Source organism: Mycobacterium sp. ZZG (assembly GCF_054786995.1).
The window spans coordinates 1-55,624 of sequence record NZ_JBTBFV010000023.1; the positions used below are offsets into that span (position 1 = coordinate 1).

Genomic DNA, 55,624 nt, shown 5'->3' on the forward strand with positions numbered 1-55,624 from the left:
GGCTCAATCTCGTCGAGCGCTGGTTTGCCGAGCTGACCACCAAGAAACTGCGCCGCTCCACTCACACCTCGGTGCGGCAACTCAACGCCGATATCCGTGCCTGGATCGACACCTGGAACGACAACCCCAAGCCTTACGTCTGGACTAAGACCGCCGACCAGATCCTGGCAAGCATCGCCAACTACTGCAACCGAATTAATGACTCAGGACACTAGCGATAACCGACCGCGATTCAGGTGACCCGGATCCAGGGTTGGCAGTTCCGCGATTCGACGGCCATCACCGTCGCGTTGATGTTCGCGTACATCGGACCGATCGACATGTTCGTCGCGACCACGTGATCCTTGTTCGCATCAGGACGGCAACGGATTCACAGGATCCGCACCGGGCTGGTGGCACAAGCGCAACCGCGGCCGCAACGGCGCCGACCCAGGTTGCTGCGTAAGCCAGTCGCATGACGCGCATAGGTCCCCGGAATCCATTGCCCGATGTCACGGGCAGCGACATGCTATCGCCCCTACTCCGCGGGCGCGATATCGAGATTCAATTGTCCGGTGCGGGCTAGATGCACACAAAACCGCTGACATACCCGGACGGATCCGTCGCGCTGATGCATGCATCGACCCCCGCGTTCCAGCCCCACCTTCCACGACCCCACCCGGGGCCCCAGTCGTCGTGCTTCCAGTCGTCGTGGTGCGGCTTCTGGGCGATATCGACGCCGGGAGTGACCGGAGCGGCGTTCGCCATACCAGCGACCATCCCGCTCCCCAGGCCTAGGCCTATCGCAAAAATCAGTCCCGCAAACAGATAGTTGAGCTTCATGATTCCTTCTCTCCCATCGTGTTTGAGCGTACTGCGCGGAAATGCGAAACACACGGGCCCAGTGCTACCGAGCCATCAACGCCTCACACGAAAGCACCCCCGGCCTTTGGCGGACCGGGGGTGCTCGGTGGTCGTCACTTAGTGGTGGTGATGACCATGGCCATGGCCATGACCGTCATCCTCCGGTTCGGCCGGCTTGTCGACAACGGCCGTCTCGGTGGTGAGGATCATGCGGGCCACCGACGCCGCGTTGACCAAGGCCGAACGGGTGACCTTCACCGGATCGATGACACCGTCGGCGATCAGATCGCCGTACTCCATCGTCGCGGCGTTGAAGCCCTGTCCGACAGGCAGTTCGGAGACCTTGTTCACCACAACCGAGCCGTCCAGGCCGGCGTTGGTGGCGATCCAGTACAGCGGCGAGGACAACCCGGCGGCGAACACGTCGACACCAAGCGCCTCGTCACCAGACAGCTCCGAGCGCAACTTCTCCAGGCCGGCACGGGCCTGCACCAGAGCAGCACCGCCGCCGACGACGATGCCCTCCTCGACAGCAGCCTTGGCCGCGGCGACCGCGTCCTCGACCGCTTCCTTGCGCTTCTTGAGGTCCGTCTCGGTGGCGGCGCCGACCTTGATGACCGCGACACCGCCGGCCAGCTTGGCCAGCCGCTCCTCGAGCTTCTCGCGATCCCAGTCGGAGTCCGCCGCCTCGATCTCGGCGCGCAGCTGCGCTTTCCGGGCTTCGATGGCCTCCCGGGTGCCGCCGCCGTCGACGATGACCGTGCTGTCCTTGTCGACGACGACGCGCCGCGCGGTGCCGAGCACCTCGAGGCCCACGTCACGCAGCACCAGACCCACGTCGGGGTTGACGACCTGACCGCCGGTCACGACAGCGAGGTCATCGAGGAACGCCTTGCGCCGGTCACCGAAGAACGGCGCCTTGACCGCGACGGTCTTGAGTGTCTTGCGGATCGCGTTGACGACCAGTGTCGAGAGCGCTTCGCCCTCAACGTCTTCGGCGATGATCAACAGCGGCTTGCCCGCCTCGGCGACCTTCTCCAGCAGCGGAAGCAGGTCGGGCAGCGAGCTGATCTTCTCACGGTGCAGCAGCACGAACGCGTCCTCGAGCACCGCTTCCTGAGAATCGAAATCGGTGACGAAGTACGCCGACAGGAAGCCCTTGTCGAAGCCCACGCCCTCGGTGATCTCCAGCTCGGTGTTCAGGGTCGAGGACTCCTCGACCGTGACCACACCGTCCTTGCCGACCTTGGTCATGGCCTGCCCCACGAGCTCGCCGACCTGCTCGTCGCGAGACGACACGGTCGCGACCTGAGCGATGGCCTTCGCGTCGTTGACGGGGGTCGCCGAGGCCAGCAGCGCCTCAGACACGGCGTCAGCGGCCTTTGAGATGCCGGAGCCGAGCGCGATCGGGTTCGCTCCGGCCGCGACGTTGCGCAGCCCGGTCTTGACGAACGCCTGGGCCAGCACGGTCGCGGTCGTGGTGCCGTCGCCGGCGACGTCGTTGGTCTTGGTCGCCACCGACTTCACCAGCTGCGCACCGAGGTTCTCGAACGGATCCTCGAGGTCGATGTCACGCGCGATCGTCACGCCGTCGTTGGTGACGGTCGGCCCGCCCCACGACTTGGCGAGCACCACATTGCGGCCGCGCGGGCCGAGCGTCACCTTGACCGCATCAGCGAGCTTGTCGACACCGACCTCCATGGCGCGACGCGCGGTTTCGTTGAACTCAATCTGCTTACTCATGAATGTCTTTCCCTAGGAACGGGTGGAACGCGCGCCGCCCCGGACATCACCTGCGCATGCGGGACGTCCGGGGCGGAACACGATTCGCCTACTTGGAGACGACAGCCAGCACGTCGCGGGCCGACAGGATCAGGTACTCCTCGCCGTTGTACTTGATCTCGGTGCCGCCGTACTTGCTGTAGATGACGACATCGCCCTCCGACACGTCCAGAGGAATCCGCTTCTCGCCATCCTCATCCCAGCGGCCGGGGCCAACTGCGACGACGGTGCCTTCCTGCGGCTTCTCCTTGGCGGTGTCGGGGATGACCAGACCGGAAGCGGTCGTGGTCTCGGCCTCGTTGGCCTGAACGAGGATCTTGTCCTCGAGTGGCTTGATGTTCACGCTCGCCACGATGGAGCCCCTTCACTGATGTAGGTGTATGTACTCAGCGGCCGTTTCCGTCCTCGCGCCGTCGTCGCGGGTGTCGACACAAGGCTGAACCGGCTGCCGCCTAGCACTCTATACACGAGAGTGCCAGCACTCAAGGCTAGGGCCTGAAGCTCTTGCCGGAGGGGACCTCTGCGGCAGAACTTGAGGACGGCGGGCGCAAGATCGTGTGCTGGCGTGTCGGTGGGTGTTGGCATAATAGAACATGTGTTCGAGTTGATCGAGGGGGTGCCCGACCCCGACCAGCTGTCCGGGTTCTCGGCGGCCGAGCTGATCGACGCCGCCCGGGCCAGCGCCCGCGCCGAGAACGCCGCCTGCGCCCGCAAGCTGGCCGTGATGGCCGAAATCTTCACCCGCCGCACCGGCCTACCCGCCGGAGACCGCGAATCCTGGTGGATCGACCCCGAGGCCGCGGTCACCGCCGAACTGGCTGCCGCCCAGAACATCACCCAAGGCCTGGCCTCCCACCAAGCCCACCGCGGAGTCGCCCTGCGCGACCGGCTGCCCACAGTGTTCACCCTGTTCACCGCCGGACTGATCAGCGACCTGCTCGCCCGCACCATCATCTGGCGCACCTACCTGATCACCGACCCCGCCGTGATGGCCGCTGTGGACACCGAACGGGCCGACCAGATCAGCACCTGGGGCACCCTCTCGGCCGGCAAAACCGAACTGGCCATCGACGACATGATCGAACGCCACGACCCCGACGCCGTACGCAAAAAGAAGAACTCCACCCCCGGCCGCGCCCTGGAATTCGGCAGCCCCGTCGACCCACCCGGACTGACCACCATCTACGCCCGCCTCTACACCAGCGACGCCAACACCTCCGAAGAACTCATCAACGCCATGGCCCACAGCGTGTGCCCCGACGACCCCGCACCCTCGACGACCGCCGCATTCAAGCCCACACCGCCCTGCTGACCGGAATCACCACCCTGGCCTGCCACTGCGGCACCGACAACTGCCCAGCCACCAACCGACCCCAACCCATCCGCAACACCACCATCTACCTCATCACCGACACCACCGGCGCCAATACCGACACCGCAGGTGAGGCTCAGGCCGACCAACCCACCGACCCGACCGGCGGCGAACAGTCCGCAGCCCAGGGCCAGGCACCCGTGGGCACGCGTGAACTGCGGCCCGGGACAACCGAACGGTCCACCTATGTGTTCGGCGCCGGGCTGACCCCGACCGCGTTGCTGGCCGGCATGTGCACCCAGGCCACCGTCCGCGAGATCATCCACCCCGGCCAGGCCGGACCCGAACCCCGCTACACCCCCTCAGCCGCACTGGCCGCGTACATCCGCTGCCGCGACCTGACCTGCCGCTTCCCCGGCTGCGACACCCCCGCCACCGACACCGACATCGACCACACCGTGCCCTACCCCACCGGACCCACCCACCCCTCAAACCTCAAAAGCCTGTGCCGTTTTCACTATCGGCTGGCTGGAGTACCGTTGCACCTATGGGCCAAACCACCGCCGCGATCTACCTCCGAATCTCGTCCGATCCAACGGGCCAGCAACTTGGCGTGATGCGCCAGCGCGAAGACTGCACACGAATCTGTGTCGAAAACGGATGGAAACCCGTCGAGTACGTCGACAACGATATTTCAGCGAGCACCGGCAAGCGCAGACCGGCCTACGAGGACATGCTCAACGACATTCGCGACGGTCGGATCGGCGCTGTCGTCGCGTGGGACTTGGACCGATTGCACCGGCGTCCCATCGAGCTAGAGGCATTCATGGCCCTAGCTGACGAAAAGCACCTGGCGTTGGCGACTGCCTCCGGTGACGTGGACCTATCGCACCCACAGGGCCGGTTGATCGCACGGCTCAAGGGATCGGTGGCCGCTCATGAAGTCGAACACAAGCGAGTGCGTCAGCTACGCGCCGCAGTACAGAAAGCCGAGCGCGGATTACCCAAGTGGCGCAAGGCGTTCGGTTACATGCCCTACACCGGGACCAAGGAAACCGACACCGGGCAGCGCACACCGAATCCCGAGACCGCGCCACTGGTGAAACGGGTCTACGCACACGTAATCGCTGGCGGGTCAATCTCCGATGGCGTGCGAATGCTCAACGCCGAAGGCGCGTTCGGCCTGTCGGGCAAGCCGTGGACGCCATCGACGCTGAGCCTGTTCCTACGCAAGCCGCGCAATGCCGGTCTACGTGATCACAACGACGAACTGGTGATCGGTTCCGATGGGCAACCCGTCAAAGGCACGTGGACGCCGCTGGTGGATGAAATCACCTGGCGCACAGCGCAAGCCATCCTGACGGCACCGGGACGGGCACCGGGCAAGAAAACGGTGCGAAAGCATCTGCTGACCGGAGTGCTCAAATGCGGCAAGCCCGGTTGCGACGGGCGTTTGAGTGGACTGCAAACGATGCAGGGAGACCGAGCGTATCGCTGCAAGGTCTGCCTAGGGGTGAGCGTTCGCGCTGGATTCGTTGAGCCCATCGTCTACAGCGTCGTAGGCGCACGGCTGGCCGAACCGGATGCCGTCGACCTACTACGCGCCAAAGTCTTCGATCCGGCGCTAGCTCAAAAACTCGAAGACGAGAAACAAACCCTTTACGGTCAGATTCGGGCCGCTAACGCCGAGTACGACGACGGGATCATTGACGGTCGCCGCCTGGCCGCGCGAACCGAGCGCGTCAACGAGAAACTGGCTGTGATCGAAGCTCAGTTGAACGACGCCGAGCGCGTGCGCGTCTTCGAAGGCTTGCCGCTGGGCACGCCCGAAGTAGCCGACGCCGTGAAGCGTCTTTCACCGGATCGACTGCGGGCCGTGATCGGTGTCGTGGTCGAGTTCACGGTTGCACCCGTGGGCAAGGGACGCCGCGTCAACGGGGAGCGTTTCGACCCGGATCGAGTCACGACAACCTGGCTGTAGTCATCGCCAAAACGTAGACGAATTCGCTTGCTTTACAAAGCATTTGGGCAGCACCTATCCACACTTGACCCTTGCGCGACTCTCCACACTCCGCGTATGGTCGTGGGTAGCCGTTACGGCATCGCCCCGAAACCGAGTCGGATACGCAATGTGGGCGAATCTCAGAGGGAACCTCTGTGAATTCTCAACAGCAATCGCCCAATGATCGTGGTCTAACTCCTGCGCAGATGTGGACCGTTCAGCAGGTCTGCGAGTACATGGGTCTATCGAGTTCCGGTGTGCGCAAGCTGATTACACAGCGAAAGCTACCGGCGCTGCGCGTCGGTTCGACGTACCGGATTCATCCTGACGACGTGCAGGCACTCATCACGCCGGTTGGTGCCGAATGAAGGGCGAAGGCGTCAACCAAGAGCGACTAGACGCCTACGTGAAACGCGTTGTGTCGCAGGCACCGCCGCTGACCGATGAGCAGCGGACACGGCTTGCTGAATTGCTTCGCCCGGTGCAGATCGTCGCGCAACCCGCCAGGATGGACGCCGCATCATGAGCGACGTTCGACGCAAATCCATTGAGCGCCGCATCGTTGATCCGGCCATCACCAAGCACGGCGATCCCTCGCCCGAAGCGGCCTCAGCGCGTCGAGTCGCGAAGGCACTCGATCACTTGCTGAGCAGCCCGGTCACGGCACGACCGCTGCCCGAAGTCGAAGACGCACTAGTCGAAGCCGAGAAAACGCAACGGCGCGTTGACATGTGGGTCAAACAGTTCTTCACCCGTCGCGGCAAGCCGCCGCCGCTGACGCTGTTGCGCGGAGGTCGCTACCGAGAGCAGTTGTTCGACAACACCGAAGACCTCAACGACTCCATGCCCGACCCGTAACGGCAACGATCCCGGCCCCCACGGGATAGGGACCGGGATCGCACAGCAGTTCCGACGAGAGAACCGAACCACCCCAACGCCATTGAAAGGCAGCCAGTCCCATGGTAGCGCAGAGCAACGACAACAACGGCACACAAACGCCTTTCGCAACCGGCGCACCGCTATACCGGGCTGCCGGATTCGCCGGAACGCTGCCGCTGCCCAAGGGCGAGAAGCACCCACCGCCGACCGGCTACACCGGCATCAAGGCAACCGACCCTGACCCCGCCAGGGTGGAACTGTGGCGCGAGCAACAGCCAGACGGCAATATCTGCCTGCGCCTGGCGGGTGTTGACGACGACTACGAAGTGATCGCAGTCGACGTTGACCATTACATCAAGGGCGGCAAGCGAAAGACTGGCGGCGACCAACTCGCGCGACTAATTGAAAGCGTTGGGCCACTGCCGGATACGTGGGTGAGTTCGTCGCGTGTCGATGGGCACAGCGGTAAGCGGTTCTATCGGGTGCCGAAGGGTCTGCGGTTCAAAGGCCAGGTCGACAAAGACATCGAAGTCATTCAGAAACGGCACCGCTTCGCCGTGGTGTGGCCTAGTTTCAATCCAGATTCGCAGGCCGTAGAGACGTGGTTTCCACCCGGCGCACCGCTGACGACCGCAGGGCGAAGCCTCTGGGATGGCAGAGTGCCCGACGCACGAACGCTGCCGGTGCTGCCAGACGCGTGGATCGACTATCTCACCAACGGGCGCGTGCGTGAATCCGATGACGAGATGGACATGGATTCATCGGTCAGCGATGTATACGCGTGGGCCTATGACGCGTTCGGTGTCGATGAACCGCTGTGCCCTCGGATGAACGAAAAGGCCGCACTCCATATCAAGACAATTCGCGATGAAGCAACGTCACACGACAAGATCGTGAAGGCGCACATGAATGTTTTGTGGCTGGCCCAAGAGGGCCACCGTGGTTGGGATAGCGCGATTGCACAGATCGAAAAGCAGTTCATTGCAACGTGTATCGACAGAGACAAGCGTGACCCGAACGAACTACAGGGCGAACTGTTTCGCAGCCGCACCAACGGATTACGCCGCGTGAAGGGCCGCGCCGACGCACAGATTGCCATCGGGGCCGCAGGCGTTGCCACCGTCGACATAGAGTGCGACTCTGGCGGGCTCATCATGCCGACGATTGGAACGGTTGCGCAACGTCGGATCAATCGCCGCGCCTACCGTCCAATGTATCGACCGGCCTACCGACCGATGGGCCGGTGATCGCCATGGGAACCGCCCATCAATTGCCCGAGCCCGGTACACCAGAATGGGACGAGTCGATAGCTCTGGCCGTCCGTGCAAAGCTGCATGATGACGCCGTGACGAAAGCGTATGCGGCGGCAACCGGCGAAAGTGCATCGTCGTGGACCCGCATTGATCTGCACGACGCGATCTACGGCGATCACCCTGACATCACGCCAACTGTGTTGCAAAGAAACGATACTCAAGCACTGGGTTATTCCGGTCTAACCCACTCGATCCACGGCCCAGCCGGGTCAGGCAAAACGTGGTTCATGCTTTGCGCTGTCGCGCAGGAACTCGCAGCGGGCCGTGACGTGTTGTATCTCGATTACGAGAGCTTTCCCGTACAGATCGTCAAACGCCTAAAACTGCTGGGTGTATCGGGAGAGAAGATCAACAAGCATCTTCACTACTACCGCCCACAGGCTGCACCGGATGCACTCGACGTGGACTCAGCCGCGTTCGCCGGAATGCTCAATCAGTCGTATTCGCTCGCCGTGATCGACGGGGCGAACATTTCCATGGCGCTGTGCGGCCTCAATCCTGACGTAGCCACCGACGTGGCGCGTTGGCACGCCGCGATCATGCTACCCATTGCGGAGCGCACCGGGGCCGCAACGTTCGCCGTCGACCACGTGCCGAAGAATAGTTCGGCTTACAGCGGGTTTGCCATCGGATCGCAGCACAAAGTAGCTGGTCTGACGGGTGCGGCGTTCGTTGCCGAGAAGATGGAGCCGTTCGGTCGCGGCGCGAAAGGCTATGCCACACTGCGCGTTTCACCCGAAAAGGATCGCGAGGGATTCGTGCACGGCATCGGACTCAACGACGGGCAACCGGACGGTCTACTGGTGGCCGAACTGCACATCGACGCTACCGACACGACGACCACGATTGAGCTGCGACCGCCGACCGACGAAACGGTCAAGGCCGTGGCTGACAAACGCAACAAGCACAAAGGCGGCAAGACTGAAACAGCTGACATCACTTACGAAATGGAACTGATCAGTTCCTATTGGGATGAAGCGCTGCGCGATCCTAAGTCTGATGCGAAGGAACGTTCGCAGAACAAGACGGTGGACACCCTACTGGCACGACAAAAGGCAAGCCCTAGTGACTTTGAACGCGCGCTGTCGCGTGACGCTTTGAAACTCGCAGTGCGTGCCCTGATTGATCCGAAGACGCCTGGAGGGCCTTACGCCGAGCTTGACGAGTCGATCACTTTGCGCGGTGGCAGTCATCCGCACCGCACCGTGACGCTCTACCAACGTGGCTCGCTGGACGCCAAGCTGTCGAAGATTCTCAGTCAGGCCAAGGTGGGCCGCGTCGATGACGACGACGCTACGACGGGCCAAACCCCATGAATTCCTCGGCCCTCTGGAACTGTGCGGCACTGTGCGGAACCAGTACGCCGCACAGTTCGGAACGCCCTGGAACTGAACTGTGCGGCGGTACGTAGTGAGACCGCACAGTTCAGTTCAGTTCCGACGCTGCCGGTAGTGATCAGTGATCGGAATTCCCGCACAGTTTGGAACAACACAAAACACGTTGCGATTCACGAATTGAATTGCGCACAATGAAAGGAAATGAAATGACGAAACCCGTTCTGCCACTACTGGGCGCAGCCGAAGCGGACGAATTTTGCAAGTTCATCATGAGAGAACTACAGGACGACGGACTGCCGAAGAGAGAATTTGACCTAGCGGCGAATGCGATTGATTCGATGCCACCCGAAGAACTCGCGTTCTTTCACGCACTGCGCTTTCATCCGAGCTTGCCTGACTACGTTCGATTCGGTTGGGAGTCTTGCACAATTGTTGTACGTGGGCTGGCGTTGAAGAAATGAGCGCGCCGCCACTCAACCGATACAACGCTGATCAGGCGGTGCAATCTCAACCTGTGCTCTGGTGGGTATTGATCAATCAAGCCGAATGGATCACCGCTCAAACCGGCTGGGGACTCGCGAACACTTGGTATTGGATTCACAAAGGCGATTATTTGCGTGCCCGTGAGAATTTAAATAATACGCGAGCAATGCTGATCGAAAGTGGTGTGCTCAAATCCGACACGCCGTGGACGCAATAGCGAATTCAGCTGAATTTCGGGAGGATCAAGATATGAGCGTGGAATTCGAGACCGACCGCGCCGCCCTGGCGGGCTCTACAGGAATCAACGCGGCCAATCCGGCACAGGACGACGAACACGGGCCGAACGTCGATCCTGGGGCAGATGCGGGCCAGGACGCACCCAAGCGCACGGGCCGTGGACCGGGTAAGCCCAAGCCCGGCGTCCTGGTGCTCACGTGCGCGGCCTGCCACCGCGCCATCGCCGGATCGGGGGCCGGATACGCCTACGTGAGCCTGGTCGACGCGCAGCGTGTGGCTCAGCGGGCCGCAGCGGGCTACCAAGACCCCGCCAAGGCCCGATGGACCCTGGCCCACCGTGGATGCATACCCGAGGCCCTGGCGCCCATGTCGCCGCACTTCCGGCTGTGGGCCGATCGCATCACCACGACTGACGACCTGCTCGACGCCATGGTCACGCTGAGTCGCCATCCGTGGTTTGCCTGGTCGGACTGGGGCGCACTGGCACGCGGCATCCTGGCCGACACCGAGACCGCTAACACCAAGGGCGAGGTCTTGCAGGCCCGATTGAACCGACTCGCCGAACGGCGACGAATGCAACGCCGCGAGACCAGAGCGCGTGAAGCAGAGCAGCGCCAACAGGCGCGTGATGAAGCCAAACGGCGACGCGACTCCGAGGGCACGGCGCACAAGCTCAGCGCTGGGCAACGCCGCCAAGAGCAAGCAGAAGCATTCCGCAACGACCCCACCGACGAACGCCACGGTACAACCAACGGATACAACAACTACGGCTGCCGTTGTGATAAATGCCGCGAAGCGAACAACGCAGACAAGCGGCGACAGCGAGAACGGGTCGAATCGTGAGCACCGCAAGGGTTGAAACGCTAGCCAAGCGGCACGGAACCACCACCGGATACACGTACGGATGCCGCTGCGATCCCTGCAAGGCCGCTAAATCGGCAGACTTGCGCGCCTATCGCGCCGACCATCCGCAGGACAACACCAGCGCCTATGTCAGGGCCAGAAACTACGAGGCGCAACTACGGCGAGAGCAACGCGGCCTACCCGACCCGAACGACTCACGGCACGGCACCGTCAACGGCTACGCCAAGTGGGGATGCCGGTGCGACCCATGCCGAGAAGCCGCGAACGCCTACAAGCGCGATCTACGCGCAGCGCAACGAGCGAAAGCAGAACAACCATGCTGAACACCGAAACCGTTCTCACCGTGATCGCAGGGCATTTGGCCGGCAGTGGGCTAGGTCAATACGACGAGAACGGGCAGTACCTCAACCACCCCGACCTACCGGCGGTTCTGTTCGCCGATGCCGACACGCCCGACACCGCGTGTGTGCTCACGTGCACCGACCAAGACGACAAACTAGGCCACTGGACCATCGAATTCGCCTGGCGGGCGACAGGCGTCACACCGGCCGCCGTCGACACGATGGCCGACAACGTATTTCAGCACTTTCGCGACGTGCTGGGAGTCAAAGCAACCAACGTCGTCTGGCAGGCCGGGTCCATCGTGGACATGCCCTCGCTCATCCTGCCGGGACTGCTCGAATGGACCGATGCCGAACGCCTCGGACGCGGCACTGCAGAGCGCACTAGCGACGCCAAGCACAACGGCACCCGGTGGGTGCGCCGAGACCAGTACCTCATGACGATGCACTCGGTGTGGTAGCGATGGCACGGGCACGAATTCAGTTCGATGACGGCGGACTACGCCGCAACCTCGCCACCTTCAACCGCGACTTGGACCGCAGGGTTGGCCGCGTCATGGACGCCGAAAGCGACTATGCTACGGCCTATCTCAAAGCACACGCACCCTGGCGGGACAACTCGGGAGCCGCACGCGCAGGACTGTCGGCAACGGTGTCCGACCTGGGCCGGGGATCGTACGAGCTGCTGCTCAGCTACTCAGTTCACTATGGAATTTTCCTCGAAACAAAAGAGAGCGGCAAATACGCAGTGATCACACCGGCAATGAGGATCATCGGACAAAAGCTGTTGGACGACCTCACGCACATCATAGACCGGATGGGCCACTGAAATGGCCGTCACAAGGGAATGCACCATCTGTGGTAGCACCTTCCAGTTGACGCACCGAGGGAGTGCGCAAGCGTATTGCAGCAAGCAGTGCGCCAACAGTCGCCCCAGATCGAAGCGCGGACCATCGTTTGCGCTCACGGTCACAAGAATGCAGGTACCCAACTTGGACGGACTCACCGAGTACGTCAACGCCAACTCAGGACTACCGCCCGTGACGCCGGATCAAGTGAAAGCCGTTCTCGCTAGTTACGTTACGGTCACCGGCCTATGCATGGTCGCTGGCTGCGGGAGCGCGAAGTATCGAGAGAGCAGCATGTGCAGTAGCCACACCAGGCTCAGGGATCGGTACGGTGACCCGCTGATCAGCCTGCGCGGCCCGTTGCGCAAGGGCGACAACATCGGGTACGGCCCTGCTCACGCGCGAGTGCGCAAGCTACGCGGTCCCGCTGACCAACACCTCTGCGTCGATTGCGGCGAACAAGCGCATGAGTGGTCGTACGATCACAACGACGAGGGCGAACGGCGCTGTGCTAGAGGCAATTCGGTCGTGTCTTACAGTCCGAACCCTGACCACTACCTGCCGCGTTGCCGGTCGTGCCACAAACAGTTCGACCTCGACCACATGCGTTCGCGCACAACGTGATCCACGATGGCCGCACGCAAACCATGCCTGGAAACGGGGTGCACGGGATTCGTTGACACACAGGGCATGTCACCCCGGCAAGCAGCGACAGTGCACCGATGCCCATCCCATCAACGGGACCACGCTCGCGCCTACGACCGGGTTCGCAATCAACGTCCAGCACGACGAGAGCGAGCCAACGCGAGTTATCAGGCGATACCCAAGCCGATAGGTCGACGCTGCGCGCTGCGAATCGAGGGGCTATGCCTTGGTTGGGCAACGCAGTGGGATGCCATCGTGCCCTATTCGAAGGGTGGCAGGCACGTGCTGAGCAACTTGCAACCCGCGTGTGGTCCTTGCAACGCCAGCAAGGGCGACAAGTGAAGCGAACGACTAGCCCAGTCGGATGAAAAGTTCACAGCCCGACACCCAGGCAGCCCGTCGTCCCCGCGATCTTTCCCTCTCTCTCGGCGTTTGCTGGCGATTTCCGTCGATTCTGGCGGTGAATGCGGTGGTCAGCGTCCATCGTGGTTGATCGTCACAGGACGACGAGCGGAGACCTCGGACGGGCCACCGACACAGAGGCTCTGCTGTAGGCCAGTACGGCAGCAATTGCCAGGTCGATCTTGGCCGGTGAATCCTTGTCGGCCTTGGTGACGTAATCGCCCATGGGTGAGGGCTTGATCACGCAGTTGCTCACGTGGCGGGCCAGCCGGGGATCGCCGTCGTGGGTGATACGCCCGTCCATCACTCCGGTGTAGAACGCTGTGCACGCCGAGGCCATGCGAGCACGCGAGTACGTCGGCACTTCCACGACGCGATCAGGCCACGCCGCCGACCACTCGGCAATTTCACGTTGCCAGTACGGAGGATCGCAGGCCAATTCGCGTACGTTCCAGCGCATCATTGCCTCTGCCACAGTCTGATTCACGTCGTCGCGCGGCACGCGCCAATCCTTGCGACCGGGGTTCTCCCAGCATCCCACTACGAACAGGTGGCCCTCGTTGGTGCAGCCGACCAGGGCCGTGGAGTCACCGGAGTACGACCCATCGAAACCGAGCCACACCGGTACGCCGTCCGGTGGTTCAGCCAGCGGCACGGCCAAAGCATCCCACTTGCCGTAGGGCAACCAAGCCGTCTCCGTGGCTGTCCACTGCCCTAGCCGGTAGCGCCGGAATTCATGCTCTGGCAGACGAGAGAAATCGAACTCCAACGCGTCCATGAAACCGGGCCTGTCGTGGCAGGGATTCGCAATCTTCCAACTGTCCCGGTCATCAATCGGACTCGCCGGGTCGGCCTCATAGGTACGCCCGTACAGCGTCGGATCGCCCACGCGCACCGACTGGTAAAGCGAATGCGCCAAAGAGGTCAGGTTGTAACCGGGCGTGGTGATTCCGAACAACAGAGCATCGGGGCGTGCCGCGCCTGCCATCTGCATACCCGACCACACTTGGTCGTTCTTCTGTAGATGGATTTCATCGAAAATGACCAGGTGCGGATTGATCGACTGACTGGCGCTGAAATTGTTGGGTCGGGTCTCGATGAATGAGCCGGTCTCGGGAACCTCCAAGTGATCTTTGTAGATGTGGATTGAGTCGCGTAGGAATTCACTGCCGCCGATCAAGTCGCGTATTTCCCTGATCAGCGCCGAGTTCAGGTTGCGCTCGCTGTCGGCAATCGCATAGATGTGCCGCTGCGGTTTCATGCACGCCTCAGCGAGCGCCAGTTTCGCTGCCAGCCGGGTCTTGCCGTTCTTGCGGGCAACCTGGATGTACGCCACGCGCGGCCTGGTCGGTGCGGTGAGGTCGCGCAGTACGTCGCGCTGCCAGCCGTAGCACTTCTGTTTGGTGGCGTGTTCGATCCACGACACCGCACCCTTGCGACCCACGGGCGGCAACGGCTGCGGATTGCGCGTCTTCGGGCCTGCGGTCAACGCCATATCGGTGCGCCCCTTTCGTCAATTCCCCATTGTCATCTACCATTCTGATATGCGCCAATAGCTGCGCCGCACAACAGAATTCACGAAATGAATTGCACCCCCACTTTGCAAATCAATTCGGCCACAAATTCGACAAATGCATTACCGACTAGCGACAGGAAACGGAACGATGGCCTGGTGGCCGTGGAGCAACCGCCCCGCGTTCGACGCCGTTGAAACGCGCGCCGAGGTTGCCGTATCCATCGGTGACCCCGCCATCGCTGACATGCTCGGACTGGGCGCGCCCAACCTGGCGGGTATGAGCGTCGGTGAAACGTCGGTGCTGGGCCTGGCGAGTGTCTTCCGCGCGGTAAGCCTCATTGCAGGCAGCATCGCCAGCCTTCCGCTGCGAACCATCGTCACCAACGCCGATGGACACACCGACCGCACCGGCTCGTTTCTCGACACCCCGGCAGGACCGGGTAAAGACGTACAGACCGCCTACGAATTCAAAGAGACCCTGCTAGTCCACTTGCTGTTGCACGGCAACGCCTACCTCGGTCACGTCTACGGTGGGGCCGGTCAGATCGTCGGACTGTTGCCGATTCATCCGCTGGCCGTGACACCGGAAATTCATCCGGAGACCGGGTTGAAGTTCTTCACGGTGAGTTTGGCCGATGGAACACGGCGCGTCCTGTTCTCCGATCAACTGACCCACATTCCCGCGCTGTCCACGGACGGGATCAAGGGACTGTCGCCCATCGCGTGCGCGCGAAACGTCTTCGCTACGTCGATGGCCGGTGAAGCCGCCGCCGCGCGCATGTTCGGCAACGGCATGATGGTTTCGGGCATCATCACTCCCGAAGAGGACTTGACCGCAGATGAAGCCACCACGATCAAAAACGATCTGCGTCAACGCCTTCAGGGCACCAACAACGCCGGTGACATTGCCGTCATCAATCGCAAGCTGAAGTTTCAGCAATGGTCACTGTCGGCAGAAGATGCGCAGTTTCTCCAATCACGCGCGTTCCAAGTCGAAGAGGTCGCCCGGTGGTTCGGCCTACAGCCGATGCACTTGGGCCAGACCGACAAGCAAACCAGTTGGGGCACCGGCGTTCAGGAACAGAACCGAGGTCTCGCGCGGTACGTATTGGAACCGTGGACGACTCGCATTCAAGAGCGACTGTCACGACTGTTGACCGGCGCGAAGAAATGCGAGTTCGATTACGCCGCGTTCGTCCAGCCGGACGTAGAGACCGAAATCGGCCTGTTGATTTCTCAGGTTGACGCCGGATTGCTCACGATCAACGAGGCTCGCAAGATTCGCAACCTCCCACCGTTGCCTGGCGGGGATGCGATCGCCGATGACAGCGCCCACGCTACCGACGACGAAACCAGCACGGACACAACCGATTCAACCGATAATCCGACAGCCGGCCAAAATCAGGAGGTACCCGCCAATGGGTAACGCCACTACCGATTCGACACGGTTCGGCGTCGAACTGCGCGCTGAGGTCACCGGCAACAAGCTGGTCGGTCATGCCGCCGTGTTCGGCTCGTATGCACCGCTGCCGGGTCATCTGGAAGCGTTGGCGCGCAGTGCGTTCGATGCAGTCAGCAGAGACGCCGCTACCGACGTGCGATGCCTTTACGAGCACGACCGATCCAAGCTGCTCGGTCGGCAATCGTCGGGCACGCTGCGCTGGTCGGTCGACTCCGAAGGGCTGCCGTTCGAAGTGGACTTGCCCGACACCACCCACGGGCGCGACGTGCGCGAGCTTGCATTGCGCGGAGACCTGTCGGGCGCATCGTTCGGATTCGTCCCCGGTGCCGATGAGTGGAGCAACGTCGAGGGCCGACAGTTGCGCACCCATACATCCGTGGCGCGGCTGGTCGATCTGTCGGTGGTCGCCTTTCCCGCGTACGCCGGAACCTCGGTCATGCTGCGCTCGCTCGATGAAGCCAGTGCGCCAGTTGAATCGCAACGCTCGCAACTCATTCGAGCCCGCCACCGCGTGCTCACCAACCGATTAGCCCCACCCGAGAGGAAAACACCATGACCACCGCAACGCTGACCCGAAACGCCGCCCATCTGGCCGCACTGCGTGCCTGGCCGGTCCACGGTTCGGACGACGCCACCGCGACGACCGCCGCCGATGGAACGCCGCTGACCGTCGAGGACTTGATTGCCGCCCTGTCGGCCATCATCGACAACGCCGGGGATCGCCCGCTGACCGACGAGGAAGCGCAGCGATACGAACAGCTCGAAACGCAGCTCCGCAGTGCTCAGCGCAACGTCGAGATTCGATCCCGTCAGCAGGCGTACACCACCGCCGTGCCCGGTGGCCTGGCTGCCGTCGTGCACACCGGGGCCGTTCGCACCGACGACACACTAGAGCGTGCTTTCGACGCCTACGTTCGCACCGGCCACGAAAACGCCGACATGGTGGAGCTTCGCGCGCAGGCAACCTCGCCGGGTTCGGCTGGTGGGTTCCTGGTGCCCGAGACGATGCGCGCGAAGCTGGTCGAACGACTCAAGGCGTTCGGTGGGCTGGCGACCGCCGTGGAGGAAATCAACACGTCCACGGGTGAGCCGCTGCGCTGGCCGACGCTCGATGACACCGCCAACACGGGTGTCATCGCACCGGAGAACACCGCGCCGACCTCTGGCGGGGCAGACCTCGTTTTCGGTGAGAAGGTGCTCGGTGCGTTCAAGTACGTCGCGCCGGGTCTGAACAACCTGCCGCTACAGGTCTCGGTGGAACTGCTCCAAGATGCCGCGTTCGACGTTCAGGGGCTCGTTACCCGCAAGCTCGGTGAGCGCATCGGACGCCGCCAGGCCGTCGACTGGGTGACCGGCAACGGCACCACCGAACCGTTCGGCATCGACACCGGCATCACGGTGGCCGTCGATACGTTCGACGCGGCCACGCCAACATATGACGAACTGGTCGACGCGGTTCACCAGGTGGACCCGGCGTACCGAATGAACGCGGCATGGTCGTTCAGCGATGGCACGCTGGCTCAGATCGAGAAGTTGGTCGACGGCAACGGTCGCCCACTGCTCAACCCGGCTGCCGAGGGCATTTCCACCGGCCCGCACAACGTGACGCTGTTGGGCTACCCGGTCATCGTTGACAACGCGTGGCCGACCTACGCGGACGGCACCGCTGGCAAGTGGGGTGTTTTCGGTGACCTCCGCAGCGGCTACGTCATCCGGCGCGTGAAGGATTTGACGCTGATCGTCAACCCGTACAGCCGCGCCAATGAGGGCAAGGTCGAATACACCCTGTGGGCTCGCGCCGATGGCGTCCCGCAGGACACCGCCGCGTACCGCGTTCTCGCCAACGAGGTGGCGTAATCATGGCGCGCCGCACGATAGCCGAACTGGCACAACGGAAAGCCGATTTGATCGCTGAGCTTTCCGACGTGAACGACGAAATCCGCTCACGCGCGGGTGAAGTCGACCCGCCAGGCACCGAATCGCCCGACGATTCGGATAGCTACGTCACGGCCACCGATGCCGCCGCGCAGCGTGCCACCGACGAAGCGGCGCGAACGGTTCTCGACGCGCTGGCCGCTGCCAAGGGCGAGTAGTCCGATGCCGTGGGCACCCGCGTACGCCACGCCCGATGAACTGGCGCACTACATGGGCGAAGCCGTCGCCACCGACACCGCCGAATTGACGATGGCCGTCGACACGGCGTCACGGTCGGTGGATCGCGCGTGTGGTCGCAAGTTCGGGTTGCTCGATGAGCCGGTGGCACGGTACTACACCGCCGAATACGACCGCGCGCGCCGAGTGTGGGTGATCCCGACCGACGATTTCGCCACCACTGACGGTCTGACCGTCGAATATGTTGGTTCACAGTATGATTCGCTGATCACGGGTTACCTACCCGCGCCAGTTAACGCCGTGGTCGACGGCATGGTGTGGACTAGCCTAGTCATCGGTTCTGGCGCTGCCGTCGCGCCGAATTCGACAGAGAACGGCGTGCGAATCACGGCGAAATGGGGCTGGCCTACCGTCCCGCCAGCCGTCAAGCAAGCGACGCTGATTCAAGCCCACCGGCTCTATTCCCGTCGCGTTGCACCGTTCGGCCTGGCGGGTAATCCCGAGGTCGGCCAGGTGCGATTGCTCGACAGGCTCGACGTTGACCTAGTGACCAGCGTTCGACCGTATGCGCGCGTCTGGGGTGCGGTGTGATCCCTGCCGGGGTCCACGAATTGCTCGCCAGTCAGCCGCGTTTGGTTGCGCTGGGCGTCCCTGGTGATCGGATCAAGGAATTGCAGTCCACCGACGAAAGGCCTTTCAGTGACGGTCATTTCGTCATCGTCAACTTCGAGGAACAAAGCCTCATCCCGACGTTGAACCGTGGTCCGCGCGTCGTCACGCTGTGGGTGCATTCGTGCGACGACCGCAACCGCGATTACCGGCCAATCGACCGCATTTTGAGAGCGATTGACGACGTGTTTTCATCGGTTGAGCACTACACCGGATCGGACGGGGTTCGCGTCACCGGCTTTCGCCGCCAGGGGCGTTCGGGCAACTTGCGCGATCCCAGTTGGGAAACCATTGCCCGAACGGCGACGTTCGATGTGCTGTACGACGAAAGCGCGGTGTAACCGTGGCCGGTCGCCGTCGCGTTGGTTCGTCGGTCCTGCGGGGCCGTGGCCCTGGTGCTCGTCGTGGTCGCCGGAACTACGCCCGCGATGCCCGTGGCCGCTTCGCCGCCACCCCTGGCGGGTCAACCGAGGACGACGACAAGCGCCGCACGCGCCGCCGTACCGCAGCCGGGGTGACCGTGGCCGTGGGTGCGGTGGCCGCGAGCCAGGCGCATCCCGCCAGCCGCACGCGTACCGGAGTGCAGCGCCGCCGCATCGTGCGCCGACACGTCGCCAGGGCACGCGCCGATCACGCGCGCCACGTGAGCCGCCGCAACCGGGTGTTTCCCACCGAGGCCATCCGACCTACGCGGTTCAACGCCAAGGCTGCGCGCCGGGAAGGCCGCACGCTGACCAAGGGCTACCGAAAGCAAGTCAGATCGCAGCGGAAACGCGCTCGAAAGTCTCGGCGCTAGCCGACAGTCCAAGCAACAACGTCAGCGAGCCTGACCCGCACTACTTCGGTCGTCTCTTGTTCCCCTGGCATCGTCAGCGGTCGAACGATCAAATGCACGTACTCGGGATCGTCTTCGGGCTCAACGACGCCGGTATAGCCCGTTTCGGTCTCAAGTTCGTGCGTGATCCGACGTCCGAAGTCGTAAACCGAGGTCGTCCAACCGAACAACTTGCCCGAGGGCAAGTAGAGGTCAAGCGGCACCGATTCTTCGGCTGCATTCGTGTCCGCAACAAGCTGCTTTAGTACCGGGTCTGTCGCCATGGTTCAAAGCTTGCCAGTCAGCACCACGGGCGAACGTGCGACACGCTAGCCAGGTTTTTAGTCGGTCGGTCGTGCCGTCTTTTGATCGGTGGCCGGGTCGTTCAGTGCACCCGTCAGCAAAGTCCGCAGCTTGTCTCGCTGCTCAGGCCGCAACGGCGGCGCAGCGGCAATGGCCCGCTTGACGTAGGCGTCTAACGCAGCGGAATCAATCTCGGACACGCTGCCAACTGTACCGTGAAATTTCACGGATGCTATCGTTGTATTCGCAGGTCAAGGCCACGCCGCTGCATTCAGCGCGACATGCGCAAACAGAACGGTACTTCGGAGAACCTGTTTCACCACCTGCTGAAAACATTCTGGATCGGCGCCACCGGCTGGCGCGACCGACAACACCCCGACGGCACCATCATCTGGACCGCACCCACCGGCCACACCTACACCACCCACCCCGGCAGCCGGCTGCTCTACCCCATCCTGTGTCGGCCCACCGGCACGCTGTGGACCGGCGACCCACCCCAACCCACCCCCAACACCCACCGCGGCACCATGATGCCCCGACGGCGAAACACCCGCGCCCACAACCGAACCCGAGCCATCACCGCCGAACGCACACACAACCGCCGACTACGCAAATCACAAAGCCCACCCCACCGCACAGACCACCAGCCACCTAGCACTACGCCCTGGGCATCACCCACCCAATGGCACGAACCCGACTACGGCGACGACCCACCACCGTTCTGACCAAGTCGACCCGAATCCATCAGCAAGTGGTCGGATACATCACCGACCATCTCCACGTCGACGGTGCGGCCGGTGAAGTACCAGCCGTCCGCATCGCGAGCGAAGGTGTCGGCGTACCTCCCGACCACAATGGGCTGCAACACAACCGAGTCGGTGCGCTGGACGACACAGAACGTCGAGCGCCCCGTGGCCGTGTCACCGTCGATGTCGACGATCGGGTTGAGCACCAGGTGCCGGGTGCGCGGGGTGTTGCCGTGTTCGGGGAACCGGCGGGTGGTCGCGACGAACAGGCCGGCGATGGCATCGGCGCCGGCGACCCCCATGAAGTGGCCCCGCCCGAGTAGCGCTCCGACACCGTCGAAGTCACCGGCGTCGACCAACTCCGCATAGCGGTACAGCAGTTCGGTGATCGCAAGCTTGTCAGCCGCACTCACGCGACCTGCCCCTGCACCACCGGCAACCCCGGATCGCTGGCGGCATCGAGCGGCGACGGTGACGCCCCGGCCGCGATCAAATGCGCCGCGAACGACGCGATCATCGCCCCGTTGTCGGTGCACAACCTCGGCCGCGGAATCCGCAGCGTCATCCCGGCCTCTTCGCACCGCTGCGACGCCAACTCGCGCAGCCGCGAGTTCGCCGCCACTCCCCCAGCGATCAACAGCGTCGACACTCCGAGGTCTTTCGCCGCGCGCACCGCTTTGGCGGTCAGCACGTCGGCAACGGCCTCTTGGAACCCGGCCGCGATATCGGCCTGCGAAGACTCCGGATGACGCTCCACATACCGCGCCACCGCGGTTTTGAGACCCGAGAAGCTGAACGCGTACGGGTCGTCCCGCGGTCCTGTCATGCCCCGCGGGAAGGTGATCGCGGCCGGATCGCCCTCGCGGGCAAGCTCATCGAGCACCCGCCCACCCGGGTATCCCAGACCGAGCAGCCGGGCGATCTTGTCGTACGCCTCGCCCGCGGCATCGTCGACCGTGGAACCCAGCTCGATGATCGGCTCCCCCAGCGACCGCACGTGCAGCAGATTCGTATGCCCGCCCGACACCAACAGACCGATGCTCTCCGGCAGCGGGCCGTGGTCGTACACGTCGGCGGCCAGGTGCCCGCCCAGGTGATTCACCGCGTAGAACGGCACCTGCCACGCCGCCGCGTACGCCTTGGCCGCAGCGACACCGACCAGCAGCGCCCCTGCCAGACCCGGGCCGATGGTCGCCGCCACGACGTCGGGTCTGCTCACCCCGGCCGCCGCCAGCGCACGCCGCATCGTCGGCCCCAGCGCCTCCAGATGCGCGCGGGACGCGATCTCCGGAACCACCCCGCCGAACCGGGCGTGCTCGTCGACGCTGGAGGCCACCTCGTCGGCCAGCAGCGTCACCGTCCCGTCGTCGCCGAGTTCAGCGATACCGACACCGGTCTCGTCGCAGGAACTCTCGATGGCCAGAATGATCATCGCCGCTCCCTTTTCATCGTGTAGGCGTCTGCACCACTGACCCGGTAGTAGCGCTTGCGCACCCCGATCTTGACGAATCCTTCGCTCTCGTACAGCGCGATCGCCGCGTCGTTGTCGGTACGGACTTCGAGGAAGATCGTTCCGCCTTCGGCATGTTCGATCAGCCGGGTGACCATGTTCCGGCCGATGCCCTGACCCTGATACGCCGGGTCGACACCCACGGTGTGAATCTCGTACTCATACGGCTTGAACCGGCCCAGCCGGGCGATCCCGGCATATCCGACCACCTTGTCGTCCACCCGAGCTGCGACGTAGTAGTTGTGCTTGGCGGCCAGCTCCGCCAGGAAGGTGCGCTCGGGCCACGGGTCGTCGCCGTCGAACAGTTGCGCCTCCAATTCGGCACACCGCATGGCGTCACCCGGGGTCAGCAGGCCGTACTCGACGTTCACCGCACCACCGCCCGCGACGGCTTGGCATCGGGCCTGCGCAGGTACAGCGGCACCAGCGGTTCCGGATCGGACACCCAATCCGTCACCGCCGCAACGAGTCCCGCTGCGGTGGGATAGACCGGAGCGAGCCGCGGAAGGTCGAACAGCTCGACATGCTCCGGTGACCCGGCCACCGCCTCGGCACCTGGAGGTACGTCCACCGCCGCGTTCACCGCCGGTCCGTCGACCCGTCGGCCGTCCCGGTAACGCGCCCAGTACACCTCGCGACGCCTGGCGTCGGTGACCACCAGGACATCTCCGGCCGTTCCCACCGCGATCGCGTCCAGGCTGCACACTCCGCGCACCGGGACGCCGAGCGCATGCCCGAACGCCGCCGCCGTGGCCATCCCGACCCTCAGCCCGGTGAACGGGCCGGGTCCGCACCCCACCACCACGGCGTCGAGCCGGTCTACGGTGATCCCCGCACGACTGAGCGCCTCAACAGTATTGGGGGTCAGACGTTCGGCGTGCGCGCGGTTATCGACCGTGACCTGCTCGGCGAGCACCTGCACCGCGTCACCGTTCATCCGCACCACGCCCGCAGTCACCGCCGGGGTGGCCGTGTCGATGGCCAGGACCAGCCTGCTCACGGCCTGCTCCACTGCCAGATCGCGGTGCGCGCATCGGTGTCGGGGGCGCGCTCCAGCCGGATGTCGAGGTGGCTGTCCGACAGCCGTTCGGCCAGCCCCTCACCCCACTCGACCACTACGACGGCGTCGTCGAGATCGGTGTCGAGGTCCAGTGAGTCCAATTCGGCGAGCAGGTCCACCGACTCCTGGTCGAGCAGCCGGTACAGGTCGACGTGCACCATCGCCGGCGCTCCTTCCCGGCGGGGCCGGTGCACCCGAGCCAGTACGAAGGTCGGCGAGATCACCGGGCCCTCCACATCCAGGGCCTGCGCGATGCCCTTGGCCAGCACCGTCTTTCCGGCGCCCAAGGGGCCGGACAGCACCACCACGTCACCGGCATGCAGCCCACGGCCCAGCCTGGCGCCCAGCGCCATCGTCTCCTCGACGTTGAGCAACTCCATGTTGCCCGAACGATCATCCATCAGACCGCATCCGCTCCTTCACCCGCCGGGTCAACGCCACCAGCTTCGACGGCGTGGCCCGTTCCACCAGCCGTACCAACGCCTCGTTGATGACTTCCGGGCGCTCCAGCTGAACCAAATGCCCTGCGCCGCCTACGATCACAAGTTCCGATCGCTGCAACTTGTGCGCCATCTCCCTGGAGTACTCGACCGGTGTGAGCAGATCCCGGTCGCCACAGGCGATCAACGTCTGCACCTTGTTCAACGTCTGCAGGGCGGCCGTCTCGTCGTGCACCTCGAGCGCGTGCAGGAACTCCACCAGTGTGGTGATCGAAGTGTCGTGCATCATCCGCTCGGAGAACGACACCACACTCGGGCTGATCTTCTCGTCGCCGTACGACGCGGCCCGCAGAATCGGACCGATCACCGAGCGTGCGGCTCCGCGGCTGCGGTGCATCAGCTTCGGCGCGTACCTCGCCGCGAACCGCACCGCCTCCAACGCCGGGTTCTTCAGGATCTCACCGACCGGGGAGCGTGAAACACCTTCGGCAGCAGAGGAAATCAACGCCACGCCGACCACGCGAGTGGGATAGCGCTGCGGATACTGCCGGGCGTGTGAGAGGACCGTCATGCCGCCCATCGAATGCCCCACCAGCACCACGGGACCCTTCGGCGCCATCACCGCCAGCACGCTCTCCAGATCCTGGCCGAGCTGCTCGACGGTGTAGGTGTCCGGCGGCGCCTCACCGGACCGGCCGTGGCCGCGCTGATCGTAGAACACCATCCGGACCTGGGGTCCCCATAGCTCGCTCAGGCGAGCCCGCTGGAAATGGAACGATCCCATCCGCAGGCAGAAGCCGTGCGCGAACACCACGGTCAGCGGCGCGTCCACCGGCCCCACTTCGCGGACCGTCAGCGGGACGCCGTCAGGGGTCGTCACCACACAGCCCCGGTCGGCGTCGAGAAGCTCGAAATCCTCGTCACGGTGCGGGTCCTCGTCGGTCACCCGGCGGCGCAGCGACTGCGCCACCGACACACCCGCGGCGGAGCCGACGGCGGCCATCCCCGCCGCCCCGGCCAGCCAGCCCGCGCCGCGGATCATTGCAGACCACCGCGGTAGGACCGTACGAACCGTCCTCGCGGGCTCGTCACCACCTCGTAATTGATGGTGCCCAGCAGTTCGGCCCAGTCCTGCGCCGTCGGCTCGCCGTCGGTGCCCGGGCCGAACAGAATCGCGTCGTCCCCCTCGGCGACCGGCACCGGACCGGGCCCCAGATCCACCACGAACTGGTCCATGCAGATCCGTCCCACGTTCGGATACCGGCGGCCGTTGATCGACACCTCGAAGCGGTTGCTCAGCGCGCGGTACACCCCGTCGGCATAGCCGGCCGGGATCAACGCCAGCGTGGTGTCCACCGGCGCGGTCCAGGTGTGCCCGTAGGACACGGCGTCGCCCGCACGCACCTGCCGCAGCTTCGCCACCGGGCAGCGCACCGTCATCGCCGGCCGCAAGCCCATGTCGCCCCGCTCGGGTATCGGCGTCTGCCCGTACACCGCGATCCCGGGCCGCACCATGTCGAATGCCAGGTCCGGACGGGTCAGCGCGGCAGGCGAATTCGCCAGGTGCACCACCTCGTAGGTGACTCCGCTGGACCGCGCCGTCACGGCCATGTCGGTCAGTCGGCGCGCCTGGACATCGTTGAAGGGGTGCTCCGGCGTGTCACCGTGGGCCAGATGCGACATCAGCCCGCGCACCCGCACCGCGCCATCGCTGCGCGCCCGGCGCAGGGTGTCGACGACCGCCGGATACTCGGCCTCGCTCACTCCGTTGCGGCACAGCCCGGTGTCGGCCTTGACGGACACGTTCGCGGTAACCCCGGTGCGCGCGGCGGCATCGAGGACGTCGCCGAGCTGGCGCTGCGACGACACGGCCACGTCGACGTCGGCCAGCAGCGCCGGCGCGAAATCGGTGCCCGGCGGGTGCAGCCAGGACAGCACCCGGGCGGTGACGCCGTCAACGCGCAGCGCCAGCGCCTCGGCCAGCGTCGCGACCCCGAGCTCGGCGGCCCCGGCCGCCAGCGCGGCACGCGCCACACGGGTGGCGCCGTGACCGTAGCCGTCGGCCTTCACGACGGCCATCACCGCAGCGGAACCTGCATGTTCGCGCAGCACAGCGACGTTGTGGGCGATCGCATCGAGGTCGACGGACGCGGTGGGCACTGCCCGGGGGATGTTCATGGTCATGGTCACCGCCTGCGATTGTCCCAGGCGGGCGTTCAGTGGGCGAAATGCTCCTCGTCGGCGAAGCCGCCGACGCCCACCTTGTCGAGCTTGCCGAGCACCTCGACCAGGTCGTCGCGCAGCGCCCGGGCCAGGTTCGCCGAGAAGCCCTCCCGCACCACGATCCGCAGCACCGCGACGTCGGTGGCCTTGTCGGGCATCGTGTAGGCCGGAACCTGCCAGCCGTAACCGCGGAGCAGCGACGAGATGTCGAAGACCGTGTATCGGGTGCCTTCCACCAGCTTGAACGCCACCACCGGAATCGCCGAGCCGTCCGAGATCACCTCGAAGACCGCTAAGTTGTCCGGCCCGGTCATCGCGGCCAGCTCATGGGCCAGCCACTGCGCGGTCTCGGACAGCGTCCTCATCACCGTGACGTAGCCCTCACGCCCCAGCCGCAGGAAGTTGTAGTACTGGCCGACCACCTGGTTGCCAGGCCGGGAGAAGTTCAGCGTGAACGTCGGCATGTCGCCGCCGAGGTAGTTGACCCGGAACACCAGGTCTTCGGGCAGGTGGTCGGCGTTGCGCCAGACCACGAAGCCGATGCCGGGATAGGTCAGGCCGTACTTGTGGCCGCTGACATTGATCGACACGACTCTGGGCAGGCGGAAGTCCCACACCACGTCGGGGTGCAGGAACGGCACCACGAAACCGCCGCTGGCCGCGTCCACGTGCACCGGCACGTCGGGGCCGCCGCCGCCGGCCAGCTTGTCCAGCGCCGCGCAGATCTCACCGACCGGCTCCAGCTCCCCGGTGAACGTGGTGCCCAGGATCGCGACCACTCCGATGGTGTCCTCATCGACGGCGTCGACCACTTGCTCGGGAGTGATCACGTAGCGTCCCTCCTCCATCGGCAGATAGCGAGCCTCGACGTCGAAGTAGCGGCAGAACTTCTCCCACACCACCTGCACGTTGGAGCCCATCACCAGATTCGGGGTGCGCCCCTTCCAGCCGTCGCCGTTCGCGCCGGCGAACTTGTCGCGCCACCGCCACTTCATCGCCAGGCCGGCCAACATCACCGCCTCGCTGGATCCGATGGTCGACACCCCGACCGCCGTCGACGGGTCGTCGTCGCGCAGGTTCTCGGCGTGGAACAGGTCGGCGACCATGCACACGCAGCGCTGCTCGATCGCGGCGGTGACCGGGTACTCGTCCTTGTCGATCATGTTCTTGTCGAACGTCTCCGACATCAGCCGGCCCGCTTCGGGATCCATCCAGGTGGTGACGAACGTCGCGAGGTTGAGGCGGGAACTACCGTCGAGCATGAGCTCGTCGTGGATGTAGCGGTAGGTCAGCTCGGGTTCCATCGACTCGTCGGGCAGGCGAAGCGCCGGGATGGGGTTGGTGGACATCCGTCCGGTGTAGGCGGGGGTCAGCGACGAGTGACGGGATACGTTGGGCATGGGCTCCTTTTTAGAGGATCGAGCCCAACGCCGTCCGCAGATGCGCCAGGATGCGTGACGCCGATGTCGGGGCGGCCGCCGGCCCGGGGTCACGGGCGGACAGGTCGGCGGCCCGGGCGTGGACGAATGCCGCGGCGGCCGCCGCCTCGTCGGGGGCCAGCCCCGCTGCCAGCAGCGCACCGATCACGCCGGACAGCACGTCCCCCGAGCCGGCGGTCGCCGCCCACGAGTTGCCTGCGGCGTTGAGGTGCACCGGCCCGCCGGGCGCCGCGACGATCGTGACGTTGCCCTTGAGCAGCACCGTGACGCCGAGCCGGTCGGCGAGCCTGCGGGTGTCGGCGATCCTGTCGGCGCCGGGCGGCGCCCCGGCCAGCCGGGCGAACTCTCCGGCGTGCGGGGTGAGCACGGTCGGGGCGGAGCGGCCCTCGATCAGCTCCGGGTGAGCGGACAGGATCGTCAGGCCGTCGGCGTCGACGATCACGGGCAGGTCGGTCTCCAGAGCGAATACCAGTGCGGCGGCGGCGGTCTCGTCGGTGCCGAGGCCTGGGCCCACGGCCCACGCCTGAACCCGGCCCGCGCTCGCGTAGCCCGGGGTGGCGATGACCTCAGGCCAGTGCGAGACCACCTCGGCGGCTGCCGTTCCCGCGTAGCGGACCATCCCGGATGTGGCGGCGACGGCGGCACCCGTGCACAGAATGGCAGCGCCGGGGTAGGTCTGCGAGCCGGCCATCACGCCGGTGACGCCCTGGGTGTACTTGTCGTCGGTCGGGCCGGGCACCGGCCAGCGGGCGGCCACATCCTCGGCGTCGAACGCGCGCAGGTCGGTCGGTGGCAGGTCGAGCCCGATGTCGACGAGCTCGACCCTGCCGCAGTCGCCCAGTACGTGAACGGGTTTGAGACCACCGAAGGTGACCGTGAGCGCGGGCCGCACGTGCGGACCGTCGGCGACACCGGTGTGCACGTCGACACCGCTGGGCACGTCGACGGCGACGACGGGGATGCCGGCCCGGGTGACGGCGTCGAACACCTCGGCCGCCTCGGGGCGCAACGGCCCCGACCCGGAGATTCCGACCACCCCGTCGATGACCAGATCCGTTGAGGGCATTACACTTTCGACGACGCGCCCGCCGGCGCGCAGGAACGCGTGGAGGGCTTTGCGGTGCGCCCGTTGCGGGTTGAGCAACAGCGCCGCGGCACCCGCGCCGCGCCGGCGCAGGAACGTCGCCGCCCACAGGGCGTCTCCTCCGTTGTCTCCGGAACCGACCACCGCGCACACCGTCTTGCCTGCGACCGTGCCCAGCTCGCGGGCGATCGCGGTGGCCAGTCCGAACGCCGCCCTGCGCATCAACGCGCCTTCGGGCAGCGCGGCGAGCAACGGCGCTTCGGCCTCACGGATGGCGTCGGCGCTGTAGAAGTAGCGCATGGCGCCTACGGTACGTGGATAGGCTGAGCTCAGCGCTGCCGGCCGCGCAGCGCGTCTTCGACCGTCGGGTACAGGTCGATGACCGTGTCGATCCGCATCAAGTGCAGGGGACGGCTGGTCGCGGGCCCCTCGGCGACGACGCGCAGGGAGATGTTCGCGCGTTCGGTGAGCCGGTGGGTCTCGACAAGCACGCTGATGCCGGCCGACGACAGAAACCCGACGTCGGTGATGTCGACGATCAGGACCGCCGGCGAGTCCGCTAGTGCCACGTCCAGATGCGTGACCAAGGTGGGTGCGGTGAGGACGTCGAGATCGCCCGCCACGTGCAACACCAGCAGGTCGCCGTCGCGGCGCGGTGTGACAGTGAACCTGCCCCTGTACGTCTGACCAGATGAAGTCATTGCCGTCCCCCGGCTTCTAGAAATACATGCGTGCACAGCCATGCCGACGGTTAGCGTGGTTCTGACGGCCCCGCGGCGGCCACCGCTGCTGTTCAACGGCTCATTAAGAGGTGTATCGCCGAAACAGCGCCGCGTGTTACTACTCGACGGTGACCGACTTCGCCAGGTTTCGCGGCTTGTCCACGTCGTAACCGCGGGCCTGGGCCACCCCGGCCGAGAACAGCTGCATCGGGATGGTCGACAACAGAGGCTGGAAAAGCGTTGACACCGCCGGAATCTCGATCAGGTGATCCGCGTAGGGTTGCACCGCCTCGTCGCCCTCCTCGGCGATCACGATGGTGACGGCGCCGCGGGCCTGGATCTCGCGGATGTTCGACAGCAGCTTGGAGTGCAGCGTGGCCGCGTTCTTCGGCGACGGCATCACGACGATGACCGGCAGATCGTCCTCGATCAGCGCGATCGGACCGTGTTTGAGTTCACCGGCGGCGAAGCCCTCGGCGTGCATGTACGCCAGTTCCTTGAGCTTGAGCGCGCCCTCGAGCGCCACCGGATAGCCCACGTGGCGGCCCAGGAACAGCACCGTCTGCGAGGCGGCGAACTGCTTGGCCAGTTGCACCACCGGTTCGGCGGTGTCCAGCACCCGCGAGATCAGCTCGGGCATGGCCTCCAGATCGTGGTACTCGCGCGCCACCTCGTCGGGGTACTTGGTGCCACGGGCCTGCGCAAGCGCAAGTCCGACAAGGTAATTCGCGGTGATCTGGGCCAGGAACGTCTTGGTCGACGCCACCCCGATCTCCGGCCCGGCGCGGGTGTAGAGCACCGCGTCGCACTCGCGGGGAATCTGGCTGCCGTTGGTGTTGCAGATGGCCAGCACCTTGGCCTTCTGCTCCTTGGCGTGCCGGACCGCCTCCAGGGTGTCGGCGGTCTCGCCCGACTGCGAGATCGCGACGACGAGGGTGTGGCTGTCCAGAACCGGGTCGCGGTACCGGAACTCGCTGGCCAGCTCGACCTCCACCGGGAGCCGGGTCCAGTGCTCGATCGCGTACTTGGCCAACAACCCGGAGTGGTAGGCGGTGCCGCAGGCCACCACGAAGACCTTGTCGACGTCGCGCAGCTCCTGGTCGGAGAGTCGCTGCTCGTCGAGCACGATCCGGTTGTCGGCGAAGTGGCCGAGCAGCGTGTCGGAGACCGCGGCGGGCTGCTCGGCGATCTCCTTGAGCATGAAGTACTCGTAGCCGCCCTTCTCGGCGGCCGAGGTGTCCCAGTCGATGTGGAACTCGCGGTAGTCCTGGGTGTCGGCCCCGTGGAAGTCGGTGATCCGGTAGCCGTCCGCGGTGACGACGACGGCCTGGTCCTGACCCAGCTCCACCGCGTCTCGGGTGTGCTCGATGAACGCCGCGACGTCCGAGCCGACGAACATCTCGCCGTCGCCGACGCCGAGCACCAGCGGTGTCGAGCGACGCGCGGCCACGATGGTGCCGGGATCGTCGGCGTGGGCGAACACCAGCGTGAAATGGCCTTCCAGGCGGCGCAGCACCGCCAGCACTGACGCGGGGAAGTCTCCGGCCGTCTCACCGTGCACATATTCGCGGGCGACCAGGTGGACGGCGACCTCGGTGTCGGTGTCGCTGGCGAACTCGACGCCGGCGGCTTCGAGCTCGGCGCGCAGCGGCGCGAAGTTCTCGATGATGCCGTTGTGGACGACGGCGACCTTGCCGGACGCGTCGCGGTGCGGGTGGGCGTTGCGGTCGGTGGGCCTGCCGTGGGTGGCCCACCGCGTGTGACCGAGCCCGGTCGCGCCGACCAGGTGGTCGGCTCCACTCTCGGTGAGGGCGGCCTCCAGATTGGCCAGCCGGCCCGCCTTTCGGCGCACGGTGAGTCCGCCCTTTCCGTCGAGCAGCGCGACGCCGGCGGAGTCGTAGCCCCGGTACTCCATGCGGCGTAGCGCGTCGACGACGATGTCGCAGGCAGGGCGCTGCCCGACATAGCCGACGATTCCGCACATAGCCCACCAGGGTACGGCAGAAGACGCCCCGGGCCGGTTGGGCTACGGTCATCGGGTGGCCAGCACGAAGAAGCTCTTTGCCGCGTTGACTCGCCGTGGACCGCACCGGGTTTTGCGCGGTGACCTGGCCTTTGCCGGCCAACCGGGCGTCGTGTACACCCCGGCGGAGGGCAAGAATCTGCCCGGCGTGGCGTTCGCCCACGATTGGATCACATCGGCCGACCGCTACCACGGAACCTTGGAGCACCTGGCTTCCTGGGGAATCGTGGCCGCGGCCCCCAACACCGAGACCGGCCTGGCGCCGTCGGTGCTCAATCTCGCCTACGACCTCGGCACGACGCTCGACATCATCACCGGCGTGCGCCTCGGTCCGGGTGAGATCAGCGTGCACCCGAACAAGCTGGGCGTCGTCGGGCACGGGTTCGGGGCGTCGGCGGCGGTGTTCGCGGCGGCGGGTCTTCCGGTCAAGCCGCAGGGAGTGGTCGCGGCGTATCCGACGGTGTCCAGCCCTCCGGCCGAAGCGCCGGCCGCGGGGTTGACGGTTCCCGGCCTGATCCTGACCGATCCCGGCGACCCGATGACGCTGCGGTCCAACGCGGTGGAGATGGCCAGGGCGTGGAAGAGCGCGACGCTGCGAGCCACCTCCAACACCAAGTCCGGCGGTCTGGTCGAGGGCCGGCGACTGGCCACCGTGGTGGGACTACCGGGCGCCAACCGGGGCACACAGAAGATCGTGCGTGCGCTGATGACCGGTTTCCTGCTGCACACGCTGGCCGGCGACAAGACCTACCGCGATTTCGCCGACGCGCACGCCGAGCTGCCGAAGGCAACGGTGATGGATCCGTTCGCCGACGACCCGGTCGACTTGGAGAACAAGGTCGTCGCCCTCCTCAAACCCTGACCCCGGGCCGGAATTTCCCAACCAACCGGTTGGGTGCTATACCTGGTCCATGTCTCCTGCGATGCGGACCGGGATCTTCCTCAGCTATGCCGGCGGGTTTCTTGAAGCCGTCGACGAGGTCGTCGAATGCGAGAAGATCGGGGTCGACATCGCGCTGGTGGCCGAGGCGTACTCCTATGACGCGGTCAGCCAGCTGGGCTTCCTGGCCGCCAGGACCTCGCGGATCGAGCTCGGCACCGGCGTCGTGCCGATCTACACCCGTACCCCCGCGCTGATGGCGATGACGGCCGCGGGCATCGACTACGTCTCCGACGGCCGGTTCCGGCTCGGTCTCGGCACGTCGGGCCCGCAGGTGGTCGAGGCCTTCCACGGGGTGCCGTTCGACGCACCGCTGGGCCGCACCCGCGAGGTCGTCGAGATCTGCCGACAGGTGTGGCGGCGCGAGCGGCTGAGTTATGACGGCAAGCACTACCAGCTGCCACTGCCGGCAGACCGCGGCACCGGCCTCGGCAAACCGCTGAAGCTGATCAATCACCCTGTGCGCGAACGCATCCCGATCACCATCGCCGCCCTCGGGCCGAAGAACGTGGAGCTGACCGCCGAGATCGCCGAGGGCTGGCAGCCGGTGTTCTTCTACCCGGAGAAGGCCGACGAGGTGTGGGGCGACGCGCTGCGCGCGGGCGCGGCCCGCCGTGACCAAAAGCTGGGTCCGCTGGATGTGATGGTCAGCGCCAGCCTGGCGATCGGCGACGATGTCGATGACCGATTGGCTTGGGCCAAGCCACAATTGGCGCTCTATATCGGCGGCATGGGCGCCCGGGGTAAGAACTTCTATCACAACCTCGCGACCCGGTACGGCTTCGGCGAGGTAGCCGACCACATCCAGGACCTCTACCTGGCGGGCAAGAAGGCCGAGGCCATCGACGCGGTGCCCGACGAGCTGGTGCGCCAGGTGTCGCTGGTCGGCCCGGCCGGGTTCGTCAAGGAGCGGCTGGCCGCCTACGCCGAAGCCGGTGTCACGACGATGCTGGTCCACCCGCTCTCCGGCGACCGGCGCGAGACCATGAAGTTCGTCGAGGAACTGCAGAACCTGCTGCCCTGACTCACGCCTGGATGCCGCCGGTCAGAATGGCGGCAAGCTCACGGTAGGCGTCGGCGTCGTCGAGTCCAGTGTTGTCCCGCACCACGCGCTGCTGGATGCGCACCATCACCGTGGCCACCAGATCGGCCGCGAACGCCGCATGGACGTCCCGGAACTCCCCGGCGGCGACACCGTCGGCGATCAACTCCTGGACCCGGCGCGCGGCGATGCGAGTGTTCTTCTCGTAGATGGTGCGGGCGGGCGGGAACGCATCCAGATCCGACATGAACTGATCTGATGCCGGGTCGAGGGCTGCGCCCACCGCGCTCAGATAGGCCGCGATGCGATCCCGGGCCCCGGCGACGGCGACCACCGTGGCTTCGACCGATTCGGTCGCCGTCCGGAAGAAATGCACCGTGGCCGCCTGGACGAGCTGTTCCTTGCTGCCGGCCAGCGTGTACAGCGTGGACTTCGAGCACCGCAGGCGCGCGGCGATCTCGTCCAGCGTCAGATGCGCGAAGCCCTCGGCCAGAAACAGCGCAGTGAGCGCGTCGAACAACTCGGTGCGGCGCGGGGTGGCGAACGCGGGCCTGGTCACCGAGCCGATAGTACTAGAAGCTGTCCTGTAGTACTGTCCTGCGTATGGCTGTCGAGCGTCTCCTGCCCACCGACGAAGCGCGAGAGCTCATCGACCTCGCCCGGCAGATCGCCGACAAGGTGCTCGACCCGATCGTCGATCAGCACGAGAAAGACGAGACCTACCCCGAAGGGGTGTTCGCGACGCTGGGTGAAGCGGGGCTACTGAGCTTGCCCTACCCCGAACAGTGGGGCGGTGGCGGCCAGCCCTACGAGGTGTATCTGCAGGTGCTCGAAGAGCTCGCCGCCAGATGGGCGGCGGTGGCCGTCGCGGTCAGCGTGCACAGTCTTTCCTGCCACCCGCTGATGAGCTTCGGCACCGACGAGCAGCGTCAGCGCTGGCTTCCCGAGATGCTGGGCGGATCGACGATCGGCGCCTACAGCCTGTCCGAACCGCAGGCCGGATCCGATGCCGCCGCGCTGGCCTGCAAGGCCGTCGCCGCCGACGGCGGTTACCGCATCAACGGCGCGAAGGCGTGGATCACCCACGGCGGTATCGCCGACTTCTACAATCTGTTCGCCCGCACCGGCGAAGGCCCGCAAGGCATCTCGTGCTTTCTGGTTCCCAGGGACACCGAAGGGCTGACCTTCGGGAGACCGGAGGAGAAGATGGGGTTGCACGCGGTGCCGACAACCGCCGCGCACTACGACAACGCGTTCATCGACGCACAGCGCCGTATCGGGGCCGAGGGCCAGGGTCTGCAGATCGCTTTCAGCGCGCTGGATTCCGGGCGGCTCGGCATCGCCGCGGTCGCGGTCGGGCTGGCCCAGGCCGCGCTCGACGAAGCGGTTGACTACAGCCAGCAGCGAACGACATTCGGCCGCAAGATCATCGATCATCAGGGTTTGGCGTTCCTGCTGGCCGACATGGCCGCCGCGGTCGATGCCGCACGGGCCACCTACTTGGACGCCGCGCGGCGTCGCGACGCGGGGCTGCCGTACTCACGGCACGCGTCGGTCGCCAAGCTCACCGCCACCGACGCGGCGATGAAGGTGACCACCGACGCCGTCCAGGTGCTCGGCGGCGCCGGCTACACCCGTGACTACCGGGTGGAGCGGTTCATGCGCGAAGCGAAGATCACGCAGATCTTCGAGGGCACCAACCAGATTCAGCGGTTGGTGATCAGTCGCCACCTGGCGCGCGGCTGACGGTGTCGCACACCGGCGGGCCCGCCTGTGGCCGCCGAGCGACTGCAAGTTCGCCGATCAGCGCGGCGACCACACCGAAGGCGAAATACAGCGGCACCAGGAAGGGCGCGACGCCGAACAGACCGTCCGACGCCGGGTGGTAGGCGAACACGTCCAGATGCACGAGCGCGATCTCCACGGCGGGGCCGATCACGGCGATGACGGTCCCGCAGGCCGCGCCCGGTCCGTCACCGAGTACACACCAGATGATGACCGCCGCCGCGCCGATCAGTGCGGTGACCGGGACGGTCGGGGCGGTGTGCACGAGCGCGGTGGTGACGTAGGCGCCCACGACCGCGGCGATGCCGGCGAGCGCCCGGCGGGCGGTGACGTCGGCCGGGGCGCGGGCAGGCGCAGCCGCAACTCGGCCAGCGACACCGTCGCCGCCCCGACCAGAACCGGAAACCACAGGGGACTGCTCCAGATGAACGGCACCGCGTCGGTGTAGTAGACGGTCGTCCCGGTCACGACATGGCTGTGATCGCCGATCAGCGCCGCCGTGGCGCCGAGCAGGAACAGCGCCACGGCCTCCGCGATACGCAATCTCACGCCGGGTGACGCTACCCCGCCGGCTCTCCGACTTGAGGCACTTCGCCGGCGGCGATCTCACACGGTGTCTGCTCCCCGGCGACCGGGGCGGCCGGGGGTAACGGTTCGGCCGGCGGTGGTGGTTCGGCGGGCGGGGGTGCCGGCACCGCGGTGGGCACCGCAGGCTCGCAGGGCTCATCCGGTTCCTCGGCGGGTTCAGGCGCGACGTCCGTGGCGCGCTGGGCGTCCGCCGCGACACCGTCCTGTGCGGCCTCCTCCTCTTTGTCCTCTTTCTCCTCTTTGTCCTCTTTCTCTTCGTCTTCCGCGGCCTGTTCGGGCTCGTCGAGCTCCGGTTCGTCGAGGTCGGGCGCGTCGAGGCCCGGTGGTTCGGGAGGGTCGGGGAGGTCCGGGAGGCCGCTCCCACCCAGCAGACCGCTCAGCGTGTCGGCGAACTGTCGGCCCACCCCGGACAATCCCCCGCCGACGTCGGGGAAGGCTCCAGCCCCCAACCCCGGCCCCGCGCCTGCCGGCGGCGTGACCGGCGGTGCCACGGGAGGAGTGAACGACGTTGCGGGCATTGGGGTTTCGGGCGCGGTCCATGCCGACGGCACGGTGGCCGGGCCGGGAGCCGGGACACCAGCGGGAGACCCGACGGCAGCGGCAGGTGCGGCAGGTGCGGCAGCAGCGGGAGCCGAGGAAGCGGGGACGGCGGCGGCGACCGGTGCGGCGGTCGGCTGCGGGCACCGAGCGTCCTCGTCGCAGCTCTCGGTGACCGACGAGGTCCACACCGGCCCCAGGTCGCCGGGGATGCCGAACACAGGCGGCATCCCAGCGCCGATCTCGGCCACCGAACGCTCGAAGGCGGCCGACACCGCCGCGACGGACTGTCGCATCGCCGACAGCCAGTCGGTCGCGACCGTGCCGGCGACGAAGGGCCTCACCGCCTGATCCACCAGCTCGCTGGCCGCGGCGCGGTCCCCGACACCGGTGGTCACCGTCGCAGCCGCCGCGAGCCACTCGGCGCGCGAGGCGGCGGCGCGTCCTTCGACGCCGGTGGCGGCGTCGGCCTTGTCCCCCACCGCCTGCCAGAGGTTCTCCCCCAACGCGGCCAACGTGTGCGCCGCGCTGCGCAGCGCCGCCACAGCGGCGGTCGACGCCTCGTCGTGGCGGCGCAGAAAATCGCCGGCGGCCTGGGCACCCGGACCGTGCCACGCCGCCGACAACTGTGTGAGCTGCCGTCCCTGGACGTCGGCGGCATCCTGGGCTGCGCGCGCCGAGTCCTCCAGCGCGGCGCAGTCGCGCCGCAGCACCATCAGATCCATTCCGTCTTCAGTGCTGTACCAGTCGGGCACCTGCGCCGGGTGCATCGTCAGGTCGGGGTGTTGATAACCGAGCTGGCGGCATGCCCACACGTAGTGCGCCACGGTGTCCACCGCGGCCCGCCCCTGGTCCAAACGCGTTGCGACATCCGGGTTCCCGGTCATAGCCGCTAGCCCAACCGCTCGGCGGCCCGCAGGTCGGCGGCCTGGTAGCGGTCCGCTGACGCACGCAGTGCCGCGGCGATCTCCTGCGCTGCTCGCGACCACTCGCGTAGCGTGGTCACGACGTCGGACAGCTTGTCGCGCAACGCATCACCGTGGGCGACGTGAGCGCGACCCGCCGTCGCTCCGTCGAACGCAAGACCGCTCAGGTGGTGGCGCACCGTTGAGTCGAGGATCGACGCCGCCGTCTCGTATTCGCGCGCGATCGCACGCACCGCCGCCGTGTCGACACGGGCCGCGCCTGAAGTTCCCATATGAGATTGGACGCCGGCGGGGCCCAGCCGGTTCCCGCGGGTTTCAGCTCTGCGCGCTGACCGACTCCGCCACCCGCGCCGCCATCTGTCGAGCGGTGTCCTCGTCGGCGGCCTCCACCATGACGCGGACCACCTGTTCGGTTCCGGAGGGACGCAACAGGATTCGGCCGGTGTCCCCGAGCTCGGCCTCGACGCTGGCGACCGCGTCGCGCACCGACGGCGCGTCGGCGACGGTCGCCTTGTCGGCGACCGCGACGTTGATGAGCACCTGCGGCAACGTCTGCATCGGTTCGGCGAGGTCGGCGAGGCCGCGGCCGGTCTGAGCCATCCTGGCCATCAGACGCAGACCCGTCACGATGCCGTCTCCGGTGGTCCCGAAGCTCGGCAGCACGATGTGCCCGGACTGTTCGCCGCCGAGGGCGAATCTACCCGCGCGCAGTTCCTCCAGCACGTAGCGATCGCCGACGCCGGTGGTGCGCACCTCGATGCCGGCCGACCGCATCGCCAGGTGCAGCCCCATGTTGCTCATCACGGTCGCGACGAGGGTGTCGGAGGTCAGCTCGCCGGTTTCCTGCATCGCCAGGGCGAGCACCACCATGATCGCGTCACCGTCGATGACGCGTCCGTGCGCGTCGACGGCCAGGCACCGGTCGGCGTCGCCGTCATGGGCCAGGCCGAGGTCGGCGCCGTAGGAGACCACCGCCGAGCGCAGTGCCTGCATATGGGTTGATCCGCAGCCGTCGTTGATGTTCAGGCCGTCCGGTTCGGCGTGGATCGGGATGACGTTGGCGCCCGCGGCGCGGTAGGCGCGGGGGGCCGCATCCGAGGCGGCTCCGTGTGCGCAGTCGACGACCACGGTCAGCGCGTCGAGCCGCGTGGTCGCCGCCTTGCCGACGTGGCGCAGGTAGCGCTCCAGGGCGTCGTCGGCATCGACGACCCGGCCGACGCCCGCGCCGGTCGGGCGCGCGCCGGGGCCCTGCCGCACCAGCTCCTCGATGCGGTCTTCGGTGGCGTCGTCGAGTTTGTGGCCGCCGGGACCGAAAATCTTGATGCCGTTGTCGGGCATGGGGTTGTGCGACGCCGAGATCATGACCCCGAAGTCGGCGTCGTAGGCGCTGGTCAGGTACGCGACCGCCGGTGTCGGCAACACCCCGACCCGCAGGGTGTCCACACCTTCGCTGGCGATCCCGGCGATGACGGCCGCTTCCAGCATCTCACCGCTGGCCCGCGGGTCACGTCCGACGACAGCGACTCGCCTGCGGGTCTCACCGGATCTGCCGAGTCGCCGCGCCGCCGCCGCCCCCAGTGCCATCGCCAGCTCGGCGGTCAGGTCCTGGTTGGCGACGCCGCGCACCCCATCAGTGCCGAACAGTCGAGCCATCGTGACAACCTCTCACAGGTCTGGGCTCCCGAGCCAATTCCGCCTCGGCGTGATTATCCACGCCACAGTTGCGTTTCCGGCCCCAAAACGGCTCACCGCCCGCACCCTGTCGCGGATGCGGGCGGTGAGAAGAGGGTCAATTACCCTTCGTCGTTCTCACTGGGCAGCGGCGAATTGCCGTCCTCGCCGGCCCCGGTGCCCTCGGGGGCGCCCAGGCCCTCGCCGGTACCGGAGGTACCCTCAGGCGCAGTCTCCTCAGCCGGCGCCTCCCCGGCCGGCGCCTGCGGGGCAGGGGACTCTGCCGGAGCCGCCGGGGCGGCCACATTCTGGGTGACCAGGAGGTCACCACCCGGCAGTCCGGAGCACACCGTCTGCTGGACACCATCTGCGTCGACCCGCGTCGCCGTCGTGGTCACATCAGCGGGCACCGCGCCACAGATCGCGGCGGCCGCGGCGGCGGCCCTGTCGACGGTCACGCCTTCAGCCAGCGTGACGTCCCCAATGGTCAGGTTCACCAGGCCGTCGGCGGCCGGGGCGGGCTGTGCGGGGTCGGCCGGCTGGGCATGCGCCAATCCGAGGCCGGCGGAGAAAAGCAGCGATCCACCGAGGACAGCACCCGCTGCGGCGTTCTTGACGAAGTTCATCAATCACTCCTTTGCTTTCGCGGAGCCGGGGACGAGAAGGTCTCGCCGACGCAGTGACGCGCCCTGGCTCCAGATTTCGAGGGTTACGTACCCCGACGACCGAATTCAAACCGCGCCGCTGCGCGAAAGCGGGTACCGGTGCGTGCCTAATTAACTATTTGCGTGACATTCCTGCACATAGGACCGCTGTGCTTTCCTGAAATAGTTATGTGTGACAGGACACATTTCGGCGCACGCACAAAAGACCGACGCCCGGCCGCTCGCATCGCGAGCAGACCGGGCGCCGGGACGTGAAACTGTCAGCGCTTGCTGTACTGAGGCGCCTTGCGGGCCTTCTTCAGTCCGTACTTCTTGCGTTCGGTGGCACGCGGGTCACGGGTGAGGAAGCCGGCCTTCTTCAGCGCCGGACGATCCTCGGGCTGGACCAGGATCAACGCGCGCGCGATGGCCAGGCGCAGCGCGCCGGCCTGGCCGGACGGGCCGCCGCCGTCGAGGTGGGCGTAGATGTCGAACTGATCGACGCGGTCGACCGTCACCAGCGGCGCCTTGATGAGCTGCTGGTGCACCTTGTTCGGGAAGTAGTTCTCCAAGGTGCGGCCGTCGAGGTTGAACTGTCCGGTGCCGGGGACCAGGCGGACCCGGACGACAGCCTCCTTGCGGCGGCCGACGGTCTGGATCGGACGGTCGATCAGCACGGGCTCGCGGGCGGCCACGTCGGCGTCGGCCTCGACGCTGTAGTCAGCGGTCTCGACGGCCTCGGGGGCGTCGGTCTCGGTTCCGATTTCGGATGTCACTGAGCCACCTGCTTGATCTCGTACACGGCCGGCTGCTGAGCGGCGTGCGGATGGTCCGGGCCGGCGTACACCTTCAACTTCTTCTGGACCTGACGGCCGAGCTTGTTGTGCGGCAGCATGCCGGTGATCGCGTTCTCGACGACGCGGGTCGGGTGCTTCTGCAGCAGCTCGCCGATGGAGCGCTTGCGCAGACCGCCGGGATACCCCGAGTGCCGGTAGGCGAACTTGTTGTTGAGCTTGTCGCCACTGATGGCGACCTTATCGGCGTTGATCACGATGACGAAGTCACCGCCGTCGACATTGGGCGTGAATGTCGGCTTGTGCTTGCCGCGCAGCAGCTTGGCTGCTTCGACGGCGAGCCGGCCGAGCACCACGTCGGTGGCGTCGATGACGTACCACGAGCGCGTGGTGTCACCCGCCTTCGGCGTGTACGTAGACACAGCGTTACCTACTCTTTTCTCGGATGGATCCCGGGATCGACTCCCAGGTGCCGGTCAGGCGTGTGCATACCATCCGCCTCGGCGACCGGCAGGGACCCGAGGCGACCGACGACCGAGGGCCGGCGCACGCCAACGATGGAGCTTACCTGCGGGCGTCGCCGCAGGTCAAAACGCGCTGGGATACCATCGCCGGCCGTCGACGGTGCCTCCCCCGAAACACACATTCGCACGGACCGAGGGGGGTCCGTGCGAATGTGCGTCCGGTCAGCGGATCAGAAGAACCCGAGGGCCTTGTCGCTGTAGCTCACCAGCAGGTTCTTGGTCTGCTGGTAGTGGTCGAGCATCATCTTGTGGTTCTCGCGGCCGATGCCGGACTGCTTGTAGCCACCGAACGCGGCGTGCGCCGGGTACTGGTGGTAGCAGTTCGTCCACACCCGACCGGCCTTGATGTCGCGGCCCGCGCGGTAGGCCGTGTTGCCGTCACGGCTCCACACGCCGGCGCCCAATCCGTAGAGGGTGTCGTTGGCGATCGAGATCGCGTCGTCGTAGTCGGTGAAGGACGTGACGGCCACGACGGGCCCGAAGATCTCCTCCTGGAAGATGCGCATCTTGTTGTTGCCGGTGAAGATCGTCGGCGCGACGAAGTAGCCCCCGTTGAGGTCACCGCCCAGCTCGGCGCGCTCGCCGCCGGTGATCACCTTGGCGCCCTCGCTCTTGCCGATCTCGATGTAGGACAGGATCTTCTCCAGCTGGTCGTTGGAGGCCTGCGCCCCGATCATCGTCTCGGTGTCGAGCGGATCACCCTGCCGCACCGCCTTGGTGCGGATCGCGGCCAGCGCGAGGAACTCGTCGTAGATGTCGGCCTGGATCAGCGAGCGCGACGGGCAGGTGCACACCTCGCCCTGGTTGAGGGCGAACATCGTGAAACCCTCGAGTGCCTTGTCCTGGTAGTTGTCCGCGGCGTTCATCACGTCGTTGAAGAAGATGTTGGGGCTCTTGCCGCCGAGCTCCAGGGTGACCGGGATCAGGTTCTGCGAGGCGTACTGCATGATCAGCCGGCCGGTGGTGGTCTCACCGGTGAACGCGATCTTGGCGATCCGGTTGCTCGACGCCAGCGGCTTGCCCGCCTCCACGCCGAAGCCGTTGACCACGTTGACCACGCCGGCGGGCAGCAGGTCGCCGATGACTTCCATCAGGTACAGGATCGAGGCCGGGGTCTGCTCGGCGGGCTTGAGCACGATCGCGTTGCCGGCCGCCAGCGCGGGGGCCAACTTCCAGACCGCCATCAGGATCGGGAAGTTCCACGGGATGATCTGGCCGACCACGCCGAGCGGCTCGTGGAAGTGGTAGGCGACGGTGTCGTCGTCGATTTCCGACAGCGAGCCCTCCTGGGCGCGGATCGCGCCGGCGAAGTACCGGAAGTGGTCCACGGCCAGCGGGATGTCGGCGTTGAGGGTTTCCCGGATCGGCTTGCCGTTGTCCCACGACTCGGCCAGCGCGATCGACTCGAGGTTCTCCTCGATGCGGTCGGCGATCTTGTTCAGGATCACGGCTCGTTCGGCGGCCGAGGTCTTGCCCCAGGCCGGCGCCGCGGCATGGGCGGCGTCGAGCGCCTTCTCGATGTCGGACTCGTCGGAGCGGGCCACCTCGGTGAAGGGCTGGCCGGTGATCGGCGTCGGGTTTTCGAAGTAGCGTCCGGCATTCGGCGCCACCCACTGGCCGCCGATGAAGTTGTCGTAGCGGGGCTTGAACGACATCAGGGAGCCGTCGGCCCCGGGGCGGGCGTACACAGTCATGGTGAAGTCTCCTGCTCGTGTGGTCTGCGTCACCGAAGCTACGCCTGCAACCGTTGCAGCACGGTTGCATCGTCGGACAGACTTGGCGACATCGACGCACCTCGCCGCACACCCCGCCAGCACCGTTCCCGCGAGACGGTGAACACGCTGGTGGAGGCCGCCGCGCAGGTGTTCTCCCGCGAGGGGCTGAACGCGACGACGAACCGGATCGCCGAGCGCGCGGGTCTGTCCATCGGCACGCTGTATCAGTACTTCCCGGACAAGTACGCGCTGTTGGAGGCGATCGCCGAGCGGCACGTGCGCGACGCCGACGGGCAGCTGACCGAGGTGTTTGCCCGGCTCCGGGCCGAGGCACCGCCTTTCGAGGCGACGATGCGCGTGGTGCTGGAGGCCGTGGTCGGCGCGCATGACGAGCGGCCACGGTTGCACGCCCTGCTGCACCGGCTGGTGCGGCCGACCGCCGATCAGCTCGCTGCGCTGACCGACCTCGAAGACCGCATCTGCGCCGAGGTGGCGTTCCACCTCAAGCGCTGCGGCCGCGGAGGTGACGACGTCGAGACGACGGCCCGGACCGTGGTCCATGCGATCGACGCACAACTACACCGGGTAATGCCGCGCGGCGAGTTCGACATCGGGGACGCGAGGGACGCGCTGATGATCACTGTGTGCCGGCTCGCTCCGCCACCCGGGTGACCGCGTCACGCAGCTGCGCCAGGCCGGGTTCCTCGATCGGGTAGTGCCCGCAGTTCTCCAGCAGCACCACCTCGGTGGGCGCCGAGATGCGCTGCAGGAAGCGGACACTCAATCCCGGCGGGGTCCAGGTGTCGGCAGCGGGCGCGACGAGCGTGACGGGTGCGGCATCGAACGACTCCGGTGCGGTGTGGCCGAAGTTCATCCAACTCGCCAGGAACCCGAGCGGGACGCTGACGCCGCCGCCGCGCGGGTCCGACGCGCACAGCTGTGACAGCCGCCGGTCGGTGCTCATCGCGGCCATGTCAGCGAGCCATCGGATCGGCACCCGTACCCGGCCCAGAACAGGATCGACCGCGCGCAGCAGCGCCGGCGCGGGCCTGCCCATCCAGGCGAAGCGGGTCGCCGCGGCGCGGGCCGCGGGGTCGGACAGGTCCAGCAGGCAGGTCGCGACGACGGCGGCGACCTGCCGGGTGCGGGCCGCGACCTCATAGGCCACCATGCCGCCCATGCTGGCGCCGAACAGGATCAGCGGGCGTGGGTCGGCGGCCCGTTCCGCGGTCACCAGGTCACACAGCAGGTCGATCCAGTCGTCGTAGCGCACGCCGGCCGGGTCGGGTACGACGGTGTCGCCGTAGATCGGAAGGTCGGGGGCGAGGACGTCGGCCCCGTCTCCGGCCGCGACCGCGGTGGCGGGCCACAGCGCGCCGCTGTATCCGCCGCCTCCGTGAACGAGCATGACGCGCACCGCAGCCTCGGCGACGACCGCGCGCGCGATGTGCACTGTGGCGCCGCGCCACGGCCACCACGTGCTGACCGGCGGGGTCATTGCGGCGGTGTAGGTGTCGGGGACGAACGCGGCGTAGCTGTGGATGTCCATCCCGATATCGTCGAATCACCTTGCCCACGTTGGCAACTCGCATCTGCACCGGCGTTGCGCTGGGCTTTTCGCGCGTTGCTCGGGTTTTCAGCCGAGTTCGAAGTCCAGACCGGCGAGGTGACCCCGGGCCCGGGCGCGGGCCACCGCGGTGAGTCCGGCGCTGTCGCGCAGCGCCTGCCACCCCTCGCGGTCGTCGCGTCCTTCGGGCAGCTCGAGCCACCGCCGCAGCAGATCGGTGCGGCCCTGCCGGCTCTCGGCGAGCACCGCATCACGCAGGGTCGTCGACAGCTGGGTGCGCAGCCGGGCGATGGCCGGGGACACCGACTGGGCGAGCAGCGGACCGGCGTAGCGGTTGAGCGCCGACTCGACATCGCCGGCGTCGAGGGCCTCGAACACCTCGCCGATGTCGCTGGTGATCGGCGTCGACAGCCGGTACGGCCGGGACCCGAGGTTCTCGGCGCCGATGACCTTGCGCAGTCGCGACATCTCGGCGCGGACCGTGACGACGTCAAGGTCCTTGTCGTCGAGCAGCACCGCCAGATGGTCGGCCGACAGCCCCTCCGGATGACGGCTGAGCAGCACCAGGATGTCGGCATGGCGACCCGTCAGGTGGGTGGCCTGCAGGTGTCCGTACCGGTCGGTGGTCACCCAGCGCGGCCGGTCGCCCCCGAGCACCACCAGGTGAGGTCGGCGAGCGGCGGGCTCGGCCGCGGCTCCTGCCACCCGCAGCAGAGCCAGGTGATTCTCGACGGCCACCGCCGTGGCGCGCACCAGCGCCAGCGTCTGAGCCGACGCGACCTCCGAGCCCCCGGTCAGGTCGATGGCACCGAGCAGCGCGCCGGTGCTGGGATCGTGCACCGGCGCGGCGGTGCAACTCCACGGCTGGACGATGCGGGTGAAGTGTTCCGATCCGCGGATCTGCATTTCACGGTCCAGTGCCAGCGCGGTGCCGGGCGCGTTGGTGCCGGCGCTGCGCTCACTCCAGTCGGCGCCTGGGACGAAGTTCATCGCCTCGGCCCGGCGGCACGCCTTCGGGTCGCCTTCAACCCACAGCAGCGTGCCGTCGGCGGCGCTCACCGCGACCACCACACCGGAGTCGACGGCGTCGTCGACGAGGAGCCGCCGGATCACCGGCAGCGCGGGCGCCAGCGGATGGGTCTCACGCAGCCGCTCGATCGCGGTGACCGCCGCCCGCGCGCCACCGAGGTTCGGATCCACCCCGACCGCGAGGCTGCGCTGCCAACTCTGCGCAACGACGGGGCGCACCGGAATAGAGCTCAGATAGGACGCGTCGACCTCGCCGGCAACGAACAATTCGTGGACAGCACGCAGCCCTTTCGACGGACGGGCCGATCCCCGTCCGGTCGATGTCTCTGAAGCTGCCACGTGGCGTTCCTTTGTGTCCGCCCTCACATGTGCTGCCACCCTAACGCAGCAACGCCGGTCAGAGTACTGCGCGACCCTCGATCGGCTCCCCTCCTTTCGAGGGCCGCGCAGTCCCGGGGTGAGGCGCGTCAGGCGCCCCAGGCGTTGGCGGCTCGGCGGTCGGTGTCGGCGACGTCGTCCGCGCCGTCCCGGACCGCGTTGCCGAGGCTGACCAGGATCTCGTTGAGCGCCGCCGCGGACTGTTCCCAGCGGGTCTGCTCGGCGCGGTACGCCTCGGCGGACTCCCGCGTCCACGTCGCCTGCAGCGGGGCGATCTGGGCGCGCAGGTCGTCGAGGGCGCCGTTGAGGCGGGCGGAGGTGCGGTGGATCTCCTGACGGACGGTGTACTCGATCTCACCGAAGTTGTAGGACAGCGTGTGGGTCATCGCCGCCGCCTACAGGTGCGCCGCGACGGAGGCGATCCGCTGCGAATGACCGTCGGCCACCTCGCGCAGGATTCGCTCGTTGTCCCGGATCGTCTCGGCGATGCGCGCCAGTGCGGCGTGCAACTTCATCGACTCCGCGTTCCAGCGCTCGACCACGTCGCGGAACCGGACCGCGGCCACGCCGCCCCACACCGACGGCGGCACACTGCTCATCGCGCCGATGAACGAGTGCAGCATGGCCCGGATCTCCTCGTTGCGCGCATCGGTCTTGCCTGCCACCGACAGCATGAGGTCGAGATCGGTGGTCAGCGCCGCCCCGGCGGCCCCTGACGGTGTCGGCATGTGAAGTCCTCTCGTAGCCTTGAAAAAGCGATATACAGATTGGACGCAGCGCAGCCGAGTTCGGTTCCCCTGTTTCGGTTTTCATCGCAGCGCGTGGGCGGAGCGCACGGCTTCGTCGCACACGTCCTCGACGAGCCGCCGCTGCTCCGGGGCGCTCTGACACCCGATCGCGATGCGCAGCGTGCCGTCGACCAGCACGGTCCACCATGTCTGGCTGTCGGTCCGCCGCTCCAGGTAGGTCACGGCCGCCCGGCCGGCGCGCTCCCCGTCGGGATCGAAGTCGACGAACACCCCGGGTGGCGCGGATCCCATTGCCCGACGGAGAGATTCGGCGACCTCCTCGACGGAGGCCGCGTCGCCGTCGGCCTGGGTGAGGTGCAGGGCGGGCAGGCCGCCGGCGGCGGCGACGCGGACCCGCGGCGAACCCGGCCCCGCGGTGACTCGCTCGACGGTCCACGAGGCGGGCACCGAGACACCGACCCGGCCCTCCCTCAGCAGCCGGCTGCCTGCCGGCGACGGCGGTGCGTCCGACACCGCCTGCGCCGCCCAGCTTCCTCCGGCGGCGGCCGCGGTCAGTGCCACGCCGGCCAGGACGGCGCCGGTTCGCCGGTTCGGAGGTGTCCGCCGGCGCGGTTGCGCAACGGCATTCCGCACGGCGGCGTGCAGGCCGATGCGATCGCCGTAGGTGAGCACCGCTGCGAGCCGGCCGAGGCGGGCAGCCGCGGTGGGCGACAGCGGCGGCACTGCGGCCGGGGTGTCGATCAGCACCGACGTCCCGGGGTGGAGGTGCGCGACGAGCGCGTCGTCGTCGCGGGACACCACCGCGGGCCCGGCGCCGGGCATCGTCACCACGGCAACCTCCGCGGCCAGTTCCACCACCGCGCGGCCGCCGTCGCCGAGCACAGAGCCCCGTCGCAGCACGGTGACCTGTGGCGCGAGGCCGCGTGCGGCCTCGCCGACGACGCCGGCCCGACCGGCCGGCCACCACGTCGGCACCACCAGCACCAGGTGGCTCGCGGCCCCGCCGGCAGCCGCGCGCAGTACGTCCCGCCACAGCACCGCGACGTCGACGACCCGGTCCTGCACCAGAGCCAGCGGGTCGTCGATGCAGGCCAACGCCGCCGAAACCCATTCGCGCGGAGCGTCGTCGGGGCCACGGACCGCAGCCGGGCCGACCTCGACGACGACGGTGGTCACGGCGGCTCCACCCAGGCCGTCTGGACGAGTTCGTCCGGTCGGCCGCGCACGCTCAGCGTGGCCCGTCCCGGTGGCAGTGGTGTGGGCCGGGTGGCGCCCAGCAGCACACCCTCGTCCGGAGACGCGCTCATCATCACACCCGCGCACCCCATGTCGCGCATGCGGGCCAGCACGGGATCGAACATCGCCCGCGCCGCGCCCCCGGAGCGCCGGGCGACGATGACGTGCAGCCCGAGATCCTTGGCGTGCGGCAGGAAATCGGCCAGCGGGGCGAGCGGGTTCCCGGTGGCACCCGCCACCAGGTCGTAGTCGTCGACGATCACGTAGATGTCCGGACCGCTCCACCAGGACCTGTCCCGCAGCTGCTGTTGTGTGACGAACTCGTCGGGCATCCTGGCGTTCAGCCGTTCGGTCAACGCGGCCGTCCGTGACGTCGCCGCGACCCCCGACACCGCGTAGCCGACTCGCGGCCCACTCTCGACCACACCGAGCAGCGTGCGCCGGAAGTCGACGATCTCCAGATGTGGTTCGTCGGCGGCCGCGGCCAATTCGGTGCAGAGCAGTCGCAGCAGTGCGGTCTTGCCGCACTCGCCGTCACCGAGCACCAGCAGGTGCGGGTGTTCTCCGAGATCCATGGTGACCGGGTTGAGGTCACGCTCCCCGAGACCGAGCAGCACCTGCCCCCGGCGGCGGCCGGGGACATCGATCGCGGATCGGTCGACCCGCGCCGGCAGCAGCTCGACCGGCGGTGCGGCGCCCCCGTCCCGCATCGGCTCGACATCCGGTGTGGCGATCACCATCTCGCAGCCATCGGCGGTGATTCCGCGACCAGGCGGTCGGGCGGCGAGCTCCTTGGCACGTCTGCGGTCCAGCTCCGAGTCCGCCGGATCCCCGAGCCGCAGCTCGATCCGGGTGCCGATCTGGTCCTTCAGGGCGGGCCGCAGATCCGCCCACCGGGACGCCGTGACCATCACGTGTACGCCGTAGGCCAGGCCCTGCGCGGCCATGGCGGTGATCGCGCTGTCCATCCCGTCGAAGTCCTGCCGCAGGGTGACCCACCCGTCAACCACCAGGACGACTTCGCCGTAGGGATCCTCGCGGACTCCGCCCGCCGCCTCGCGCGACCGCAGCACCGCCTCCAGCTGGGCGACGATTCGGCGGCACAGATCGCTGTCCCGGCGCCCGGCCACGGCGCCGACGTGGGGCAGGTCGCGCACCGCCGCCAGGTCGCCACCTCCGAAGTCCAGGCAGTAGAACTGCACCGCGCCGGCGTCGTGTGTGGCGGCGAGCGCACCGATGATCGTCCGCAGCGCCGTCGACTTGCCCGAGCGGGGCGCCCCGACGACCGCGACATGACCTGCTCCGGAGGACAGGTCGACGATCAGCGGGTCCCTCCGCTGCTCGAAGGGGCGGTCCACCACGCCGATCGGCACCCGCAGCCGCCCCGCGGTTGCGGCCGACAACACCGCGTCCAGACGCGGCGAGCGGCCCAGCGGCGGCAGCCACACCCGGTGTGCCACAGCGCCGCGGCCGGCCAGCTGCCCCAGCACCGTCTCGAGCAGCGGGAGTCGCGACATCGACGGCGCGGGTGCGGCGCCGCCGGCACGGTCGATGAGTGTGAAGCGCCGGACCTCGGGTGCGCTGTCGCGCCTCTGCCGGCGGACGGGGAAACAGCCGGAGACGAACGCCGTCTGGAACCGCGTCAGGGTGCCCGCGGCAGTGCTGAGATAGGCCGCACCGGGCCGGGCCGGCAGCTGGTGGGCGTCGGGAACACCGAGCACAGACCGGGATTCGGCGGCGGAGAAGGTCTTCAGGCAGATCCGGTACGACAGGTGGGTTTCCAGGCCGCGCAGCCTGCCCTCGTCGAGTCGCTGGCTGGCCAGCAGCAGGTGCATGCCCAGCGACCGCCCCAGTCGGCCTATCGCGACGAACAGCTCGGCGAAATCGGGATGCCGGCTCAGCAGTTCGGAGAACTCGTCGACGATGATCAGCAGCGCGGGCAGCGGGGGCAGCGTCCGGTCCAGGACCCTGGCCCTGCCGTATTCGGTCAGGTTGGTGAGATTGCCTGCCGCACGGAGGATCTCCTGTCTGCGGTTGATCTCCCCGGACAGCGCGTCCCGCATCCGTGCGACCAGCGGCGCCTCGTCGGCCAGATTCGTGATCACCGCCGACACGTGACGCACGCCGTCCAAACCCAGGAACGTCGCACCGCCCTTGAAGTCGACCAGCACCAGGTTCAACGCTTCCGGCGGATGCGCGGTGACCATCCCCAGCACCAGCGTGCGCAGAAACTCGGACTTGCCCGAACCTGTTGCGCCGACGCACAATCCGTGCGGACCCAACCCGCCGGCGGCTGCCTCGTTGATGTCCAGGTCGACGACCGTTCCGTCGTCGGCCACCCCGACCGGCACCGGCAGCAGCCCGGCCGGGGACCGCCTCGACCACCGGGCTTCGGCGTCGACCGCCTGCGGGTCGGCAATGCCCATCAGCGCCGCCCAGTCAGGAACGCCGTCCGCGCGGGCGGACTCATGCGGACGGTGACGCGACAGTCGGCGCGCGCACGCTAACGCGGCGGGCAACGCGAGCTCGTCGAAGCGCGCGTCCACCCGCTGCCCGTCGACGTGCACGGCGACACCTGTGCCAGGGCCGGGCCGCAGCGCGACGACCGTGACGCCGTCGGCGGGTTGCGGTGCCGCCCCACCGTCGACGATCAGCAGGTGGCGCCGCCCGCGTCGGCGCTCACCCGCATGCGGCAGCCATTTCATCCAGTCCCAGTGCAGTTGTGGGCCCGCCGCCGCGACCGTCATGAGGCCTGGGTCGTGGTGAACGGCCAGCTGACACACCATCGCCCTGACGACGGCGCGGACGTCGGCGGGGTCGCCGTCGACGGTGATCAGCCCGGCGGAGGCGAGCCGCACCACGACGGGCAAGTCAGCGACCATCGCGTGGTGCCGCACCAGACGGCGCACCGCGCCGGCGGTGACGGGGTCGGCCTCGTCGTCCGGTCCCAGGTCCGGGGCGACCACCGAGACGGCCGCCGGCTGCTCCCCCACGCCGATCCGGACCACACCGAAGTCCGGACCGTCCGCGGCGCGGCGGAACATCCGTTCTCCGCCCGCGATCGTCCACAGCGCTGCGGGTTCAGGATGCAGGTCGTGCTGGGACCGATACTGGGTGTCGCCGGCGGCCACCAGTGCGTCGTCGACGGTGCCCAGGTAGCGCAGATAGCCGGCGCGCCCAGTATCGAGGTCGCCGGTGCGGTCGCGCCCGGTGTGGGCCAGTGTGCCGATCAGCGAGACCAGCATCATCACCGGGAAGAACAGGAACATCGGGTTACGCGTCGAACCCGCCGAGGTCAGGTACAGCACGGTCATGCCGGCCATCGCGACGATCATCGCCACCGGCATCAGCCGGGCCAGCGGGCTCATCGGTGTCTGCGCCGGCGGCTCGGGTGGCTTGTCGAGGACGATCCGGCCGAGGTCCATGTGGAGTAGACGCACCAGTGCCGCGGCCCGTTCCATCCACAGCCCACCGATTTGGTGCGCTGCATCCTCATCAAGCCGAGTTACGTTCGAGCCCGTGCCGGATACGTTGCGCAGGATCGCCGTTCACGCCCTCGCGGCGCGCGGTCCGGAGGCCGTGGATCTCGTCGTGCCCGCCGGTCTGGCACTGGGTGAGTTGATGCCGTCGATCGTCGATGTCGTGCTCGGCGCGTCACCCGGACCGACGCACTGGCAGTTGACCCGCGCGGCCGGCGATCCCTTGGACCCGTCGATGTCATTGAGGGACAACGGCGTCGATGACGGTGAGGTACTGGTGCTCACACATGTGCGGATCCCGCCCCCGCGCCGGCTACCGGCCGACCCGTGCGCCGCCCTCGCCGCTTCCATGACGGCCGAGGTCGACGAGGAATCCGGAGGGATCGCCGGCGCGGCCGCCGTCCTGGTGGCTGCCGGGGCGCTGGCATGGGCCGGCGTGGCGGCGCCGACGCCCTGGCACTTCTGGTCGGCGGCCGGGTTGTCGGTCGCCGCCGCGTCCGGCGCGGTGGCCGCCTCACGCATCGACCGGCGCTCGGCCCTGGTGCTCGGCACCGCCGCGGTGTTGTTCGCCGGTGTGGCAGGACTTCTCGCGCTGCCCGGTACGCCGTGGGTGGCGGCGCTGCTACTGTCCGCGTCCTCGGGGTTCGCGATGGCCGTGCTGCTGGTGAGGGTGCTGCCGGACCCGGCGCCGCAGGCGGCGCTCACGGCCGCGGCGGGCGCGCTCACCGCCGCGGCAGCCGTGGGCAACCTTGTGCCCGGGTCCTCGGTGGTCGGCGCGGCGCTGTCGGTGGTGTCGTTGGCCGGACTGGCGCTGGCCCCACGCCTGGCCGCGCATACCGACGCACCGCATCGCGCGCTGACCGCTCTCGTGGTCGGCTGGGCCGGCGCGGCGGCGGCCGGCGCTCTCACCGTGGCGGCCACCGCGATCGCCACGGGTTCGGCGCGGGCGTTGGGCGCGGCGTTCGCGGCCGATATCGGGGTGGTGCTCGTACTGCGCCGGCGCGTGCATGCCGACCCGCAGAGACGGTCCGCGCTGGGCGCCGCCGGGCTGGTGTCACTGCTGGTGTCGGCGCTCGTCGTGACGGCGGCGGTGCCTGCGCAAGCGGGCTCGATCAGCGCAGGCGTCGCGGTCGCCGCCGCGCTCGCGGTGTACGGCGCAGCCCGGTCGTACTCACCGAACGCGCTGTCGCGGAGGTGGATTCAGTATGTCGAGTACCTCGCACTGGCCGCGGTGGCGCCGCTGGCGTTCTGGATCGCCGGGATATACGGCCTGGCACAGCAATTGAGCCTGACGTGACCGGCGCGGCCCGATGGTGGCGGGCGCCGGCCGTGGCGGTGCTGGCGATGTTTCCGACGGCCCCGTATGCGGCCGCGGTCGGGCCGCCCGCGGTGGACGAGTCGCTGCTGCCCGCGCCGGGCCCGGCTGCGCCGCTGCGCCCCACCACCCAGCACGACGCCTGCGTCACCGCCCCACCGGCCGCCGCGGCGGCCACGGGCCCCGGGCAGGTGCGCGGGCTCGACCTTCCCGCCCTGTGGGCGCTGACCCGTGGAGCGGGCCAGACTGTCGCGGTGATCGACACCGGGGTGGCGCGGCACCGCAGACTGCCGCACCTGGTCCCCGGCGGCGACTATGTGTCCCGTCAGGACGGCACCGCCGACTGTGACGGGCACGGCACGATCGTCGCCGGGATCATCGGGGCCGCACCGGACACCGCCGATCCGGACGCGTTCGCCGGCCTCGCTCCTGAGGTGTCACTGCTGTCGATCAGGCAGTCCAGCAACAAGTTTCGCGCCGTCGACGAACCGGGAGGCTCAGGTGTCGGGGATGTCGACACGCTGGCCTCTGCCGTGCGCACCGCGGCCGACCAGGGGGCCACGGTGATCAACATCTCGACAGTGGCGTGCGTCCCGGTCGAGGGGAGCCTCGACGACCGGGCACTCGGCGCGGCACTGGCCTATGCCGTCGACGTGAAGAACGTCGTCGTGGTGACCGCGGCAGGCAACGTCGGCGGTGCCGGGCAGTGCCTGGAACACAATCCGCGCGACCCCACGCTCGCCACGGCGGTCACCACAGTGGCGAGTCCGGCCTGGTACGACGACTACGTGCTGACCGTCGGCGCGGTGAACGCCGACGGAATCGCCTCGGAGTTCAGCCTGGCCGGTCCCTGGGTGGACGTCGCAGCCCCGGGCGAGGGGGTGATCTCCCTGGCGCCCGCCGGGGACGGATTGGTGGACACGTCGCCGGCCGGCCGGCCGATCTCCGGAACCAGCTACGCCGTGCCCGTGGTCGCCGCGATCGCGGCGCTGGTCCGGGCCCGGTTCCCGGAACTGACCGCACGGCAGGTGATGCGCGTCATCGAGGACACCGCGCACGACCCGCCCGGCGGCTGGGATCCGGTCGTCGGACACGGCGTGGTGGATGCGCTCGCGGCGGTGTCGGCGACCGGGGCAGGAACGGGCGAGACGGTCACCCCGGCGGCAACGCCGATCGCCGCCCCGTCGCCGCCGCGGACCACCTCACGCAGGACCGCGGTACAAGCCGCCGTGCTGTGCCTGGCGTTGGCCGGATGCGGGGTGGCGGTCTCGGCGGTCGTGCACCGGTCACGACACCCCGTCTCGCATGACTGACGCGGCGGACCCGCTGAGTTCGGGACCGCGCGGCAACGTCGCGAGCACGGGCCACGGCGCGGGCACCGCGGCCGCGGTGATCCCGAGTGCCCGCGCGCTGTCGGGGTCGCGGACCCCGAACAGCACCCCGGTGTCGGTCACCAGGAACAGCGAGCCGGTGCTGTGCCCCTCGCCGGTGAGCGCCACGGAACGGACGAAGACCGCGCGACCGGCGGGCACCGACACCGTGTCGACCGCCGGTCCTGCGCCGTCGGCCTGTGCGAGCCCGACCGGATGCGCGGCCGGCGGTGCGGCGTCCCCCACCAGAACGGCGGTGCGTGAACCGGTTTCACCGGCGTCGGGATACCAGGCGGCACACACCACCGGATCGTCGGTCACCCCACCGGTGTGCGGAAATGTCGACACGGCAAGAGTGTCCACCACCGGCAGCGCACCGACGACGTCAGCCGACACCGTCGGCATCTGTTCATCGATCCGGCTGTCGGTGTAACGGATCAGGTCGGCCGCGACCTCCCCGACGCGCTGCAGGCCGTCCGACAGCACCACGAAGTAGTCGACCGCCGCCCCTGCGCCGGGCACCTGTACCACGGTGCCCACCGGATGGCCGCGGAGCACCGCCGGCCCGGCGGTGCCCAGAGCGGGGATGCGTGGCGGTTCGATGGCGGGCGCCTCCGGCACCGCCGCCAACAGAGCGGGCGAAACCGACTGCGGCGTAACGCCGTCGAGCCGAAGCGCACGCACCACAGCGGGATGGCGCAGATCCACCCGGGACCGGCGGCCGTCGTGCAGCAGGTAGGTCGACGCGGCACTCTCCCCGCGGGGTGTCACCAGCACGCGGGCATCGGTCGTCATGGCCGACGTGTCGACCGGCCCCGCCGCGACGGAGGTACCGGACTCCCCGGCATCGCAGACTGTCCAGGCGGACTCCGGGGTGTCCAGTGGCGGCGAGATCTGGGCGGGCGCACCGGGAATGCCGACCTGCGGGCCTAGCGCCGACTCGCCGACGGACCGCTGCGAGACCAGCCGCGGCTCGACGGGGCCGCCCAGGATCAGCCGCGCCGAGGCCAGGTTGAACACCGGATGCATGACGTCGTCGATCCTGACGTACATCGCCCCGGATTCGCGGACCACGACCAGCCGCGCATCACCGACGGAACCGCCGGGGCGCACCACGGTCAGCACCGCGCACACCGCGACGGCGACAGTGGCCAGCACCGCACCGGCGATCAGCGAGACAGACTGTGCGCGAAGCGGATCGTCGAGCATCCGGGCGTCGCCGCGGATCAGCGCATGTTCCATCCGCCGCGCCTGGAAGCGGTGCCCACTGACGTGCAGGCGTGTCGTCGGTTGCGCCATCACACCCCCTCGGCCAGCGTAACGGCGCCACCTCGGGGGTCAGATCACTTGTTGGAGCGCCGTTCCCGGTAGGCCGCAACGTGCTGGCGGTTCCCGCAGTTGCCGGTGTCGCAGAACTTGCCCGACCTGTTGCGGGACAGATCGACGAGCACCGCGCCGCAATCCGGGGCGGCGCAGACCTTGAGCCGGCGCAATTCCCCGGCCCGGATCAGATCGGCCAGCGCCATCGCCATCTCGGCGCCCATCCGCTGCCACAGCGGGTCGTGGATCGACGCAAGATGCAGATGCCACTCGGGCATCTCGGGGTGCCGGGTCAGCCACGGCGACGCCTTGGTGTCGGCCAGCAGAGCGTTGACCTGATCGACGGCGCGCACCTCGTCGTCGGCGACCTCCCAGATGCGGCCCAGCCGGGCACGCAGCGTGTGCACCGCGTCGAGTTCGGCAGCGTCGTGATCGCGTCGGCCCGTCCAGCCGAAGTCGTGCAGGTACCGGTCGAGGGCGGCGAGGTCGGGCAGCTGCTCACCATCCACCCGGTCGCTGTTGATCAGGACACTCGCTGCGCGAAGGGTGAGCTCAGTGTCATGAGTGAAAAGCATTTGACCCATGACTCCTCTCGGCGGTAGTG

Annotated in this window: 61 protein-coding genes and 2 pseudogenes; 28 read left to right on the forward strand and 35 right to left on the reverse strand. The window is 67.5% G+C overall.

All coding sequences use genetic code 11. From position 1 onward, the window contains the following. Window positions 1-215: pseudogene (locus tag ACXMYJ_RS14635) on the forward strand (IS630 family transposase); the annotation flags it as partial. Window positions 216-561: 346 nt separating this feature from the next. On the opposite strand, the gene ACXMYJ_RS14640 reads toward ACXMYJ_RS14635, so the two are convergent. The 3 genes from ACXMYJ_RS14640 to groES form a co-directional block, all read right to left on the reverse strand. Beyond that, window positions 562-822 (reverse strand): hypothetical protein, encoded by a 261-nt coding sequence (locus tag ACXMYJ_RS14640; protein ID WP_260757477.1) that lies wholly within the window; start codon window positions 820-822, stop codon window positions 562-564. A gap of 138 nt (window positions 823-960) precedes the next feature. Continuing rightward, a complete protein-coding gene (gene groL, locus ACXMYJ_RS14645; protein WP_460357138.1) occupies window positions 961-2,586 on the reverse strand; it encodes a chaperonin GroEL in 1,626 nt (541 codons plus the stop codon). A gap of 88 nt (window positions 2,587-2,674) precedes the next feature. Beyond that, on the reverse strand, window positions 2,675-2,977 hold the full coding sequence (gene groES / locus ACXMYJ_RS14650; protein ID WP_003929249.1) for a co-chaperone GroES: 303 nt from the start codon (window positions 2,975-2,977) through the stop codon (window positions 2,675-2,677). Window positions 2,978-3,220: 243 nt separating this feature from the next. Between groES and ACXMYJ_RS14655 the strand changes: the two genes are divergently transcribed. The 13 genes from ACXMYJ_RS14655 to ACXMYJ_RS14715 all read left to right on the forward strand — a co-directional run bounded on the left by ACXMYJ_RS14655 (window position 3,221) and on the right by ACXMYJ_RS14715 (window position 13,228). After that, on the forward strand, window positions 3,221-3,937 hold the full coding sequence (locus ACXMYJ_RS14655; protein WP_460357142.1) for a DUF222 domain-containing protein: 717 nt from the start codon (window positions 3,221-3,223) through the stop codon (window positions 3,935-3,937). Next, a complete protein-coding gene (locus tag ACXMYJ_RS14660) occupies window positions 3,877-4,554 on the forward strand; it encodes an HNH endonuclease signature motif containing protein (protein WP_460357145.1) in 678 nt (225 codons plus the stop codon). The genes ACXMYJ_RS14655 and ACXMYJ_RS14660 overlap by 61 nt, the downstream gene beginning before the upstream one ends. Further along, window positions 4,485-5,918: a recombinase family protein gene (locus ACXMYJ_RS14665; protein ID WP_460357147.1), complete on the forward strand. Its 1,434-nt coding sequence runs from the start codon at window positions 4,485-4,487 to the stop codon at window positions 5,916-5,918. The genes ACXMYJ_RS14660 and ACXMYJ_RS14665 overlap by 70 nt, the downstream gene beginning before the upstream one ends. Before the next feature lie 176 nt (window positions 5,919-6,094). Beyond that, window positions 6,095-6,307, forward strand: coding sequence for a helix-turn-helix domain-containing protein (locus ACXMYJ_RS14670; protein ID WP_460357150.1), 213 nt, complete (start codon window positions 6,095-6,097; stop codon window positions 6,305-6,307). A gap of 154 nt (window positions 6,308-6,461) precedes the next feature. Next, window positions 6,462-6,797 (forward strand): hypothetical protein, encoded by a 336-nt coding sequence (locus ACXMYJ_RS14675; RefSeq protein WP_460357153.1) that lies wholly within the window; start codon window positions 6,462-6,464, stop codon window positions 6,795-6,797. A 101-nt stretch (window positions 6,798-6,898) separates the two neighbouring features. Then, window positions 6,899-8,065 (forward strand): bifunctional DNA primase/polymerase, encoded by a 1,167-nt coding sequence (locus tag ACXMYJ_RS14680; RefSeq protein ID WP_460357156.1) that lies wholly within the window; start codon window positions 6,899-6,901, stop codon window positions 8,063-8,065. Then, window positions 8,062-9,447 (forward strand): AAA family ATPase, encoded by a 1,386-nt coding sequence (locus tag ACXMYJ_RS14685; protein ID WP_460357158.1) that lies wholly within the window; start codon window positions 8,062-8,064, stop codon window positions 9,445-9,447. Before ACXMYJ_RS14680 ends, ACXMYJ_RS14685 begins: the two co-directional genes overlap by 4 nt. A gap of 227 nt (window positions 9,448-9,674) precedes the next feature. Beyond that, complete coding sequence (locus tag ACXMYJ_RS14690; RefSeq protein ID WP_460357161.1) at window positions 9,675-9,929, forward strand: hypothetical protein; 255 nt, start codon at window positions 9,675-9,677, stop codon at window positions 9,927-9,929. Then, the gene (locus ACXMYJ_RS14695) at window positions 9,926-10,168 is read left to right on the forward strand and encodes a hypothetical protein (RefSeq protein ID WP_460357163.1); all 243 of its coding nucleotides are present in this window, start codon (window positions 9,926-9,928) and stop codon (window positions 10,166-10,168) included. Before ACXMYJ_RS14690 ends, ACXMYJ_RS14695 begins: the two co-directional genes overlap by 4 nt. Window positions 10,169-10,206: 38 nt before the next feature. After that, complete coding sequence (locus ACXMYJ_RS14700; protein ID WP_460357166.1) at window positions 10,207-11,031, forward strand: hypothetical protein; 825 nt, start codon at window positions 10,207-10,209, stop codon at window positions 11,029-11,031. Between the two features lie 337 nt (window positions 11,032-11,368). Then, on the forward strand, window positions 11,369-11,854 hold the full coding sequence (locus tag ACXMYJ_RS14705; RefSeq protein ID WP_460357169.1) for a hypothetical protein: 486 nt from the start codon (window positions 11,369-11,371) through the stop codon (window positions 11,852-11,854). 2 nt (window positions 11,855-11,856) lie between these two features. After that, window positions 11,857-12,222, forward strand: coding sequence for a hypothetical protein (locus tag ACXMYJ_RS14710; RefSeq protein WP_460357172.1), 366 nt, complete (start codon window positions 11,857-11,859; stop codon window positions 12,220-12,222). Between the two features lie 709 nt (window positions 12,223-12,931). Next, a complete protein-coding gene (locus ACXMYJ_RS14715) occupies window positions 12,932-13,228 on the forward strand; it encodes an HNH endonuclease (RefSeq protein WP_460357274.1) in 297 nt (98 codons plus the stop codon). 154 nt (window positions 13,229-13,382) lie between these two features. Here ACXMYJ_RS14715 and ACXMYJ_RS14720 read toward each other — a convergent pair whose 3' ends face one another. Then, window positions 13,383-14,783 (reverse strand): terminase large subunit domain-containing protein, encoded by a 1,401-nt coding sequence (locus tag ACXMYJ_RS14720; protein WP_460357175.1) that lies wholly within the window; start codon window positions 14,781-14,783, stop codon window positions 13,383-13,385. A gap of 169 nt (window positions 14,784-14,952) precedes the next feature. On the opposite strand from ACXMYJ_RS14720, the gene ACXMYJ_RS14725 reads away from it, so the two are divergent. The 7 genes from ACXMYJ_RS14725 (at window position 14,953) to ACXMYJ_RS14755 (ending at window position 19,843) form a co-directional block, all read left to right on the forward strand. Continuing rightward, window positions 14,953-16,230, forward strand: coding sequence for a phage portal protein (locus ACXMYJ_RS14725; RefSeq protein ID WP_460357177.1), 1,278 nt, complete (start codon window positions 14,953-14,955; stop codon window positions 16,228-16,230). Then, window positions 16,223-16,822 (forward strand): HK97 family phage prohead protease, encoded by a 600-nt coding sequence (locus tag ACXMYJ_RS14730; RefSeq protein WP_460357180.1) that lies wholly within the window; start codon window positions 16,223-16,225, stop codon window positions 16,820-16,822. The genes ACXMYJ_RS14725 and ACXMYJ_RS14730 overlap by 8 nt, the downstream gene beginning before the upstream one ends. Then, window positions 16,819-18,123, forward strand: a complete 1,305-nt coding sequence (locus tag ACXMYJ_RS14735; RefSeq protein WP_460357182.1) for a phage major capsid protein — start codon at window positions 16,819-16,821, stop codon at window positions 18,121-18,123. The genes ACXMYJ_RS14730 and ACXMYJ_RS14735 overlap by 4 nt, the downstream gene beginning before the upstream one ends. 2 nt (window positions 18,124-18,125) lie before the next feature. After that, entirely contained in the window at window positions 18,126-18,359 is a 234-nt protein-coding gene (locus ACXMYJ_RS14740) for a hypothetical protein (protein ID WP_460357185.1), read from the forward strand. A 52-nt stretch (window positions 18,360-18,411) separates the two neighbouring features. Next, window positions 18,412-18,969: a hypothetical protein gene (locus ACXMYJ_RS14745; RefSeq protein WP_460357188.1), complete on the forward strand. Its 558-nt coding sequence runs from the start codon at window positions 18,412-18,414 to the stop codon at window positions 18,967-18,969. After that, a complete protein-coding gene (locus ACXMYJ_RS14750; protein ID WP_460357191.1) occupies window positions 18,966-19,388 on the forward strand; it encodes a hypothetical protein in 423 nt (140 codons plus the stop codon). The genes ACXMYJ_RS14745 and ACXMYJ_RS14750 overlap by 4 nt, the downstream gene beginning before the upstream one ends. Before the next feature lie 173 nt (window positions 19,389-19,561). Then, window positions 19,562-19,843: a hypothetical protein gene (locus tag ACXMYJ_RS14755; protein ID WP_460357193.1), complete on the forward strand. Its 282-nt coding sequence runs from the start codon at window positions 19,562-19,564 to the stop codon at window positions 19,841-19,843. On the opposite strand, the gene ACXMYJ_RS14760 is transcribed toward ACXMYJ_RS14755, so the two are convergent. Then, the gene (locus tag ACXMYJ_RS14760; protein ID WP_460357196.1) at window positions 19,840-20,145 is read right to left on the reverse strand and encodes a hypothetical protein; all 306 of its coding nucleotides are present in this window, start codon (window positions 20,143-20,145) and stop codon (window positions 19,840-19,842) included. The two genes, ACXMYJ_RS14755 and ACXMYJ_RS14760, sit on opposite strands and share 4 nt — an antisense overlap. A 57-nt stretch (window positions 20,146-20,202) precedes the next feature. Then, window positions 20,203-20,364, reverse strand: coding sequence for a hypothetical protein (locus ACXMYJ_RS14765; protein WP_460357199.1), 162 nt, complete (start codon window positions 20,362-20,364; stop codon window positions 20,203-20,205). A gap of 114 nt (window positions 20,365-20,478) precedes the next feature. Here ACXMYJ_RS14765 and ACXMYJ_RS14770 point away from each other — a divergent pair. Beyond that, window positions 20,479-20,889: pseudogene (locus tag ACXMYJ_RS14770) on the forward strand (HNH endonuclease signature motif containing protein); the annotation flags it as partial. On the opposite strand, the gene ACXMYJ_RS14775 reads toward ACXMYJ_RS14770, so the two are convergent. From ACXMYJ_RS14775 to glmS, 11 genes are all read right to left on the reverse strand, one after another. Continuing rightward, the gene (locus tag ACXMYJ_RS14775; RefSeq protein ID WP_260757471.1) at window positions 20,862-21,323 is read right to left on the reverse strand and encodes a nuclear transport factor 2 family protein; all 462 of its coding nucleotides are present in this window, start codon (window positions 21,321-21,323) and stop codon (window positions 20,862-20,864) included. The pseudogene ACXMYJ_RS14770 and the gene ACXMYJ_RS14775 overlap by 28 nt on opposite strands. After that, a complete protein-coding gene (gene tsaD, locus ACXMYJ_RS14780) occupies window positions 21,320-22,342 on the reverse strand; it encodes a tRNA (adenosine(37)-N6)-threonylcarbamoyltransferase complex transferase subunit TsaD (RefSeq protein ID WP_460357202.1) in 1,023 nt (340 codons plus the stop codon). Before tsaD ends, ACXMYJ_RS14775 begins: the two co-directional genes overlap by 4 nt. Further along, complete coding sequence (gene rimI / locus ACXMYJ_RS14785) at window positions 22,339-22,791, reverse strand: ribosomal protein S18-alanine N-acetyltransferase (protein WP_260757469.1); 453 nt, start codon at window positions 22,789-22,791, stop codon at window positions 22,339-22,341. Before rimI ends, tsaD begins: the two co-directional genes overlap by 4 nt. After that, the gene (gene tsaB / locus ACXMYJ_RS14790; protein WP_260757468.1) at window positions 22,788-23,420 is read right to left on the reverse strand and encodes a tRNA (adenosine(37)-N6)-threonylcarbamoyltransferase complex dimerization subunit type 1 TsaB; all 633 of its coding nucleotides are present in this window, start codon (window positions 23,418-23,420) and stop codon (window positions 22,788-22,790) included. Before tsaB ends, rimI begins: the two co-directional genes overlap by 4 nt. Next, a complete protein-coding gene (tsaE, locus tag ACXMYJ_RS14795; RefSeq protein ID WP_260757467.1) occupies window positions 23,417-23,881 on the reverse strand; it encodes a tRNA (adenosine(37)-N6)-threonylcarbamoyltransferase complex ATPase subunit type 1 TsaE in 465 nt (154 codons plus the stop codon). The genes tsaB and tsaE overlap by 4 nt, the downstream gene beginning before the upstream one ends. Beyond that, window positions 23,874-24,962, reverse strand: a complete 1,089-nt coding sequence (locus ACXMYJ_RS14800) for an alpha/beta fold hydrolase (protein ID WP_260757466.1) — start codon at window positions 24,960-24,962, stop codon at window positions 23,874-23,876. Before ACXMYJ_RS14800 ends, tsaE begins: the two co-directional genes overlap by 8 nt. Beyond that, the gene (gene alr, locus ACXMYJ_RS14805; RefSeq protein ID WP_460357277.1) at window positions 24,959-26,104 is read right to left on the reverse strand and encodes an alanine racemase; all 1,146 of its coding nucleotides are present in this window, start codon (window positions 26,102-26,104) and stop codon (window positions 24,959-24,961) included. Before alr ends, ACXMYJ_RS14800 begins: the two co-directional genes overlap by 4 nt. Before the next feature lie 32 nt (window positions 26,105-26,136). Continuing rightward, on the reverse strand, window positions 26,137-27,543 hold the full coding sequence (locus tag ACXMYJ_RS14810; protein ID WP_260757465.1) for a glutamate decarboxylase: 1,407 nt from the start codon (window positions 27,541-27,543) through the stop codon (window positions 26,137-26,139). A gap of 10 nt (window positions 27,544-27,553) precedes the next feature. Then, complete coding sequence (locus tag ACXMYJ_RS14815) at window positions 27,554-28,966, reverse strand: NAD(P)H-hydrate dehydratase (protein WP_260757464.1); 1,413 nt, start codon at window positions 28,964-28,966, stop codon at window positions 27,554-27,556. Between the two features lie 29 nt (window positions 28,967-28,995). Continuing rightward, window positions 28,996-29,367, reverse strand: coding sequence for an STAS domain-containing protein (locus tag ACXMYJ_RS14820; RefSeq protein ID WP_260757463.1), 372 nt, complete (start codon window positions 29,365-29,367; stop codon window positions 28,996-28,998). A gap of 139 nt (window positions 29,368-29,506) precedes the next feature. Beyond that, entirely contained in the window at window positions 29,507-31,372 is a 1,866-nt protein-coding gene (gene glmS, locus ACXMYJ_RS14825; protein ID WP_443188706.1) for a glutamine--fructose-6-phosphate transaminase (isomerizing), read from the reverse strand. Window positions 31,373-31,427: 55 nt separating this feature from the next. Here glmS and ACXMYJ_RS14830 point away from each other — a divergent pair, with 55 nt between their 5' ends. Continuing rightward, the gene (locus tag ACXMYJ_RS14830; RefSeq protein ID WP_443188705.1) at window positions 31,428-32,273 is read left to right on the forward strand and encodes a dienelactone hydrolase family protein; all 846 of its coding nucleotides are present in this window, start codon (window positions 31,428-31,430) and stop codon (window positions 32,271-32,273) included. A 61-nt stretch (window positions 32,274-32,334) separates the two neighbouring features. Next, window positions 32,335-33,375, forward strand: a complete 1,041-nt coding sequence (locus tag ACXMYJ_RS14835) for an LLM class F420-dependent oxidoreductase (protein ID WP_460357279.1) — start codon at window positions 32,335-32,337, stop codon at window positions 33,373-33,375. A gap of 1 nt (window position 33,376) precedes the next feature. Here the strand turns inward: ACXMYJ_RS14835 and ACXMYJ_RS14840 are convergent, their stop codons facing one another. Then, entirely contained in the window at window positions 33,377-33,961 is a 585-nt protein-coding gene (locus ACXMYJ_RS14840) for a TetR/AcrR family transcriptional regulator (protein WP_260757963.1), read from the reverse strand. 35 nt (window positions 33,962-33,996) lie between these two features. Here ACXMYJ_RS14840 and ACXMYJ_RS14845 point away from each other — a divergent pair, with 35 nt between their 5' ends. Further along, complete coding sequence (locus ACXMYJ_RS14845) at window positions 33,997-35,139, forward strand: acyl-CoA dehydrogenase family protein (RefSeq protein WP_260757459.1); 1,143 nt, start codon at window positions 33,997-33,999, stop codon at window positions 35,137-35,139. Here the strand turns inward: ACXMYJ_RS14845 and ACXMYJ_RS14850 are convergent. The 9 genes from ACXMYJ_RS14850 to adh all read right to left on the reverse strand — a co-directional run bounded on the left by ACXMYJ_RS14850 (window position 35,114) and on the right by adh (window position 42,556). Further along, window positions 35,114-35,470: a hypothetical protein gene (locus ACXMYJ_RS14850; protein ID WP_460357209.1), complete on the reverse strand. Its 357-nt coding sequence runs from the start codon at window positions 35,468-35,470 to the stop codon at window positions 35,114-35,116. The genes ACXMYJ_RS14845 and ACXMYJ_RS14850 overlap by 26 nt on opposite strands. Next, entirely contained in the window at window positions 35,407-35,727 is a 321-nt protein-coding gene (locus tag ACXMYJ_RS14855; RefSeq protein ID WP_460357212.1) for a hypothetical protein, read from the reverse strand. The genes ACXMYJ_RS14850 and ACXMYJ_RS14855 overlap by 64 nt, the downstream gene beginning before the upstream one ends. A gap of 11 nt (window positions 35,728-35,738) precedes the next feature. After that, window positions 35,739-37,190, reverse strand: coding sequence for a hypothetical protein (locus ACXMYJ_RS14860; RefSeq protein WP_260757457.1), 1,452 nt, complete (start codon window positions 37,188-37,190; stop codon window positions 35,739-35,741). Between the two features lie 5 nt (window positions 37,191-37,195). Then, a complete protein-coding gene (locus ACXMYJ_RS14865; RefSeq protein ID WP_260757455.1) occupies window positions 37,196-37,501 on the reverse strand; it encodes an ESX-1 secretion-associated protein in 306 nt (101 codons plus the stop codon). A gap of 43 nt (window positions 37,502-37,544) precedes the next feature. Then, window positions 37,545-38,882, reverse strand: coding sequence for a phosphoglucosamine mutase (glmM, locus tag ACXMYJ_RS14870; protein ID WP_260757454.1), 1,338 nt, complete (start codon window positions 38,880-38,882; stop codon window positions 37,545-37,547). Between the two features lie 140 nt (window positions 38,883-39,022). Then, complete coding sequence (locus ACXMYJ_RS14875; protein ID WP_443188703.1) at window positions 39,023-39,526, reverse strand: hypothetical protein; 504 nt, start codon at window positions 39,524-39,526, stop codon at window positions 39,023-39,025. Between the two features lie 299 nt (window positions 39,527-39,825). Then, a complete protein-coding gene (gene rpsI / locus ACXMYJ_RS14880) occupies window positions 39,826-40,239 on the reverse strand; it encodes a 30S ribosomal protein S9 (RefSeq protein ID WP_260757962.1) in 414 nt (137 codons plus the stop codon). Window positions 40,240-40,316: 77 nt separating this feature from the next. Next, a complete protein-coding gene (gene rplM, locus ACXMYJ_RS14885; protein ID WP_260757452.1) occupies window positions 40,317-40,760 on the reverse strand; it encodes a 50S ribosomal protein L13 in 444 nt (147 codons plus the stop codon). A 272-nt stretch (window positions 40,761-41,032) separates the two neighbouring features. After that, window positions 41,033-42,556 (reverse strand): aldehyde dehydrogenase, encoded by a 1,524-nt coding sequence (gene adh / locus ACXMYJ_RS14890; protein WP_260757451.1) that lies wholly within the window; start codon window positions 42,554-42,556, stop codon window positions 41,033-41,035. A 138-nt stretch (window positions 42,557-42,694) separates the two neighbouring features. Between adh and ACXMYJ_RS14895 the strand changes: the two genes are divergently transcribed. Continuing rightward, the gene (locus tag ACXMYJ_RS14895) at window positions 42,695-43,249 is read left to right on the forward strand and encodes a TetR/AcrR family transcriptional regulator (protein WP_443188702.1); all 555 of its coding nucleotides are present in this window, start codon (window positions 42,695-42,697) and stop codon (window positions 43,247-43,249) included. Here the strand turns inward: ACXMYJ_RS14895 and ACXMYJ_RS14900 are convergent. From ACXMYJ_RS14900 to eccCb, 6 genes are all read right to left on the reverse strand, one after another. Further along, window positions 43,215-44,126 carry an alpha/beta hydrolase gene (locus tag ACXMYJ_RS14900; RefSeq protein ID WP_260757449.1) on the reverse strand — a complete coding sequence of 304 codons (912 nt, stop codon included), beginning with the start codon at window positions 44,124-44,126 and terminating at the stop codon, window positions 43,215-43,217. The genes ACXMYJ_RS14895 and ACXMYJ_RS14900 overlap by 35 nt on opposite strands. A gap of 87 nt (window positions 44,127-44,213) precedes the next feature. Further along, the gene (locus ACXMYJ_RS14905) at window positions 44,214-45,512 is read right to left on the reverse strand and encodes a helix-turn-helix domain-containing protein (RefSeq protein ID WP_460357220.1); all 1,299 of its coding nucleotides are present in this window, start codon (window positions 45,510-45,512) and stop codon (window positions 44,214-44,216) included. 128 nt (window positions 45,513-45,640) lie between these two features. Beyond that, window positions 45,641-45,937 (reverse strand): WXG100 family type VII secretion target, encoded by a 297-nt coding sequence (locus tag ACXMYJ_RS14910; protein WP_260757447.1) that lies wholly within the window; start codon window positions 45,935-45,937, stop codon window positions 45,641-45,643. A gap of 9 nt (window positions 45,938-45,946) precedes the next feature. Then, window positions 45,947-46,279, reverse strand: a complete 333-nt coding sequence (locus ACXMYJ_RS14915; protein WP_260757445.1) for a WXG100 family type VII secretion target — start codon at window positions 46,277-46,279, stop codon at window positions 45,947-45,949. Between the two features lie 81 nt (window positions 46,280-46,360). Then, the gene (locus ACXMYJ_RS14920; RefSeq protein ID WP_460357224.1) at window positions 46,361-47,476 is read right to left on the reverse strand and encodes a type VII secretion-associated protein; all 1,116 of its coding nucleotides are present in this window, start codon (window positions 47,474-47,476) and stop codon (window positions 46,361-46,363) included. Then, window positions 47,473-50,997 carry a type VII secretion protein EccCb gene (eccCb, locus tag ACXMYJ_RS14925; RefSeq protein ID WP_460357227.1) on the reverse strand — a complete coding sequence of 1,175 codons (3,525 nt, stop codon included), beginning with the start codon at window positions 50,995-50,997 and terminating at the stop codon, window positions 47,473-47,475. The genes ACXMYJ_RS14920 and eccCb overlap by 4 nt, the downstream gene beginning before the upstream one ends. Window positions 50,998-51,055: 58 nt before the next feature. On the opposite strand from eccCb, the gene eccD reads away from it, so the two are divergent. Further along, the gene (gene eccD / locus ACXMYJ_RS14930; RefSeq protein ID WP_260757440.1) at window positions 51,056-52,312 is read left to right on the forward strand and encodes a type VII secretion integral membrane protein EccD; all 1,257 of its coding nucleotides are present in this window, start codon (window positions 51,056-51,058) and stop codon (window positions 52,310-52,312) included. 47 nt (window positions 52,313-52,359) lie between these two features. Further along, entirely contained in the window at window positions 52,360-53,643 is a 1,284-nt protein-coding gene (gene mycP / locus ACXMYJ_RS14935; protein WP_260757961.1) for a type VII secretion-associated serine protease mycosin, read from the forward strand. Here the strand turns inward: mycP and eccB are convergent. Next, a complete protein-coding gene (eccB, locus tag ACXMYJ_RS14940) occupies window positions 53,617-54,999 on the reverse strand; it encodes a type VII secretion protein EccB (RefSeq protein WP_443188698.1) in 1,383 nt (460 codons plus the stop codon). The two genes, mycP and eccB, sit on opposite strands and share 27 nt — an antisense overlap. A gap of 44 nt (window positions 55,000-55,043) precedes the next feature. Continuing rightward, window positions 55,044-55,595 (reverse strand): CGNR zinc finger domain-containing protein, encoded by a 552-nt coding sequence (locus tag ACXMYJ_RS14945; protein ID WP_260757438.1) that lies wholly within the window; start codon window positions 55,593-55,595, stop codon window positions 55,044-55,046. Between the last annotated feature and the right edge of the window lie 29 nt (window positions 55,596-55,624).

Coding starts and splice junctions, on each gene's coding strand:
- ACXMYJ_RS14640 (WP_260757477.1), bottom strand. CDS start 822: ATGAAGCTCAACTATCTGTTTGCGGGACTGATTTTTGCGATAGGCCTA.
- groL (WP_460357138.1), bottom strand. CDS start 2,586: ATGAGTAAGCAGATTGAGTTCAACGAAACCGCGCGTCGCGCCATGGAG.
- ACXMYJ_RS14665 (WP_460357147.1), top strand. CDS start 4,485: ATGGGCCAAACCACCGCCGCGATCTACCTCCGAATCTCGTCCGATCCA.
- ACXMYJ_RS14675 (WP_460357153.1), top strand. CDS start 6,462: ATGAGCGACGTTCGACGCAAATCCATTGAGCGCCGCATCGTTGATCCG.
- ACXMYJ_RS14680 (WP_460357156.1), top strand. CDS start 6,899: ATGGTAGCGCAGAGCAACGACAACAACGGCACACAAACGCCTTTCGCA.
- ACXMYJ_RS14690 (WP_460357161.1), top strand. CDS start 9,675: ATGACGAAACCCGTTCTGCCACTACTGGGCGCAGCCGAAGCGGACGAA.
- ACXMYJ_RS14695 (WP_460357163.1), top strand. CDS start 9,926: ATGAGCGCGCCGCCACTCAACCGATACAACGCTGATCAGGCGGTGCAA.
- ACXMYJ_RS14705 (WP_460357169.1), top strand. CDS start 11,369: ATGCTGAACACCGAAACCGTTCTCACCGTGATCGCAGGGCATTTGGCC.
- ACXMYJ_RS14710 (WP_460357172.1), top strand. CDS start 11,857: ATGGCACGGGCACGAATTCAGTTCGATGACGGCGGACTACGCCGCAAC.
- ACXMYJ_RS14715 (WP_460357274.1), top strand. CDS start 12,932: ATGTCACCCCGGCAAGCAGCGACAGTGCACCGATGCCCATCCCATCAA.
- ACXMYJ_RS14720 (WP_460357175.1), bottom strand. CDS start 14,783: ATGGCGTTGACCGCAGGCCCGAAGACGCGCAATCCGCAGCCGTTGCCG.
- ACXMYJ_RS14725 (WP_460357177.1), top strand. CDS start 14,953: ATGGCCTGGTGGCCGTGGAGCAACCGCCCCGCGTTCGACGCCGTTGAA.
- ACXMYJ_RS14730 (WP_460357180.1), top strand. CDS start 16,223: ATGGGTAACGCCACTACCGATTCGACACGGTTCGGCGTCGAACTGCGC.
- ACXMYJ_RS14735 (WP_460357182.1), top strand. CDS start 16,819: ATGACCACCGCAACGCTGACCCGAAACGCCGCCCATCTGGCCGCACTG.
- ACXMYJ_RS14740 (WP_460357185.1), top strand. CDS start 18,126: ATGGCGCGCCGCACGATAGCCGAACTGGCACAACGGAAAGCCGATTTG.
- ACXMYJ_RS14745 (WP_460357188.1), top strand. CDS start 18,412: ATGGGCGAAGCCGTCGCCACCGACACCGCCGAATTGACGATGGCCGTC.
- ACXMYJ_RS14760 (WP_460357196.1), bottom strand. CDS start 20,145: ATGGCGACAGACCCGGTACTAAAGCAGCTTGTTGCGGACACGAATGCA.
- tsaD (WP_460357202.1), bottom strand. CDS start 22,342: ATGATCATTCTGGCCATCGAGAGTTCCTGCGACGAGACCGGTGTCGGT.
- tsaE (WP_260757467.1), bottom strand. CDS start 23,881: ATGGATGATCGTTCGGGCAACATGGAGTTGCTCAACGTCGAGGAGACG.
- ACXMYJ_RS14800 (WP_260757466.1), bottom strand. CDS start 24,962: ATGATCCGCGGCGCGGGCTGGCTGGCCGGGGCGGCGGGGATGGCCGCC.
- alr (WP_460357277.1), bottom strand. CDS start 26,104: ATGACCATGAACATCCCCCGGGCAGTGCCCACCGCGTCCGTCGACCTC.
- ACXMYJ_RS14810 (WP_260757465.1), bottom strand. CDS start 27,543: ATGCCCAACGTATCCCGTCACTCGTCGCTGACCCCCGCCTACACCGGA.
- ACXMYJ_RS14815 (WP_260757464.1), bottom strand. CDS start 28,966: ATGCGCTACTTCTACAGCGCCGACGCCATCCGTGAGGCCGAAGCGCCG.
- ACXMYJ_RS14820 (WP_260757463.1), bottom strand. CDS start 29,367: ATGACTTCATCTGGTCAGACGTACAGGGGCAGGTTCACTGTCACACCG.
- glmS (WP_443188706.1), bottom strand. CDS start 31,372: ATGTGCGGAATCGTCGGCTATGTCGGGCAGCGCCCTGCCTGCGACATC.
- ACXMYJ_RS14835 (WP_460357279.1), top strand. CDS start 32,335: ATGCGGACCGGGATCTTCCTCAGCTATGCCGGCGGGTTTCTTGAAGCC.
- ACXMYJ_RS14845 (WP_260757459.1), top strand. CDS start 33,997: ATGGCTGTCGAGCGTCTCCTGCCCACCGACGAAGCGCGAGAGCTCATC.
- ACXMYJ_RS14860 (WP_260757457.1), bottom strand. CDS start 37,190: ATGACCGGGAACCCGGATGTCGCAACGCGTTTGGACCAGGGGCGGGCC.
- ACXMYJ_RS14865 (WP_260757455.1), bottom strand. CDS start 37,501: ATGGGAACTTCAGGCGCGGCCCGTGTCGACACGGCGGCGGTGCGTGCG.
- glmM (WP_260757454.1), bottom strand. CDS start 38,882: ATGGCTCGACTGTTCGGCACTGATGGGGTGCGCGGCGTCGCCAACCAG.
- ACXMYJ_RS14875 (WP_443188703.1), bottom strand. CDS start 39,526: ATGAACTTCGTCAAGAACGCCGCAGCGGGTGCTGTCCTCGGTGGATCG.
- adh (WP_260757451.1), bottom strand. CDS start 42,556: ATGACTGTGTACGCCCGCCCCGGGGCCGACGGCTCCCTGATGTCGTTC.
- ACXMYJ_RS14900 (WP_260757449.1), bottom strand. CDS start 44,126: ATGGACATCCACAGCTACGCCGCGTTCGTCCCCGACACCTACACCGCC.
- ACXMYJ_RS14910 (WP_260757447.1), bottom strand. CDS start 45,937: ATGACCCACACGCTGTCCTACAACTTCGGTGAGATCGAGTACACCGTC.
- ACXMYJ_RS14915 (WP_260757445.1), bottom strand. CDS start 46,279: ATGCCGACACCGTCAGGGGCCGCCGGGGCGGCGCTGACCACCGATCTC.
- eccCb (WP_460357227.1), bottom strand. CDS start 50,997: ATGGAACGGGCCGCGGCACTGGTGCGTCTACTCCACATGGACCTCGGC.
- mycP (WP_260757961.1), top strand. CDS start 52,360: ATGTTTCCGACGGCCCCGTATGCGGCCGCGGTCGGGCCGCCCGCGGTG.
- eccB (WP_443188698.1), bottom strand. CDS start 54,999: ATGGCGCAACCGACGACACGCCTGCACGTCAGTGGGCACCGCTTCCAG.
- ACXMYJ_RS14945 (WP_260757438.1), bottom strand. CDS start 55,595: ATGCTTTTCACTCATGACACTGAGCTCACCCTTCGCGCAGCGAGTGTC.